Source organism: Streptomyces sp. HP-A2021, from assembly GCF_022807935.1.
GTDB lineage: Bacteria > Actinomycetota > Actinomycetes > Streptomycetales > Streptomycetaceae > Streptomyces > Streptomyces afghaniensis.
On record NZ_CP094344.1, the window covers coordinates 7,395,464 to 7,453,134 of the forward strand.

A 57,671-nucleotide genomic window follows, 5' to 3' on the forward strand; every position below is an offset into this window, starting at 1 on the left:
GAGCTCACCGCACGCATGCGGGCCGCCGCCGCGGACCTCCAGTTCGAGATCGCGGCCCGGCTGCGCGACGAGGTCTCCGAGATGAAGAAGGAACTGCGCCAGATGAAGGAGGCGGGCCTGGCCTGACAGCGGACCGCGTACGCGCAGTGTTGCAAGACCGACACAAAGTGCGGACCGGGGTACGTCACTGTCAGTGCCCCTGCGTAGTGTTCTGATCAACCGCGACTGCGCGGCAACAGGGGACGTCCGAGAGGGGAATCAGCGCGTGACCGTCAACATGACCAAGGGTCAGGCCATCAGTCTGCAGAAGAACGACGGTGGCAGCCTGACTGCGGTGCGCATGGGTCTCGGCTGGCAGGCGGCTCCCCGGCGCGGCCTGTTCGGCTCGCGTACGCGAGAGATCGACCTCGACGCCTCGGCCGTCCTGTTCGCCGACAAGCAGCCGGTCGACGTCGTCTTCTTCCGCCACCTGGTGAGCGACGACGGCTCGGTGCGGCACACCGGTGACAACCTGGTCGGCGGTGTCGGCCAGGGCGGCGACGACGAGGCGATCCTCGTCGACCTCTCACGCGTCCCGGTCCACATCGACCAGATCGTCTTCACCGTGAACTCCTTCACGGGCCAGACGTTCCAGGAGGTGCAGAACGCGTTCTGCCGCCTGGTCGACGAGACCAACGGCCAGGAGCTCGCCCGCTACACACTGGCCGGCGGCGGCCAGTACACGGCCCAGATCATGGCCAAGGTGCACCGCTCGGGCCCGGGCTGGACGATGACGGCCATCGGCAACCCGGCCAACGGCCGCACCTTCCAGGACCTGATGCCGGCGATCCTGCCCGTCCTCTGAGGCGCCGGGGGCAACCGGCCGAGGCGGGCCGGCGAGCGGCACACGACACCACACAACGACACAGGGGGAGAAGGCGATGACGGCCGAGCTGGTGCGGGGGCAGAACCACCCGCTCTCCCAGGTCCGTCTCGAGATCCGGGTCTCGGCCGGCACGCCGATCGTGGCCGCGGCCGCGCTCAGCGACGAGAACGGCCGGATCCACGGCGTGGAGTGGGTCGCCCACCCGGGCGCGCCCACCCAGCCGGGTCTCGAGGTCTCCCGGCAGGCTGCCGCCGACCATCGCCTCGCCGTGGATCTGGACGCCGTGCCGGAGGCCGTCCACCGTGTCGGTGTGCTGCTCGCCCTGCCCGCCGCCGGGGCGGGCCCGGCCCGTTTCGGCGCCGTGGCCGCCCCGTTCGTCGCCGTCACCGGTCTCGACGGCGCCGAGATCGCCAGCTACACCCTCACCGGCCTGGAAGCCGAGTCCGCGGTCGTCGCCCTGGAGCTCTACCGCCGGCAGGGCGCCTGGAAGGTGCGCGCCGTAGGCCAGGGCTACGCGGGCGGCCTCGCCGAACTCCTCGCCGACCAGGGCCTGCCCGAGGCCCGTCGGCTCGCCGGCAGCATCGACGACGCGGTGGCCCAGGGGCTGGCCCGCTCGGTGCAGGCGCCCCCGCCGCGCACGGCGGACGGCGACCGCTCCCGGCAGACGGCGGCCCCGGCCCTCGGCCCGGACCAGGGTGGCACCGCGCCTCAGCCGGGCCAGGCACCACCGATGGCGCCGTACGGCGGTCAGACGCCGGGCGGTGCGGGGCAGCCCGCGCCGCAGACGCCGTCGTATCCCGGCGCGGCACCGGACCCCAACGCCGTCACCCAGCCCTCCACGCCCACCGCGGGCGGCCCGATCGACTACAGCCACCCGCGCCGCCAGAACGGCGCCCCGCCCCCGCCGCCGCCCACCGCACCCACGGCCGCACCCGGGCAGCCCGCCCGGCCCGTCGCGGGCGACGCGACCGGATGGTCCATGGACGAGCGGCTCTACAACCAGGTGTGGGGCATGTTCGAGGACCTGGCCCGCAGCACCGCCGCCTATCGCAGTGCCGTCGACTTCGCCGAGTCCCGTATGGACAAGGAGCTGGAGCAGGTCCTCTCCGACCCGCGCAGCCGGATCGGCGGACAGGGCGACGCCGCCCGCGAGGCGGCCCGCGCCCGGCACGACCAGCTCGTCGCCCAGGCCGGCGAGGCCCTCGACCGGGACCTCACCCAGCTCACGGCCGAGGCCGAGGTCGTCGAACCGGCCCTCCCGCCGGCGTACGCCCGCTGGGACAGCCCCGTCTGGCACGCCTACCGGGTACCGATGGAGATCCCCATGGCCCTGCGCCTGGGCGATCTCCATCTGCCCGAGGCGGACCGGATCCGCATCCCGATGCTGGTCCGGCTGCCGCTGGAGCGCGGCCTGTGGATCGACAGCGGCCGGACCGGTTCGTCCGACGGTTCGTTCGCGGACTCGCACGCACTGGGGCGTCTCGCCCTGGAGACGGCGGTCGCGCACGCGGCCCGGCTGCTCGCCGTCTACCCGGCGGGGGAGTTCACCGTCCACGTCATCGACCCGGCCGGCTCGGGCGCGCAGCCGCTCGCGCCCCTCGTGCAGACCGGTGTGCTCGCGGCCCCGCCCGCGCTCGGCGCCGCAGGGGTGGCGGACGTGCTGAGCCGGCTCACCCAGCGGGTCGACCTGGTGCAGATGGCGGTACGGGGAGGGGCCGCCGACTCCCTCCCGCCGGGCTTCGACACCTCCCAGCAGCTCCTGATCGTCAACGACTTCCCGCACGGCTTCGACGACCGGGCCGTGAACCAGCTGCGCTACCTCGCCGACGAGGGCCCCGCCTTCGGCGTCCATCTGATGATGGTGGCCGACCGCGAGGAGTCGTCCGGGTACGGGCCTTTGCTCGACCCGCTGTGGCGTTCGCTGCTGCGACTGACGCCGGTGCCCGACGATCACCTCGCCGACCCGTGGGTCGGTCATGCCTGGACGTATGAGCCCTCGCTCGTGCCGCCGGGCAGCCAGGTCCTCCAGCAGGTGCTCACCCAGGTCGCGGCCGCCCGCACCAAGTATGTGTAAAGCCTCCTGGTAGCCCTCTGACCAGGGATTTTGGTCTTTCTTTTGCCAAGCGCTTTACCTGTTCTTGGTGATTGGGTACTGTTGACGGCACGGAGGGGAGTACTCCCTGTCTGCTGCGGCGTACCCGTCAATACGGATCAGGCCAGATCCCGGGGCGTCGGCCCATCCTTGGGTGGAAGAGACCTCCGGCAGCGACGACGCTGACATTTGCCGTTACGACTGCCGGAGGCGCAGTGGATGTTTCCGTGACCCTATGGGTCCTGACGATCGTGGGGCTCGCCGCCCTCATCGCGGTCGACTTCTTCATCGGCCGCAAGCCGCACGACGTATCGATCAAGGAAGCCGGGATCTGGACGGTCGTCTGGATCGTCCTGGCCGCCCTCTTCGGGCTCGGCCTGCTGATGTTCGGCGGCGGTCAGCCCGCCGGCGAGTTCTTCGCGGGCTTCATCACCGAGAAGTCGCTGAGCGTCGACAACCTCTTCGTCTTCGTCCTGATCATGGCGAAGTTCGCGGTGCCCTCGCAGTACCAGCAGCGCGTCCTGCTGATCGGTGTCCTCGTAGCCCTGGTCCTGCGGGCCATCTTCATCGCGGCAGGCGCGGCGATCCTCGCCAGCTTCTCGTGGGTGTTCTACCTCTTCGGCGCCTTCCTGATCTGGACCGCCTGGAAGCTCATCCAGGAGGCCCGGGCCGACGAGGAGGACGAGGACTGGGAGGAGAACAAGCTGCTCAAGGCCGCCGAGCGCCGCTTCGGTGTGGCGGACCGCTACCACGGCACCAAGCTGTGGATCCAGGAGAACGGCAAGCGGGTCATGACCCCGATGCTGGTCGTGATGCTCGCGATCGGTACCACGGACGTGCTGTTCGCGCTCGACTCCATCCCCGCGATCTTCGGCCTGACGCAGGACCCGTACATCGTCTTCACGGCCAACGCGTTCGCCCTGATGGGTCTGCGTCAGCTGTACTTCCTCATCGGCGGTCTGCTGAGGAGGCTGGTCCACCTCTCCTACGGCCTGTCGATCATCCTGGGCTTCATCGGCGTGAAGCTGGTGCTGCACGCGCTGCACGAGTCCGGGGTGCACGTGCCCGAGATCAGCATTCCGGTCTCGCTCGGCGTGATCTGCGCCGTCCTGATCGTCACCACGATCACCAGTCTGCGAGCTTCGAAGAAGCAGGCGGCGGCCGAGGCGGCGCAGGCGCAGAGCGGAGGCGCTCCGAAGGACAGCATCGACGTCTGACCACGTCGGACGTAGGAACAACCATCACCGGGACCGGTGGCCGGCGAATTGCCGACCACCGGTCCCGGTGCTTTTTTGTTCTTGAGCGCGTTCCCCGGCCCGGGGACGCCGTGGCCGGCCGGAGGTGCCATGAAGTTCGTACAGATCATCGACTTCGAGACCGAGCGCTTGGACGAGATGGAGCAGCTGCTCGACGACGCGGCGAAGCGCTTGGCCGGCCGGCCGGGCGGCCCCACACAGCGGATGCTTCTCAAGGACCGTGACAATCCGCGCCGCTATCTGGCACTGATCGAGTTCGATTCCTACGAGGAGGCCATGCGCAACAGCGAGGACCCCGAGACCAGCAGGATGGCCGAGCACCTGGCCGCGCTCTGCATCGGCGAGCGGGTGTACACCAACTGCGACCTCCTGGACGAGCGGGAACTCGCATAGTCCCGCGGGACCCGTGGAGGAGCTCCGCGCGACCGGAGTGCGGGGCCTCTTCACGTCTGCGACGATCACTGCATGATCGCTCGGCGCAGGCCGCTCACGGCACGGTGGACGACCCTGGTGCCCTTGCTCGCGGCCGTGCTGCTGATCTTCACCTGGGGGCGCGATCTGCCGGCCGTGGTCGTCGCGCTGGTGACCCTGGTCCTCGCGGGAGCCGTCCTGGCCGCCGTGCACCACGCCGAGGTGGTGGCCCACCGGGTCGGCGAACCGTTCGGCTCGCTCGTCCTCGCCGTGGCCGTCACGATCATCGAGGTCGCCCTCATCGTCACCCTGATGGCCGACGGCGGGGACAAGAGCTCGACACTGGCCCGCGACACGGTCTTCGCAGCCGTGATGATCACCTGCAACGGCATCGTCGGCCTCTGCCTCCTGGTCGCCTCCCTGCGGCACGGAACGGCCGTCTTCAACCCCGAGGGCACCGGCGCCGCACTCGCGACCGTCGCCACCCTGGCCACGCTCAGCCTGGTCCTGCCGACGTTCACCACGAGCAAGCCGGGCCCGGAATTCTCCACCGTCCAGCTGACCTTCGCCGCGCTCTCCTCACTGGTCCTGTACGGACTGTTCGTCGCCACGCAGACCGTGCGGCACCGGGACTACTTCCTGCCGATCACCCGGCAGGGCGAGGTGATCACCGCGGAGGAGCACGCGGCGGCGCCGACCGCCCGTACCGCCATGATCAGCCTGGGGCTGCTCGGCCTCGCACTGGTCGGCGTGGTCGGCCTGGCCAAAGGGGTGTCGCCCACGATCGAGTCAGGGGTGGAGGCCGCCGGGCTGCACCACGCCGTCGTCGGTGTGATCATCGCGCTGCTGGTGCTGCTGCCGGAGACCATCGCCGCGCTGCGCTCCGCGCGTCGTGACCGGGTGCAGACCAGCCTGAACCTCGCCCTCGGGTCGGCCATGGCCAGCATCGGCCTGACCATCCCGGCGGTCGCGCTCGCCTCCGTCTGGCTGTCCGGCCCGCTGGTGCTCGGCCTCGGCGCCACGCACATGGTGCTGCTCGCCCTGACCGTGGTGGTGGCCTCGCTGACCGTGGTACCGGGCCGGGCCACACCGCTCCAGGGCGGGGTCCATCTGGTGCTGTTCGCGGCGTATCTGGAGCTGGCGATCAACCCGTAGACGCTCGCCGGGGACGCGCATATGAACGCGTAAACGCGTAAACGCTCACGCAAGCGTTTACGCGCCTCACCGCCAAGGTCACCCCGAAGCCGGCTCCGCAGCCGCCCCCACCGGCACCGGACGCGTCTCCGGCAACAGCGCGAAGCACCCCAGGCTGAACAGCGCGATCGCCGTCAGATACGCGGCCACGCCCCAGGGCACCCGCCCGCCCTGCTCGGCCAGTGCCGTCGCCACGATCGGCGTGAGCGCGCCCCCGACAACCCCGCCGAGGTTGTAGCCGACCGCGGCGCCTGTGCAGCGCACCCGCGGCTCGTACAGCTCCGGCAGATAGGCGGCGATCACGGCGAACATCGTGATGAACGAGAGCATCGCCCCGAGGAAGCCGAGGAACATCGGCAGCGGCGCGCCGGTGGCGAGGAGCGCGACCATCGGGAACATCCACAGGGCGGCGGCCGCGCATCCGGCCAGGCACAGGGGCCGCCGGCCGTACCGGTCCCCGAGCAGCGCCACCAGCGGCGTGAGCGCGCCCTTCACGACCACCGCGCCCATGATGCAGGTCAGCATGACGCTGCGGCTCACCCCGAGCCGTTCCGTCCCGTAGGCGAGCGACCAGGTCGTCACGGCGTAGAAGATCGCGTAGCCGATCGCGAGCGCCCCGCCGGTCAGCAGCAGGAGCCGCCAGTGGTCGCGCAGGACCTCGATGAGCGGCACGCGCGCGTGGCCGTCGATCTCGAGGAAGCTGGGGCTCTCGGCGAGCGAGGAGCGCAGCCACAGCCCCACGACGGCCAGCACCCCCGCCGCCCAGAACGGCACCCGCCACCCCCATGAGGCGAACTGCGCCTCGGACAGCGTCGCCGAGAGCCCCAGCACCACACCGTTGGCGAGCAGGAACCCCAGCGCGGGCCCGACCTGCGGGAAGCTCGACCACAGCCCGCGCCGCCCGGCCGGCGCGTGCTCCACCGTCAGCAGCACCGCCCCGCCCCACTCCCCGCCGAGCCCCAGCCCCTGCAGGAAACGCAGCACCAGGAGCAGCAGCGGAGCGACCACGCCGATCGCCTCGTACGTCGGCACGCAGCCGACCGCGACCGTGGAGGCGCCGGTCAGCAGCAGGGAGGCGACGAGGACCGGCCGCCGCCCGTGCCGGTCCCCGATGTGCCCGAACAGCACCGACCCCAGCGGCCGCGCGATGAAGCCCACGCCGAAGGTGGCGAAGGCGGCCAGCGTCCCGGCCACCGGCGAGAAGGTCGGGAAGAACAGCGGCCCCAGGATCAGGGCCGCCGCGGTGCCGTAGACGAAGAAGTCGTAGAACTCGATGGCCGTGCCGGCGAGCGAGGCGGCCGCGAGACGCGGCATGGAAGGTGCCCTTACGGTGCGTACGTCGTGCATGCCGCGTCAACTACCCACCGTGACGGCGGGTTACGGGGGCGCGCGGAGGCCCCGGGGGCCCTCAGTACGTGACCGTGATGCGCCGGGCCGGTCCGTCCACGCGCACGGTGCCGCCGTACGGGATCACCAGCTGCGGATCGGTGTGCCCGAAGTCCACGTCGAAGACGATCGTGGTGTCGGGTGCGTAGGTACGCATGGCTCGCAGCACGGCCTCCCGCTGGTCGGACGCGTGACGAGCGGCCTCCTCGGGGCTGTTGGGGCGCTCGAAGGACCAGGTCTTCGGGCGGCCCATGAGGAGGGCCGAGAAGCGCTGGAGCAGCCCGCGTTCGCCCATGTTGCGCAGGGTGCGGAAGACCTCCGTGGCGCTCGGCATGTCCTCCGAGGTCTCCAGGAGCAGCACGCCGCCGTCGTACTCGGACAGGTCGTGCGCGATCTCCAGGTCGGCCATCAGCAGCCAGCCGAGGATCTCCAGGCAGCCGCCCCAACTGCGGCCCTCGACCACCCGGTCGGCGTTGACCCAGGTCCAGCCGGTCCCGGGCCGGGTCTCCGGCTCCGCGTCGAAGGTCGCCGGATCCGCCCAGTCCCGGTCGATGTCACGCCACCGCTCGGCCGGCCGCAGCTCGTAGGGCCCGGAGGTGAACAGGGCGGCGCGCAGGGACTCGGCGGTCTGCGGATGCATGGCCACCGGGCGGCCCAGCTCGCACATCACAGTCGCCCCGTGAAAGGCGACGATGCCGCTGTTGTGGAGGTAGGCGAGCAGGTTCGTGTTGTCGCTCATCCCGAAGAACGGCTTCGGGTTGGCCCGGATCAACTCCCGGTCCAGCAGCGGCAGCACGGTGATCTGGTCGTCCCCGCCGATCGACGCGATGACCGCCTTGATGTCCGGGTCGGCGAAGGCCGCGTGGATGTCGTCGGCGCGTTCCTGGGCCGACGAACCCATCTTGCGGGTCGCCGGATACTCGACCGGTTCCAGTCCGTACTCCTTCCGCAGCCGCTCCAGGCCCAGCTCGTAGGGGAGCGGTAAGAGCCCGGGCAGGCCGGAGGAGGGCGAGAGCACGGCGATACGGTCACCGGGGGACGGCTTGGGAGGGTAGGAGCGTCTCGTCATGCCGGGAGGCTACGGCCCGGCGGGCTGCCGACGCACCGTGATAAACCGGGTCCGAGCAGCGGTCCGCCACGGGCCGCTCGACCTCGAACGGACCGGAGGAACCGTGCCCCGCACCCTGGCCAACGCCCCGATCATGATCCTCAACGGCCCCAACCTGAACCTCCTCGGCCAGCGTCAGCCCGAGATCTACGGCTCCGACACCCTCGCCGACGTCGAGGCCCTGTGCGCCAAGGCGGCGGCCGCGCACGGCGGCACGGTCGACTTCCGCCAGTCCAACCACGAGGGCGAGCTGGTGGACTGGATCCACGAGGCGCGGCTCAACCACTGCGGCATCGTGATCAATCCGGGCGCCTACTCGCACACCTCCGTCGCCATCCTGGACGCCCTCAACACCTGTGACGGCATGCCGGTGCTGGAGGTCCACATCTCCAACATCCACAAGCGTGAGTCGTTCCGGCACCACTCCTATGTCTCGCTGCGCGCCGACGGGGTCATCGCGGGGTGCGGGGTGCAGGGGTACGTCTTCGGCGTGGAGCGGGTCGCGGCGCTGGCCGGGGCGGGGCGCGCCGACACCTGAGGTCTTCCGCGACCGTCCCGCCGCCGGATCACACCGCCGCGGATCACAACCGCCCCGCCTCCACGATCCGCCGCAGAAAGCGCTGCGTTCGCTCCTGTCGCGGTTCCCCGAAGACCTGCTCGGCGGTGCCGCGTTCCAGCACCACGCCGCCCTCCAGGAAGCACACCTGGTCGGCGACCTCCCGTGCGAAGGCCATCTCGTGCGTGGCCAGCACCATGGTCATGCCCTCGTCCTTCAGGCCGCGCACGACGGTGAGGACCTCGCCCACCAGCTCGGGGTCGAGGGCGGCGGTGATCTCGTCGAGCAGCAACAGCCGGGGGCGCACGGCCAGGGCGCGCACGATCGCCACCCGCTGTTGCTGTCCGCCGCTCAGCCGGTCCGGGTACTCGCCCGCCTTCCCGCCGAGCCCGAGCCGTTCCAGCAGCTCACGCGCGCGTGCCTCGGCCTCGGCGCGGGGCACGCCGTGCACCCGGCGCGGCGCGAGTGTGATGTTCTCCAGCACCGTCAGGTGCGGGAAGAGGTTGTACGCCTGGAAGACCACGCCGATCCGGCGGCGCACGGCGTCCTGGTCGGCGCGCGGGTCGGTGATCTCCTCGCCGTCCAGCCAGATCGCCCCGTCGTCGATCTCCTCCAGCAGGTTCGCGCACCGCAGCAGCGTGGACTTGCCGGAGCCGGAGGCGCCGATCAGCGCGGTGACCGTGTGCGGGGCGACCTCCAGGTCGACGTCCCGCAGGACGACCGAGCCGCCGAAGGACTTGCGGACGGCCTCCATGCGCAGCACGGGCGCGTCGGGCGCGTCGCTCATGTGATTCCTCCCTGGGCCCGTCGGCGGTCCATCCGCGCCGTCACCCAGTCCGTGAAGCGGGTCATGGGGATGGTCAGCGCGACGAAGACCAGACCCGCGACGATGTACGGCGTGTAGTTGAGGCTGCGGCCCACGATGATGTCGGCGGCCCGTACGGCGTCCACCGCACCGCCGATCGAGACCAGCCCGGTGTCCTTCTGGAGCGACACCAGGTCGTTCAGCAGCGGCGGCACCTGACGGCGCACCGCCTGGGGCAGCACCACGTACCGCAGCGCCTGCCGGTTGCTGAGCCCGAGGGAGCGGGCCGCGGCGCGCTGCGAGGGGTGCACGGACTCGATGCCGGCCCGGAACACCTCGGCGACGTACGCCGAGTACGTCAGGGTGAGCGCGGTGCCGCCGAGGAGCACCGGGTCGACGGTCACGCCCTGGAGCCTCAGTGCCGGGACGCCGAGGACCACGATCATCAGGTTGATGATCAGCGGCAGTCCCCGGAAGAAGTCCGTGTACGCGGCGGCCAGGACGCGCAGCGGGAAGAACACCGGGCCGCGGAGCGTACGGGCGACGGCGATCAGCATGCCGAGGACGAGCACCGCGGCCCCGCAGACCAGCAGCAGCCGGACGTTCAGCCACAGCCCTTCGAGGACCTTCGGGAACGCCTCGCGCGCGTACCCCCAGTCGAAGAAGGTCTCCTTGGTGCGCGGCCAGCCGGGGGCGTTGACGACGACCAGGTAGAGGACGGCTCCGGTGGCGAGGGTCGAGAGCGCGCCGATCGCGGTGGCGCGCCGGGCGCGGGCACGCTTGTAGCGCTCACGGTCCAGGCGACGCTGCGACGGCACGTAGCCGTCCCGCGCGTCGTGTGCGCCGGAGCCGACCGCCGGCTCGTCCTTGTTCACCGTCACTTGAGCACCGGAGCGTCGACGGCGTCCGACAGCCACTGCTGCTCGATCCTCGCCAGCGTGCCGTCCTCGCGCAGCGCGTCGACGGCCCGCGAGACGCAGGAGGTGAGTGCGCTGCCCTTGTCGAGCACGAGTCCGAACTGCTCCGGCGTACCGCCCTGGTTCTCGAACTGGCCGACGATCGTTGCGTCCGTGACCTCGGCCCCGGTGATGTAGAAGGCGGTCGGCAGATCCACGACGATGGCGTCGACCTGGCCGTTCTTCAGTGCGGACTTGGCCTGGTCGTTCTTGCCGAACACGGCGGCCGCCCGGGTGGGCCGCACCACGTCGTCGATGTAGTCGAGGCTGGTCGTGCCGACCTGTGCGCCCAGCTTCGCGTCCTTCAGGTCCGCGACGCTCTTCGCCTTCGCCGCCCTGGAGCCCTTCAGGGCGACGACGGCCTGGCGCACGTCGTAGTAGCCGGACGAGAAGTCCACGGCCTTCTTGCGCTCGTCGCTGATGGACACCTGGTTGATGTCGAAGTCGAACGTCTTCTCACCGGGCGCGAAGGCCTTGTTGAACGGGACGGTCTGCCAGACCACCTTGTCCTTGCCGTAGCCGAGCTGCCGGGCGACGGCGTACGCGACCGCCGACTCGAAGCCCTTGCCGCTCGCGGGGTCGTCGTCCTCGAACCACGGCTCGTAGGCGGGTTCGTCGGTGGCGATCGTCAGCTTGCCGGAGGCCCGGGTGTCCAGCTTGCCCTTCTCGCAGGTGTTTCCGGCCGAGGGCGTGCCGGATGCGGGCTCCTCCGGCTGCGGTGCACAGCCGACAGCGGTGGCGAGCAGGGCGACGGTGACGGCGGCGGCAGCGCGGCGCAGGGCACGCGAGGCAGGATGCATGGCGCGAGATTGGCAGCCGCCGGTCCCGTTTGTCGAGGTCACGACGGCATCTGCTCGCATCGTGGGAGCGGGTGTTGCGTTCTCGTGAACTCTCCGTGGCGCGCGCCGAGTTCGGCGGTCGCCGGGGCCGCCGGTCGAGGGCGGGGATCGACAGACCGGCGGCCCATCCGCCCAGGAGCCGTCATCCTGCGCGGGGCTGCTACCAGTTGACTGCGCAACTACGTACAGGGGGAGCGTACGTACGACACCGGCGTGTGCGAATGATTCACACGGGGCGCGTGCGCGGCCCACTGCTCCACACGCGTGCGCTTCGCGAGGTCCCTCACCACCCGCGCGCAGCACTCACCGCCCGCGCGCGGCACTCACCGCCCGCGCGCGGCACTCACCACCCGCGCGCGTGCCACTCCGGCAACTGCGGACGTTCCGCGCCCAGCGAGGTGTCGTTGCCGTGCCCCGGGTAGACCCACGTCTCGTCCGGAAGGACGTCGAAGATCTTGGTCTCCACATCGTGGATGAGGCTGGCGAACGCCTTGGGGTCCTTGTGGGTGTTCCCCACACCGCCGGGGAAGAGGCAGTCCCCGGTGAACACATGGGGATGGCCGTGAGGGTCGTCGTAGACGAGGGCGATCGAACCGGGCGTGTGCCCGACCAGGTGGCGCGCGGTGAGCTCCACGCGCCCCACCCGGATGGTGTCACCGTCGTCGACCAGCACGTCGGTCCGCACCGGGATGCCCTCGGCGTCGTCCCGGCCCGCGTAGGTGCGGGCTCCGGTGGCCGCGACGACCTCGGCGAGCGCCTGCCAGTGGTCGCCGTGCCGGTGGGTGGTGACGACGGACGCGATGCCGTCGTCACCGATCATGCCGAGCAGCGTCTCCGCCTCGTTCGCGGCGTCGATCAGCAGCTGCTCGTCCGTGGCCCGGCAGCGCAGCAGATAGGCGTTGTTGTTCATCGGACCGACCGCGATCTTGGTGATCATCAGGTCCTTGAGCTCGTGCACGTCGGCAGGTCCGCCGACCGTCACCTGTCCGCTGTACGTCATGTGCGCCAGCCTATAGCGGGGGAGCGGCCCGGGGCCTACAGCGGGGGCAGTGCCGGAAGGGCTCCGCCGTCCACCGTCAGCGCGGCTCCCGAACGGCGGCCGGCGAGCCAGCCCAGCAGGTCCGCCGGGGAGCCGGTGACGGTCACCTCGGGCCCGTCGTCGGCCTCCCGTCCCGTGCTCCACGCGCGCGTGCCGTCCGTGAGGCGCGTGGGCGGTACGTCGCGATGCCCGGCGAACCGGTCGGAGAGGAAGGCGATCTCCCGCTCCGTGAACTCCGCCGGCAGGTGCTCCAGCTCGTACCCGATCCCAAGGTCCACGTGATGCAGCTCCACCTCCACCCACCGCCGGAACGGCACCCGGGACGCCGAGTCCGTGACCCCGTTCCGCAGCTCCACCGTGCGCGACCAGTCCGCCGGAGCGGCTCCGGCCTCCTGGAAGCGGGCCGCGCTCTCGCGCAGGTCGGTGAGGTGGACGTCGAGCGGGCACGGGGCGTCCCGCTCGATGTCGGCGTCCCGGGCCTCGCCGGAGACGTACATGGGACGGCCCTCGAGGACGTTCACGAGAGCGTCCGCGTTGCGGGCGAGGTGGGCCAGCACGTGGCCCCGGGTCCAGCCGGGAAGCCGTGACGGCTGCGTCACAGAGGCGTTGTCCAGTTTGCCGACTGCGATGAGCAGCCGTTCCGTAGCGGCTTGTACAGACGCCAGGTCATGACCGTGATCAATCATGGTGCTGACCCTAGCTCCGCCACACCTTCGGGTGAAGGTGGTGAAGCAGTGCCGGTAATCGAATGCACGTGCTATATGGTCGGACGTGACGTCGGGCATGCTGGAAAGCCGGGGTTTGTTGGCAACCCGTGAATCCGACCGGCGTTGTCAGTGGCTCCCCCTAGTCTGAGAAAGCACGGGGGCCCCGCCCCTGTCACTTCTCTCAAGAAAGGTGCGGACCGGCGTGGCCGACCGTCTCATCGTTCGTGGAGCGCGCGAGCACAATCTCAAGAACGTCTCGCTCGACCTCCCGCGCGACTCGCTCATCGTCTTCACGGGCCTGTCGGGGTCGGGCAAGTCCTCGCTGGCCTTCGACACCATCTTCGCGGAGGGACAGCGGCGCTACGTGGAGTCGCTGTCCTCGTACGCCCGGCAGTTCCTCGGCCAGATGGACAAGCCGGACGTCGACTTCATCGAGGGCCTCTCCCCGGCCGTCTCCATCGACCAGAAGTCGACCTCGCGCAACCCGCGCTCCACGGTCGGCACCATCACCGAGGTCTACGACTACCTGCGTCTGCTCTTCGCGCGCATCGGCAAGCCGCACTGTCCCGAGTGCGGCCGCCCGATCACGCGCCAGTCGCCGCAGGCCATCGTCGACAAGGTCCTGGAGCTGCCGGAGGGCAGCCGCTTCCAGGTGCTGTCGCCGCTGGTGCGCGAGCGCAAGGGCGAGTTCGTCGACCTCTTCGCCGACCTCCAGACCAAGGGCTACTCCCGCGCGCGGGTGGACGGCGAGACCATCCAGCTGTCGAACCCGCCCACGCTGAAGAAGCAGGAGAAGCACACCATCGAGGTGGTCGTCGACCGCCTCACGGTGAAGGACAGCGCCAAGCGCCGTCTCACCGACTCCGTCGAGACCGCCCTCGGCCTGTCCGGCGGCATGGTCGTGCTCGACTTCGTCGACCTCCCCGAGGACGACCCCGAGCGCGAGCGGATGTACTCGGAGCACCTGTACTGCGCGTACGACGACCTGTCCTTCGAAGAGCTGGAGCCGCGCTCCTTCTCGTTCAACTCGCCCTTCGGCGCCTGCCCGGACTGCTCCGGCATCGGCACGCGCATGGAGGTCGACGCGGAGCTGATCGTCCCGGACCCGGACAAGAGCCTCGACGAGGGCGCCATCCACCCCTGGTCGCACGGCCACACCAAGGACTACTTCGGCCGCCTGATCGGCGCACTCGCCGACGCCCTGGGCTTTAGGACGGACATCCCCTTCGCGGGCCTGCCGCAGCGTGCCAAGAAGGCCCTGCTCCACGGCCACAAGACCCAGGTCGAGGTCCGCTACCGCAACCGCTACGGGCGCGAGCGCCGGTACACCACGGCCTTCGAGGGCGCCGTCCCGTTCGTCAAGCGCCGGCACAGCGAAGCCGAGAGCGACGCCAGCCGCGAGCGCTTCGAGGGCTACATGCGCGAGGTGCCCTGCCCGACCTGTGAGGGCACGCGCCTGAAGCCGATCGTCCTCGCGGTCACGATCATGGACAAGTCCATCGCGGAGGTCTCCGCGATGTCGATCAGCGACTGCGCGGACTTCCTGAGGGAGCTGAAGCTCAGCGCCCGCGACAAGAAGATCGCCGAGCGCGTCCTGAAGGAGGTCAACGAGCGGCTGCGGTTCCTCGTGGACGTCGGCCTCGACTACCTCTCCCTGAACCGCGCGGCCGGCACGCTGTCCGGCGGCGAGGCCCAGCGCATCCGCCTGGCCACCCAGATCGGCTCCGGCCTCGTCGGCGTGCTGTACGTCCTCGACGAGCCGTCCATCGGCCTGCACCAGCGCGACAACCACCGGCTGATCGAGACCCTGGTCCGGCTGCGCGACATGGGCAACACGCTCATCGTCGTCGAGCACGACGAGGACACCATCAAGACCGCCGACTGGGTCGTCGACATCGGCCCCGGCGCCGGTGAGCACGGCGGCAAGGTCGTGCACAGCGGCTCCCTGAAGGAGCTCCTCGCCAACGAGGAGTCGCAGACCGGTCAGTACCTGTCCGGAAAGAAGGCCATCCCGCTGCCCGAGATCCGGCGCCCGCTGGACCCGTCCCGGCAGCTCACGGTGCACGGCGCCCGGGAGAACAACCTCCAGGACATCGACGTCTCGTTCCCGCTGGGCGTGTTCACCGCCGTCACCGGCGTGTCCGGCTCCGGCAAGTCGACCCTGGTCAACGACATCCTGTACACGCACCTGGCCCGCGAGCTGAACGGCGCGAGGAACGTACCCGGGCGGCACACGCGCGTGGACGGCGACGACCTCGTCGACAAGGTCGTACACGTCGACCAGTCGCCCATCGGCCGCACCCCGCGCTCCAACCCGGCCACCTACACCGGCGTCTTCGACCACATCCGCAAGCTGTTCGCCGAGACCACCGAGGCGAAGGTCCGCGGCTACATGCCCGGCCGCTTCTCCTTCAACGTCAAGGGCGGCCGCTGCGAGAACTGCGCGGGCGACGGCACGATCAAGATCGAGATGAACTTCCTCCCGGACGTCTACGTCCCGTGCGAGGTCTGCCACGGTGCCCGGTACAACCGGGAGACCCTGGAGGTCCACTACAAGGGCAAGTCCATCGCCGACGTCCTGAACATGCCGATCGAGGAGGCCACGGAGTTCTTCGAGGCGGTCCCCGCGATCTCCCGTCACATGAAGACCCTCAAGGACGTCGGCCTCGGCTATGTCCGGCTCGGCCAGTCCGCGACCACCCTGTCCGGCGGTGAGGCCCAGCGCGTCAAGCTCGCCAGCGAGCTCCAGCGCCGCTCCACCGGCCGCACGGTCTACGTCCTGGACGAGCCGACCACCGGTCTGCACTTCGAGGACATCAGCAAGCTGCTGACGGTGCTGTCCGGACTGGTCGACAAGGGCAACACGGTCATCGTCATCGAGCACAACCTCGACGTGATCAAGACCGCCGACTGGATCGTCGACATGGGCCCCGAAGGCGGCGCCGGCGGCGGCCTGGTCGTCGCCGAGGGCACGCCCGAGGAGGTCGCCGCGGTCCCGGCCAGCCACACCGGCAAGTTCCTGCGCGAGGTCCTCGGCGCCGACCGGATCACCGACGCGTCCTCGGTGAAGGCCCCGCGCAAGACGGCGGCGAAGAAGACGGTCCCGGCACAGACCAGGGCGACCAGGACGGTCAACAGCACCGCAGCGAAGAAGGCAGCCGCGAAGTCCACGAAGGCCGCCGCGAAGAAGACGACGCGGACGACCAAGGGCTGACCGGCCAAGGGCTGAAGGCTCCCGCCGACGCGCCGTGCCCCACAGGAACTCCCTGTGGGGCACGGCGCGTTGTTGTGCGGTCAGGCGCTCTTCGGCTCCACGAACTGCATGTCGAGCTGGATCTTCACCACTTCCCCGAGCAGACCGGGAGCGAAGTCGAGCCCGAACTCGCTGCGCCGGATCTCACCCGTCGCCTCGAACCCGGCATGCCGGCTGCCGTCCATGGGCACGTCGACCAGCCCGCCGAACTCCACGGCGAGCGTCACCGGGCGGGTCACCTCGCCGATCGTCAGCTCGCCCTCCATCGTCCAGTCCTCACCCGCACCCGACACACGCGTCGAGCGGTACGTCATCGTCGGGCGCTTCTCGACGTCGAGCAGGTCGGAGGCGCGGACATGCGCGTCCCGGTCGGCGTTGCCGGTGTCGATCGAGGCCAGGGCGACGGTCGCGGAGACCCGCACGTCCTCGACGCGCTCCCCGACGAACAGTTCGGCCTCCAGCCGCTCGAAGCGCCCCCTCACCTTGGCGATGCCCAGGTGACGGACGGTGAAGCCGACGGAGGAGTGGAACGGGTCCAGGGCCCAGTTCCCCGGGGCCAGTGGCAGAGCGGTGGCGGAAGCGGCGCTAGCGGTGTCATTCGTCATGGCCTCCACCCTGAGGGGCGTGCGGCCCGGGAGGGAGACCGGCCGGAGCCTGGTAGTGGCAGGGACACCCTCTCCGCGCGCGGGGAGGGTACGTTCGGCGGGTGAGCGACAACGAGTTGGGCACGTTCCTGCGCACCTGGCGTGAAGCCGTCAGCCCCGCCGAGGTGGGCCTGCCCACCGGTCCGCGCCGTCGCACCCCGGGCCTGCGGCGCGCCGAACTGGCCACGCTCGCCGGCATCAGCGTCGAGTACCTCACCCGGCTGGAACAGGGGCGGGACCGCCACCCCTCCGCCCAGGTGCTCGGCGCCCTCGCCGACGCCTTGAAGCTGTCTCTGGTCGACCGGATGCTGCTGCGCCGCCTGACCAAGGAGGCGGACGGCGGCGACCCGCTGCTCTGCGCGGCAGCCCCGCAGCTCGGCCGCACGGCCCGTCCCACCGTCCGGTCCGTGCTGGACCGCCTCGAACCGACCCCCGCGCTGGTGGTCAACTGGATCGGCGACGTCCTCGCCCACACCGCGGGATACGAGCGGCTGGCCGGCCCCATCGGCTTGCTCGACGACGAGCCGCCCAACCTGCTCCGCTACCTCTTCACCGACGAGCGGGCCCGCAGCGCCTACCGCGACTGGGACCGGGTGGCCGACGACCTGGTCGCCCAGCTGCGGCACGAGGTCCCGCTGCGGGACCCGTACGTCGCCGAGCTGGCCGACGAGCTGACGGTGACGGCCGGGGCGGACTTCGCCGACCGGTTCGCCGACCTGGCCACGGCGCCGCGGCGGACGGGCTCCCAGCACATCGAACACCCCGAGGCCGGATCACTGCGCCTGCTGCACGAGACGTTCGCGCTGCCCGACGAAGGCCAGCGCGTGATCGTCCACCTGCCCGCGGACGATGCCACGGCCGCCGCCCTGGACCGCCTCAACGGCCGTCGCCCCGGCGCGCTGCGGGCCGTGGGGGCGGCCGGCTGAGCGACGCGCCCGGGACGCGTTCTGTGTTGTCCGCCCTGATCGCGGGAGGCGTCAGCCCTCCAGCTCGTGTGCGTACGGCGGCTCCGCCCCGGCCCGGGAGCAGGTGATCGCCGCCGCACGGGCCGCGAAGCCCAGCAGCCCCGTCCAGCCGTCCGGCCCCAGCGCGGCCAGCGCCGGCGCACTGAGCGCGTCGCGTGCCGCGAGCCCGTGCAGCAGCGCCGCGTTCACCGTGTCGCCCGCGCCGATCGTGTCCACGACCTCCACCCGCTCGCCGGGCACCGAGTACTCGCCGCCATCGGCGGTGAAGGCGGTCAGCCCGTCGCCGCCCCGGGTGATCACGACCGCCGCCGGACCGGCCGCCAGCCACTCCTGGGGCGTGCCGCCGAGCCACCGGGCGTCCTCCTCGGACAGCTTCAGCACAGACACCGACGGCAGCCAGCTCTTGAACCGCGCCCGGTAGGCGTCCGCGTCCGGGATCAGTCCGGCCCTGATGTTCGGGTCCAGCGCGGTGAACACACCCTGCGCGGCCGCCGCACGCATCAGCTCCTCGTAGGCGCTCGCCCCCGGCTCCAGCACCAGCGAGCAGGTCCCGAAGGAGACGGCCCGGGTGCCGGGCGGCAGCGCGGAGGGGGCCGTGAACAGCCGGTCCGCCGTCCCGTCGACGTAGAAGGAGTACGCCGCCGAGCCGTCCGCGCCGACCGTGGCGACGGCGAGGGTCGTGGGCTCGGCGCCGCGCTGCACCGACGACACGTCCACCCCGGTCTCCCGCAGCCGGTCCAGCAGGGCCTCCCCGAAGGCGTCGTACGACACCCGCGAACAGAAGGCGGCGGGGGAACCGAGACGGCCCAGCGCGACCGCCGTGTTGTACGGGCCGCCGCCGAGCGCCGGCTGGAGTGCCGCCAGGGCACCCGTGCCCCGCGGTACCAGGTCGATCAGTGCCTCACCGGCGACGACGATCATGCGACGGTTCCTCTCTCGGACTGCTCGGGCTGCTCGAACCGCACGGACTGCTCCGGCTCCTCGGGGCAGCCGCACGACGTGCGGTGGACGAAGGTGCAGGGGAGCCGCACCGTCCGGGCGGGCCGGTCCGGCTCGGTGAGACGCTCCAGGAGCACACGTACGGCCTGGGCGCCGATGTCCCTGCTGGGCTGCGCGATCGCGGTCAGCCGGGGCGAGAACAGGTCCGCCCAGGCGAAGTCGTCGAAGCAGCACAGCGCGATGTCGCCGGGCACGGACAGGCCGTGCGCGCGCAGGGCGCGCAGCGCCCCGATGGTCATGGCGTTGTTGCCGGTGACCAGCGCGGTGGGCGGCACGGCGAGGGACAGCAGGGCGGCGGTGGCCTGTTCGGCACCGGCCGACTCCGAGTCGCCGTGCACCAGGAGCCGTTCGTCGTAGGGGAGTCCCCCGAACGCGAGGCCGGTCCGGTAGCCGGTGATCCGTTCGCTCGTGGTGCTGAGGCCCGGCCGTCCCGCCACCATCCCGATCCGCCGGTGACCGAGACCGGCGAGGTGGGTGACCAGCCGGGACGTCGGTTCGGCGTTGTCGGCGCAGACCTGGTCGAAACGCGGTCCGCCGTCCGCGGCGTCCACCAGCCGGTCGAGGAACACGGCCGGTACGTCGTGCCGCCCCAGGTAGGCGAGCAGCCCGCGCGGCTCCGCGGAGGGCGCGACGATCATGCCGTCCACCCGGCGCTCGTGCAGCAGCTGGACGACCTTGCGCTCGTGCTCCGGGTCGTCGTGCGGATCGGCGATCAGGAGGCTGTAGCCGTGCTCCAGGGCACTGGCCTCGACGCCCTGGAGGATCTCCGTGAAGTACGGGTTGCTGATCGCCGACACCGCCAGTCCGATGGACCGGGTCCGGGCGGTCACGAGGGAGCGGGCCAGCGTGTTCGTCGTGTAGCCGAGTTCCTCCACGGCGTCCAGGACCGCCTGGCGGGTGTGCGGCAGCACCGGACGGGTGCCGTTCAGGACGTGCGAGACGGTCGCCACGGAGACTCCGGCGCTCCGCGCGACGTCGGCCATGGTCGCCATGCTGCTCCCGCCTCCTCTGTCAGGTCCCGGCGGGAACGTATCGCATCCGGAGGGCAGACGTAAACGCTTACGCAAGCGTTTACGTCTGAGCGCTTACGTCGAGCCGAGAGGGCACGGGGCGGAGGCCGGAAGAGAAGGCGGCGAACCGCAGCCGCCCTCGGTGCCCCTACTCCCAGTCCCAGCCGATCCCCAGGAACCCGGTGCGCACCCGCGGCTCGACCAGGTGCACCGACCGGTGCCGTCCGCTCAGTGCCAGGTCCTGGCAGCCCGTGCGCGGGGCCGCCGCCGAGTGCTGGGTGAAACGGTGACAGCGGGCCGGGAGGGCCGCCGCGTCGAAGCACACCTGGAGGGCGTACTGGCCGCCGGGGGAGTCGAAGCCGCGGAGGTACTCGTGCGACACACCCGCCGTGCCGTCCTCGACGCCGTAGCGGAACAGGAACGTGTCGCCGGCCCGCAGCCGGGTGTCGAAGAGCAGCTCGGCCGCGAGCACGCCCGTGTCACGGTGCCAACGGACGCGTCCCGTACGGCAGTTCTCCAGCGCGTGCACCCTCATGCGCTCCGGTGCGGCTCCCCGGTCGCCGTGGTGGACGGCCACGAAGCGGTCGACGCCGTCCCGGTGGGCGCGCACGATGTGGTGCGACTCCCGCTCGGCCAGTTCGCGCCGCGCCCCGATCCGCAGCCGCTCGTGGTGCCCGAGGGTGTGCAGACCGCCGTCCGGCGGGCAGTCCAGCTCGGCCAGCAGCTGGTCCAGGACTCCGGAGGCCTCGACGAGGGAGCGGTAGGAGCGGGCCGCGGACCGCTGCCCGGCCGGGCCTTCGCCGGAGCCGGCGAGCAGCCGGATCAGCGACTCCTCGGGAAGTTCGAGGATCTCCTCCAGCGCGCGCACGGCCCGCAGGGACTCGGGGCGCTGCGGGCGCCTGGCCCCCTGCTGCCAGTAACTCAGGCTGGTGACGCCGACCTTCACCCCGTGACGGGACAGATGGTGCTGCACGCGCTGCAGCGGCAGCCCGCGGGCGGCGATCGCGGCACGCAGGGCGACGTGGAAGGGGCCGCCGCGCAGAACCGAGTCCAGTTCCGCGGTGGCGACGTCCGCGTGCTGTGGGGCGTGCGGCATGCAGGGGCCTCTCTGTGAGTCGGCGACGGCTGGTCAGACCGTTCGCGCGGGCCGCCCGGGACCGTCCCGCCGGCGCAGGGGAGGTCTTCACATCCGTAGGCCGTCGTTCAGGGGTCCCGAGTTCCTCCGCATTGAAGCGTGTTGACCTGGTCCCGACAACACCTGATGCCGGACAGTGATGTACTCCCCGCCGGGCCCGTCCGGACAAGCGACCGCCCGGGGCGCGTGGCACCCCGGGCGGTCTCTGCCGACGGCGAGCCCGGCTTCCGCCGAGGCCGGCGTCGTCTAGGAGCGGTCGCTCGCGCCCCGTTCCTCGACGGCCAGGCGCTTGGCCCGCACTATGTCGGGGTCGCGCGGGTCGAGGGCGTCGTGCAGCGCGAACGGTTCGTCCGCGTACCGGCGGGCACGGACGGCCCGCCGGGATTTCTCGATCCGCATCCGCTTCATCTGCGCAGCCCTCCGACCCGTGGCCCGCCCGTTTCGCATCGAAACGGCCGGTCCGCACCGACAACCTGTGCCTGCACCGACACGGACTCCGCCCGCCGGACGTCGCCGTGTACCCGTGGGAAGCCTGCATTCCCGCTCCCGGCGTGCCGTAACCCCGGGCGGAGCATGCCGTTGGAAACTGCCCCTCGCAGAGGCCGTGGTCGTGTCCGGCCGTCACGCCGGACTGTCGGTGCTCGCCAGTAGGGTGTGAGACATGGCCGACCCCTCCAGCTACCGCCCCAAACCGGGTGAGATCCCCGACTCGCCGGGGGTCTACAGGTTCCGTGACGAGCACCGCCGGGTGATCTACGTCGGAAAGGCGAAAAGCCTGCGCCAGCGCCTGGCGAACTACTTCCAGGACCTGGCGGGCCTGCACCCGCGCACCCGCTCCATGGTGACCACGGCCGCGTCCGTGGAGTGGACGGTGGTGTCCACGGAGGTCGAGGCGCTCCAGCTGGAGTACTCCTGGATCAAGGAGTACGACCCCCGGTTCAACGTCAAGTACCGCGACGACAAGAGCTACCCGTACCTCGCGGTGACGATGAACGAGGAGTACCCGCGCGTGCAGGTGATGCGCGGTCACAAGAAGAAGGGCGTCCGCTACTTCGGGCCGTACGCGCACGCGTGGGCGATCCGCGACACCGTCGACCTGCTGCTGCGCGTCTTCCCCGTGCGCACCTGCTCGGCCGGCGTCTTCAAGAACGCCGCCCGTACGGGCCGCCCCTGCCTCCTCGGCTACATCGGCAAGTGCTCGGCCCCGTGCGTGGACCGGGTCTCCGCCGAGGAGCACCGCGAACTGGCCGACGAGTTCTGCGACTTCATGACCGGCCGTACGGCCACGTACATCCGCCGCCTGGAGAAGCAGATGGGCGAGGCGGCCGAGGAGATGGAGTACGAGCGGGCGGCCCGGCTGCGCGACGACATCGAGGCCCTGAAGAAGGCCATGGAGAAGAACGCGGTCGTGCTCGCCGACGCGACCGACGCCGACCTGATCGCGGTCGCCGAGGACGAGCTGGAGGCGGCCGTCCAGATCTTCCACGTACGCGGGGGACGCGTGCGCGGCCAGCGCGGCTGGGTCACCGACAAGGTGGAGGAGATCACCACCGGCGCCCTCGTAGAGCACGCCCTGCAGCAGCTGTACGGCGAGGAGACGGGCGACGCTGTTCCCAAGGAGGTCCTCGTCCCGGCCCTGCCCGACCCCGTGGAGCCCGTCCAGGAGTGGCTCGCCGGCCGGCGCGGCTCGGGCGTCTCCCTGCGCGTCCCGCAGCGCGGCGACAAGAAGGCCCTCATGGAGACGGTGCAGCGCAACGCCCAGCAGGCGCTCGTCCTGCACAAGACCAAGCGCGCCTCCGACCTGACCACGCGCTCGCGCGCCCTGGAGGAGATCTCCGACGCCCTCGACCTGGACAGCGCCCCGCTGCGCGTCGAGTGCTACGACATCTCCCACCTCCAGGGCGACGACGTGGTGGCCTCCATGGTCGTCTTCGAGGACGGCCTGGCCCGCAAGAGCGAGTACCGCCGCTTCCAGATCAAGGGCTTCGCCGGGCAGGACGACGTCCGCTCCATGCACGAGGTGATCACCCGCCGCTTCCGCCGCTACCTCGCCGAGAAGGAGAAGACGGGCGAGTGGTCGGACGCCGAGGACGCCGAGGACGCCGAAAACGGCAGGCTCACCAGCACCAGCGCCGGCACCCTCACCGAGGACGACGGTCGCCCCAAGAAGTTCGCCTACCCGCCGCAGCTCGTCGTCGTCGACGGCGGCGCCCCGCAGGTCGCGGCCGCCCAGCGGGCCCTGGACGACCTGGGGATCGACGACATCGCCGTGTGCGGCCTCGCCAAGCGCCTGGAGGAGGTCTGGCTGCCCGGCGACGACGACCCGGTGGTCCTGCCCCGCACCAGCGAGGGCCTGTACCTGCTCCAGCGGGTCCGTGACGAGGCCCACCGCTTCGCGATCAGCTACCAGCGCACCAAGCGGTCCAAGCGCTTCCGGTCCAGCCCTCTGGACGACGTCCCCGGCCTCGGGGACACGCGCAAGCAGGCACTCCTGAAGCACTTCGGTTCGTTGAAGAAACTGCGATCCGCCACCATCGACCAGATCTGCGAGGTTCCCGGCATAGGCCGCAAGACCGCCGAGACCATCGCGGTGGCCCTCGCCCAGGCGCCCCCGGCCGCACCCGCCGTCAACACGGCGACTGGAGAGATCATGGAGGAGGGACCCGGCACCATGGGTTCCAGTGGGGAGCCCGCGACGATGGGTGCCCCGGACGAACGACGGGGGCAGGAGACATGAATGTGAACGAGCACGACGGACAAGAAGAGCAAGCCGGAGACGGAGCACAGGTGAGTACGGGCACGACCAACGACAAGGCCGGAGTCCCGGACGCGGCCATCCCCGAGCTGGTGATCATCTCCGGCATGTCCGGGGCCGGCCGTTCCACGGCCGCGAAGTGCCTGGAGGACCTCGGCTGGTTCGTCGTCGACAACCTGCCGCCCGCGCTGATCCCCACCATGGTGGAGCTCGGCGCCCGCTCCCAGGGAAACGTGGCCCGGATCGCCGTCGTCGTCGACGTCCGCGGCCGCCGGTTCTTCGACAACCTCCGCGAGTCCCTCGCCGACCTGGAGGCGAAGAACGTCACCCGCAGGATCGTCTTCCTGGAGTCCTCCGACGAGGCCCTGGTGCGCCGCTTCGAGTCGGTGCGCCGCCCGCACCCCCTCCAGGGCGACGGCCGCATCGTCGACGGCATCGCGGCCGAGCGCGAACTGCTGCGCGAGCTGCGCGGCGACGCCGACCTGGTGATCGACACCTCCAGCCTCAACGTGCACGAGCTGCGCGCCAAGATGGACGCCCAGTTCGCCGGCGAGGAGGAGCCGGAGCTGCGGGCCACGGTCATGTCCTTCGGCTACAAGTACGGGCTGCCGGTCGACGCCGACCTGGTCGTCGACTGCCGCTTCCTGCCGAACCCGCACTGGGTGCCGGAGCTGCGCCCGTACACGGGCCTCAACGAGGAGGTGTCGGGTTACGTCTTCAACCAGCCCGGCGCCAAGGAGTTCCTCGACCGGTACACGGAGCTCCTGCAGCTCGTCGCCACCGGCTACCGCCGTGAGGGCAAGCGCTACGTGACCATCGCCGTGGGCTGCACGGGCGGCAAGCACCGCTCGGTCGCCATGTCGGAGAAGCTCGCCGCCCGGCTCGCCGCCGAGGGCGTGGAGACGGTGGTCGTACACCGGGACATGGGACGCGAATGACACGACGTACTCCGCGGCTGAGCCGGCTGCGCCGGGTGGTGCCCGACGGCAGCACCGACGGAAAGGGCGGCCGGCCCGCCGAGGCCCGGGGCGGCAGACCCCGCCGCCGGGGCACGCAGCCCAAGGTCGTCGCCCTCGGCGGCGGCATGGGCCTGTCCGCATCGCTCGCCGCCCTGCGCCGGATCACCGGCGACCTCACCGCCGTGGTCACCGTGGCCGACGACGGCGGCTCCAGCGGCCGGCTGCGCGACGAGCTGGGCGTGCTGCCGCCCGGCGACCTGCGCAAGGCACTGGCCGCGCTCTGTGGTGACGACGACTGGGGCCAGACCTGGGCGCGCGTCATCCAGCACCGCTTCCAGTCCAAGGGCGACCTGCACGAGCACGCGGTCGGCAATCTGCTGATCGTCGCCCTGTGGGAGCAGCTCGGTGACCACGTCCAGGCCCTCGACCTGGTCGGACGGCTGCTCGGCGCACAGGGCCGCGTGCTGCCCATGTCCGCCGTCCCGCTGGAGCTCCAGGCCCTGGTCAAGGGCCACGACCCGGCCCGCCCGGACGAGGTGGACACGGTCCGCGGCCAGGCCACCGTCGCCCTCACCCCGGGCGAGGTGCAGTCCGTGCAGGTCGTGCCGCACGACCCGCCGGCCGTGCCCGAGGCGGTCCAGGCCGTCCTGGACGCGGACTGGGTGGTGCTCGGCCCCGGCTCCTGGTTCTCCTCGGTCATCCCGCATCTGCTTGTGCCCGAGCTGCTGGACGCGCTCACGCAGACCAAGGCCCGCCGGGTACTCTCCCTGAACCTCGCCCCGCAGCCCGGAGAAACAGAGGGCTTCTCCCCGCAGCGTCATTTGGAGGTTTTGGGACGACACGCCCCTAAACTCGCCCTGGACGTGGTGCTGGCCGACGAGGCCGCCGTGCCCGACCGCGACTCCCTGACCGATGCCGCCAAGCGGTTCGGGGCCGCGGTCGAGCTGGCGCCGGTGGCCCGGCCCGACGGGACCCCGAGGCATGACCCGGAGCTGTTGGCCGCCGCGTACGACCGTATTTTTCGGATGCATGGAAGGATCGGCCCATGGCGATGACGGCAGCGGTGAAGGACGAGATCTCCCGGCTCCCCGTCACCCGGACCTGCTGCAGAAAGGCGGAGGTCTCCGCCATTCTGCGGTTCGCCGGCGGCCTTCACCTGGTGAGCGGTCGGATCGTGATCGAGGCGGAGCTGGACACGGCGATGGCGGCCCGCCGCCTCAAGCGGGACATCCTGGAGATCTTCGGCCACAGCTCGGAGCTGATCGTGATGGCACCGGGCGGACTGCGCCGCGGCTCGCGCTACGTGGTGCGCGTCGTCGCGGGCGGTGACCAGCTGGCCCGCCAGACCGGCCTGGTCGACGGGCGGGGCCGCCCGATCCGCGGCCTGCCCCCGCAGGTGGTCTCGGGGGCCACCTGCGACGCCGAGGCCGCCTGGCGGGGCGCCTTCCTGGCGCACGGCTCGCTCACCGAGCCCGGCCGCTCCTCCTCGCTGGAGGTGACCTGCCCGGGCCCCGAGGCCGCGCTCGCCCTGGTCGGCGCCGCCCGCCGCCTGTCGATCGCCGCCAAGGCCCGCGAGGTACGCGGCGTGGACCGGGTCGTCGTCCGCGACGGCGACGCGATCGGCGCCCTGCTCACCCGCCTCGGCGCCCACGAGTCGGTGCTGGCCTGGGAGGAGCGCCGGATGCGCCGCGAGGTGCGCGCCACGGCGAACCGGCTCGCCAACTTCGACGACGCCAACCTGCGCCGCTCGGCCCGCGCGGCCGTCGCCGCCGGTGCCCGTGTGCAGCGGGCGCTGGAGATCCTCGGCGAGGACGTCCCCGAGCACCTCGCCGCGGCCGGCCGGCTGCGCATGGAGCACAAGCAGGCCTCCCTGGAGGAGCTGGGCGCGCTCGCCGATCCGCCGCTGACCAAGGACGCCGTCGCCGGCCGGATCCGCCGCCTGCTGGCCATGGCCGACAAGCGCGCCTCCGACCTGGGCATCCCGGGCACGGAGGCCAACCTCTCCGAGGAGCTGGCCGACAATCTCGTAGGCTGATCCCACAGTTCGTCAAGAAGCCGGTGCCGACATCCACTTGGGTGGTCGGCACCGGCTCTTGCGTGTCGTTCGGGCACTCTTGACTCGATCATGGACTGTCATGAGCCTGGCATCTGTTCGCTACTGTGGCGAACCCACGCTAGGGGGGTTCATGAGACGAAGAGCGAGATCGATCCTCGCTGTCGGCGCGCTCCTGATCGGCGGAGCGAGCGTCGCACCCATCGCCCAGGCACAACCGGACAGTTCACCCCCGCCCGACCCGGACGAAGTCAAGGTCTTCCGCGCCGACGTCACCCACGAGCAGGTACCCCTGCTGCTCGCGGCCGGCCAGGACGGCCACGAACTCAGCGAGCAGGTGCCCGAGAAGGGCACGGCCACCATCGAGGTCATCCTGACCGACCAGCAGGCGAAGAAGCTGGCGAAGCAGGGCGTCGACCTCACCGAGCACGAGCTCTCCACCAAGGCGGAAGCCCGTGTGGAGGACGCCGCCGAGGGCGTGTTCCGTCCGTACAGCGGCAAGGGCGGCATCAAGGAGGAGATCCTCAAGGCCGCTCAGGACAACCCCGGCCTCACCAAGGTCGTCTCCATCGGCAAGACGGTCAGGGGCCAGGACATCCTCGCGCTGAAGCTCACCAAGGGCGCCAAGAAGACGAAGGACGGCTCCAAGCCCTCCGTCCTCTACCTGTCCAACCAGCACGCCCGGGAGTGGATCACGCCGGAGATGACCCGGCGCCTGATGCACCACTACCTGGACAACTACAAGAAGGACCGGCGCGTCAAGAAGATCGTCGACTCCACCGAACTGTGGTTCGTCATCTCGGCCAACCCCGACGGCTACGACCACACCCACACCGGTGACGCCAACCGCCTGTGGCGCAAGAACCTGCGGGACGTCAACGGCGACGGCGTCATCGGCACCGGCGACGGCGTCGACCTCAACCGCAACTTCGCCTACAAGTGGGGCTACGACGACGAGGGTTCGTCCCCCAACCCCACCAGCGAGACCTACCGCGGCGCCGGACCGGGCTCGGAGCCGGAGACCAAGGCCCTGGACGCCTTCCAGAAGCGGATCGGCTTCACGTACGGCATCAACTACCACTCCGCCGCCGAACTCATCCTCTACGGGGTCGGCTGGCAGGTGGCCACAGCCACCCCGGACGACGTCGTGTACGAGGCGCTCGCCGGTACGCCCGAGAACCCGGCGGTCCCCGGCTACCACCCGCAGGTCTCCTCCGAGCTGTACACCACCAACGGCGAGGCCGACGGCCACGCGGCGAACGTCAACGGCCTGGCGATGTTCACCCCGGAGATGTCGACCTGTCAGACGGCCTCCAACGCCGACCCGAACGACGAGTGGAAGGCGTCCGACTGCCGGTCGATCTTCACCTTCCCGGACGACGAGAAGCTGATCCAGCAGGAGTTCGCCAAGAACGTCCCGTTCGCGCTCTCCGTCGCCGAGTCCGCCGCCCACCCCGACCGGCCGTCCTCGTCGGTCGGACTGAGCGCCGCCGACTTCACCCCGGCCGGGTTCCCGGTGTCGTACTCCCGCGGCGCCGACCAGGAGGTCTCCGTCGTCGCACGCAAGTCGCTGCGCGACAAGGAGCTGAAGTACCGCGTCAACGGCGGCCGCACCGAGGACATGGCGCTCAAGCCCTGGAAGGGCGGCGAGACCTACGGCGGTGAGGACAACCTCTACTTCGACGAGTACCGGGCGAAGGTGAAGGACGGCGACCCGGGCGACAAGGTCGAGGTGTGGTTCACCGCGGAGACCAGGAACGGCAAGAAGGTCTCCAGCAAGCGCTTCACCTACACCGTGGCCGAGCGGCCCAGGGCGGACACCCTCGTCGTCGCCGAGGAGGGCGCGGCCGCCACGCAGGCACAGAAGTACGTGGACGCCCTCAAGGCCAACGGCCGCAAGGCACTCGTCTGGGACGTCGCCGAGCGCGGGGCACCGGACGCACTGGGCGTGCTGAGCCACTTCGACACCGTCGTCCACTACACGGGCGCCGGTGTCCCCGGCAACGCCACCCAGCTCCAGCTGCGCGCCTTCCTCAACGAGGGCGGCAGGCTGATCGAGGCCGGTGAGCAGGCCGGCGGCAGCGTCGACCTCGGCGGTGGCGTCCTGTCGAACGACTTCAGCCAGTACTACCTGGGCGCCTACAGCCGTACCTCGGCCGCCGGAGCCACCGGCTTCACCGGCTCCGGCGAGCTGGGCGGCTTCACGGGCCCGCTAGCCGCCGCGCCCGGCAACCCCCTGGACAAGGCGGGACGGTACGGCGTCACCTCCGACGAGCTGCCCGCCGACGAGTTCCCGCAGTTCGCGAGCAAGGGCGCCGGACAGTTCGCCGGCGCGGTCAACCCGTACGGCCCGTACGCGGGCTCCTCGATGGCCGCCGCCGTCCACACTGACGACGCCTACAAGCGCCTCACCCGCACCGTGGACCTCACCGGCGTCGCCGCGGCCGACAAGCCCACCCTGCGCACCCAGCTGATGTGGGACACCGAGCCCGGCTACGACAACGTCCTGGTCGAGGCCCACACCGCGGGCGCCGAAGACTGGACGACCCTGCCCGAGGCGGGCGGCGCCACCAAGGCCGCCGTTCCGGCCGAGTGCGGGGGCGGCTTCTACGTCCGTGAGCACCCCTGGCTGAAGCACTACCTGACCCTGTCGGACGACGGCTGCACCGCGACCGGCAGCACCGGCTCGTGGAACAGCCTCACCGGTGCCTCCGGCGGCTGGCAGCGGGTGGACTTCGACCTGAGCGCGTACGCCGGCAAGACGGTCGAGGTCTCGATCAGCTACGTCACCGACCCGGGCACCGGCGGGCACGGCGTCCTCGCCGACGACGCCTCGCTCGTCGTCGGCGGCACGGCGAAGGAGACCGAGGGCTTCGAGACCTCGCTCGGCGCCTGGAAGGCAGCCGGACCGCCCGCGGGCAGCCCGGCCGTCCTCAAGGACTGGACCCGCACCGGGGCCCTGTTCCAGACATACGGCGCGGTGACCACGGACGACACCGTGCTGCTGGGCTTCGGCCTGGAGCACGTCGCCACCGCGGCCGACCGGGCGGCACTGATGAGAAAGGCGCTCGCCTCCCTCGACGTGTGACCGCAGACGTGTGACCCCGCAGGAGCTGGGAACTCTCCGTCAACAGGCACCACACCGTGTAGCGAAATCGAGTGATCTCGCTCTCGGTGACGGGCGGTCCGTACCCCTACTGGCGGGTACGGACCGCCCTGCCGTGTATGGGGCATCTGGATGTCACCACCGCAGCCTCAGGGAGGTAGGGTCGTAGGCGGTCGGGGACATCCCAAACAGAGCTCGCCGGCTCTTCATGGCCGGCGTACCAACGAGGAGATCGGTTCGTGACGATCCGCGTAGGCATCAACGGCTTCGGCCGCATCGGTCGTAACTACTTCCGCGCGCTGCTGGAGCAGGGTGCAGACATCGAGATCGTGGCTGTCAACGACCTGGGTGACACCGCGACCACCGCTCACCTGCTGAAGTACGACACCATCCTCGGCCGCCTCAAGCAGGAGGTCTCGCACACCGAGGACACCATCACCGTCGGCGACAAGACCATCAAGGTCCTCGCCGAGCGCAACCCCGCCGACATCCCGTGGGGCGAGCTGGGCGTCGACATCGTCATCGAGTCGACCGGCATCTTCACCAAGAAGGCCGACGCTGAGAAGCACATCGCCGGCGGCGCGAAGAAGGTCCTCATCTCGGCTCCGGCCAAGGACGAGGACGTCACCATCGTGATGGGCGTCAACCAGGACAGCTACGACCCGGCGAACCACCACGTCATCTCCAACGCCTCCTGCACCACCAACTGTGTGGCGCCGATGGCGAAGGTCCTCGACGAGAACTTCGGCATCGTCAAGGGCCTGATGACGACGGTGCACGCGTACACCAACGACCAGCGCATCCTGGACTTCCCGCACAAGGACCTGCGCCGCGCCCGTGCCGCCTCCGAGAACATCATCCCGACCACCACGGGTGCCGCCAAGGCCACCGCGCTGGTGCTCCCGCAGCTCAAGGGCAAGCTGGACGGCATGGCCATGCGCGTCCCGGTCCCGACCGGTTCGGTCACCGACCTGGTCCTCGAGCTCGGCCGCGAGGTCACCAAGGAAGAGGTCAACGCCGCCTTCCAGAAGGCGGCCGAGGGCGAGCTGAAGGGCATCCTCGAGTACACGGAGGATCCGATCGTCTCGTCCGACATCGTCAACGCCCCGGCGTCCTGCACCTTCGACTCCTCCCTGACCATGGTCCAGGAGGGCAAGAACGTGAAGGTCATCGGCTGGTACGACAACGAGTGGGGCTACTCCAACCGCCTCGTCGACCTGACGGTCTTCGTCGGCAACCAGCTCTGATCCACAGAGCAGGCACGTCCATGTGAGAGCAGGGCTCGGGCAGCGCGAGAATGCGCTGTCCGAGCCCTGACTCACGTACAGATCAGAGCTGTTCGATCACGAGCGCTTACGAGCGATCACGAGCTCTTCCAGGAGTCCCCTCATGAAGACGATCGACGAACTCCTCTCCGAAGGGGTGGCCGGCAAGCGGGTCTTCGTCCGCGCCGACCTGAACGTGCCGCTGGACGGCACCACCATCACCGACGACGGCCGGATCCGCGCCGTGGTGCCCACGGTCAAGGCCCTCGCCGACGCGGGCGCCCGGGTGGTCGTCGCCTCGCACCTGGGCCGCCCCAAGGGCGCCCCGGACCCGGCCTTCTCCCTCGCCCCGGCCGCCGCGCGCCTCGGTGAGATCCTCGGCACGGACGTACGGTTCGCCACCGACACGGTCGGCGAGTCCGCCCGGGCCACCGTCGCCGCCCTCGCCGACGGCCAGGTCGCGGTCGTCGAGAACCTGCGCTTCAACGCCGGTGAGACCAGCAAGGACGACGCCGAGCGCGGCGCCTTCGCCGATCAGCTCGCCGCCCTCGCGGACCTCTACGTCGGCGACGGCTTCGGTGCCGTGCACCGCAAGCACGCCTCCGTCTACGACCTCCCGGCCCGGCTGCCGCACGCCGCCGGCTACCTCATCGCCAAGGAGGTCGCCGTCCTGAAGAAGCTGACGGACGACCTCCAGCGGCCCTACGTCGTCGCCCTCGGCGGCGCCAAGGTCTCCGACAAGCTCGCCGTCATCGACCAGCTGCTCGGCAAGGCCGACCGCATCCTCATCGGCGGCGGCATGGCCTACACCTTCCTCAAGGCCAAGGGCTACGAGGTCGGCGCGTCCCTCCTCCAGGAGGACCAGATCGCGGCCGTCCAGGAGTATGTCGAGCGGGCGGAGAAGACCGGCGTCGAGCTGGTCGTGCCCGTCGACGCCCTGACGGCGACCGAGTTCCCGGACCTGAAGACCAAGGCTGCCGCCCACCCCACGACCGTCGCCGCGGACGCCATCCCGGCCGACCAGATGGGCCTCGACATCGGGCCCGAGACCCGCAAGCTGTACGCGTCCAAGCTCGCCGACGCCGCCACCGTCTTCTGGAACGGACCCATGGGCGTCTTCGAGCACCCCGACTACGCCGAGGGCACCAAGGCGGTCGCCCAGGCCCTCGTCGAATCCAAGGGCTTCACCGTGGTCGGCGGCGGCGACTCCGCCGCCGCCGTGCGCACCCTCGGCTTCGACGAGACGGCATTCGGCCACATCTCGACCGGTGGCGGCGCCTCCCTCGAATACCTCGAGGGCAAGACGCTCCCCGGCCTCGCCGCACTGGAGGACTGACCTAGATGAGCACGCGCACGCCGCTGATGGCGGGCAACTGGAAGATGAACCTCAACCACCTCGAGGCCATCGCCCACGTCCAGAAGCTCGCCTTCGCCCTGGCCGACAAGGACTACGAGGCCGTCGAGGTCGCCGTCCTGCCGCCCTTCACCGACCTGCGCTCCGTACAGACCCTGGTCGACGGCGACAAGCTCAAGATCAAGTACGGCGCCCAGGACATCTCGGCACACGACGGCGGTGCCTACACCGGCGAGATCTCCGGCCCCATGCTGGCCAAGCTGAAGTGCACGTTCGTCGCCATCGGCCACAGCGAGCGCCGCCAGTACCACGCCGAGACCGACGAGCTGGTGAACGCCAAGGTCAAGGCCGCCTACAAGCACGGCCTGACCCCCATCCTGTGCGTCGGCGAGGAACTGGAGGTCCGCGAGGCGGGCAACCACGTCTCCCACACCCTCGCCCAGGTCGAGGGCGGTCTGAAGGACCTCCCCGCCGAGCAGGCCGAGACCGTCGTGATCGCCTACGAGCCCGTCTGGGCCATCGGCACCGGCAAGGTCTGCGGCGCCGAGGACGCCCAGGAGGTCTGCGCGGCGATCCGCGGCAAGATCGCCGAGCTGTACTCGCAGGACCTGGCCGACAAGGTCCGCATCCAGTACGGCGGCTCCGTGAAGTCGGGCAACGTCGCCGAGATCATGGCGCAGGCCGACATCGACGGCGCCCTGGTCGGCGGCGCCTCGCTGGACGCCGACGAATTCGTCAAGATCGTGCGCTTCCGCGACCAGTGAGTATGCGCTAACGGCGATCCGTCGTACCCTTGCGGGGTCCAGCACTGTGCTGGGCCCCGCGTCGTCCATCCGAATCCGAGGAAGTTGGTCCAGCCGTGGTTTTGGGGTTCTCGATCGCCCTGATCGTCTTCAGCCTGCTGATGATGCTGCTGGTGCTGATGCACAAGGGCAAGGGCGGCGGTCTCTCCGACATGTTCGGTGGCGGCATGCAGTCCTCCGTCGGCGGCTCCTCGGTCGCCGAACGCAACCTCGACCGGATCACCGTCGTGGTCGGTCTGCTCTGGTTCGCGTGCATTATCGTGCTCGGCATCCTGATGAAGGTGAACAACTGACCGGCCCGCATCCCGCACGCAATACGTACGCTCGCAATACGTACGTGAGGCCCCATGTTCGGTACGCGCGGCAAAGCGCGGCCTATCATGGGGCTTGCGTCTAGGTGTGAGGGTTGTAACTCCAATCACTGGACGCGCGTTGGGCCTTACGTAGACTGAGGCGCTCGCAGCGAAGCGGAACGCCGACTCGCTTCGCGGCACCATCACGCAGGGAGTTACGACCGTGGCAAGTGGCAACGCGATCCGGGGAAGCCGGGTCGGGGCGGGGCCGATGGGCGAGGCCGAGCGCGGCGAGTCCGCGCCGCGGCTGCGCATCTCCTTCTGGTGCTCCAACGGACACGAGACCCAGCCGAGCTTCGCCAGCGACGCGCAGGTGCCCGAAACCTGGGACTGTCCCCGCTGCGGATTTCCGGCCGGCCAGGACCGGGACAACCCGCCGGACCCGCCGCGCACCGAGCCCTACAAGACGCACCTGGCGTATGTGCGGGAGCGGCGCAGCGACGCGGACGGCGAGGCGATCCTCGCCGAGGCGCTCGCCAAACTGCGGGGCGAGATCTAGGACTTGAGACCGGCCGGGCACCAGCAGGTGCCCGGCCGGAGCTGCATTCCGCAACCCACGGACGGCCGCTCGCGGACCGATTGTCAGTGGTGCCCTCTACGGTTTGTGTATCGGGCGAACCATGAGGGGGAACAGTGGCGACGGTCGAGGTGGGGAGCGTGCGCGCGCCCGCGTGGCGCGGGAGCTTCGGACGGCTGTGGAGCGCCGCCGTGCTGTCCAGTTTCGGTGACGCGCTGCGTACGGCCGCGCTGCCCCTGCTCGCCGTCACGCTGACCGACGAGCCGCTGCTCATCGCCTCCGTGACGGCCTGCGGCTATCTGCCCTGGATCGTCTTCGGGCTGCTCGGCGGGGCCGTCGCCGACCGCGTGGACCAGCGGCGCGCCATGTGGAGGGTGGACGTCTTACGAGGGCTGCTGGTCGCCGCCTTCGCGCTGGCCGTCGCCCTCGGTCATGCCTCGATCGGCCTGCTCATCGTGCTGGCCTTCGCCCTGACCACCCTCCAGACCCTCTTCGACAACGCCGCCACGGCCCTGCTGCCCGCCCTGGTAGACCGGGACGCCCTGGGCAGCGCCAACGCCCGGCTGCTGACCGGCCAGCGCATCGCGGGCGGCCTGCTGGGCGGGCCCGTCGTCCCGTTGCTGCTGGCCGCCGGGGCCGCCGTGCCCTTCGCGGCCGACGCCGTGACCTTCCTGGTGGCCGCCGCGCTGGTGGCCTCACTGCCGGCCGCCGAGCCCGACCGCGAGCCGCGACGATCGGGCAGCACCCTGCGCCGCGAGATCGCGGAAGGGCTGCGCACCCTGTGGCGCGACCGCGCCCTGCGCGGCCTGTGCGCCGCCACCGCCCTGTGCAACATCGGCATGGGCACACAGCTCGCCATGCTGGTCGTCCTCGTCACCGACTGGCTGGAAGCGGGCCCCGCGGGATACGCGGCGGCGGGCGCGGCCTTCACGCTGGGCGGCCTGGCCGGGGGAGTGGTGAACGGCCGGCTGGTCGCGCGCCTCGGCCGGCTGCGGTCCGTGCTGCTCGCCGGCTCGGTGCAGACCGCCGCCCTCGTCGTGATGGGCACCGTGCGCAGCCTGGCCGTGGTGGTGGGCGCGCTGGCCGTCTTCGGGCTCATGGGCATGGTGTGGAACGTCAACACCACGACACTCATGCAGGAGCGCAGCCCCGCCGAGCTCCTGGGCCGGGTCAGCTCGGCCTTCCGGACCCTGGCCTTCGCCGGGGTGCCCCTCGGCGCCCTGCTGGGCGGGGCCGTCGCCACCGCCTGGGGGCCGAACACCCCGCCCCTGCTCACGGCCGCCTTCTTCGTCCTGTCCGTCCTCGCACTGATACCCGCGCTCAAGGTGAACGTAGTTGTTGTCGAGCCGGACGACGGCGCCACGACAGCCGATGTCGCGCGCTGATCAATTACGTTGGGACCGGCAGCGGGGCAAGGTACGCAGGCAGGACAGGAAAGAAGGCTGAAGCCCGAGATGAACGCAGACGGCCGTACCAGGCTCAACCAGACGTCCGAGTGGACGGCACTGGCCAAGCACCGCGAGGAGCTGGGCGACGTCCAGCTGCGCGAGCTGTTCGCCGCCGACTCCGGCCGCGGCACCGCGTACACCCTCCGGGTCGGCGACCTGTACGTCGACTACTCCAAGCACCTCGTCACCGACGACACCCTGAGGCTGCTGCGCGAACTGGCCGCCGCCACCGACGTGTTCGGGCTCCGGGACGCCATGTTCCGCGGCGAGAAGATCAACACCACCGAGGACCGGGCCGTGCTGCACACCGCGCTGCGCGCCCCGCGGGACGCGGTGATCGAGGTCGACGGTGAGAACGTGGTGTCGGGTGTGCACGCGGTCCTCGACAAGATGGCCGACTTCGCGAACCGGGTGCGCTCCGGGGAGTGGACAGGGCACACCGGCAAGCGGATCCGCAACGTCGTCAACGTCGGCATCGGCGGCTCCGACCTGGGTCCCGCGATGGCGTACGAGGTGCTGCGCGCCTTCACCGACCGGGACTTTACGGTCCGCTTCGTGTCGAACGTGGACGGCGCCGACCTGCACGAGGCGGTGCGGGACCTGGACCCGGCGGAAACGCTGTTCGTCATCGCCTCCAAGACCTTCACCACCATCGAGACGGTCACCAACGCCACGTCCGCGCGCGGCTGGCTGCTGGACGCGCTCGATGGGGGTACCTCCCGCTCGAGCGAAGTCGAGAGTGGGGGAGAGGCCGCCGTCGCCAAGCACTTCGTCGCCCTGTCGACGAACGCCGAGAAGGTCGCAGAGTTCGGTATCGACACGGCCAACATGTTCGAGTTCTGGGACTGGGTCGGCGGCCGCTACTCGTACGACTCCGCGATCGGCCTGGCCTTGATGATCGCCATCGGCCCGGACAACTTCCGGGAGATGCTCGACGGCTTCCGGATCGTCGACGAGCACTTCCGGACCGCGCCCGCCGAGTCCAACGTGCCGCTGCTGCTCGGCCTGCTGGGCATCTGGTACGGCAACTTCCACGACGCCCAGTCGCACGCGGTGCTGCCCTACAGCCACTACCTGTCCAAGTTCACCGCCTACCTCCAGCAGCTCGACATGGAGTCCAACGGCAAGTACGTCGGCCGGGACGGGCGTGAGGTGGAGTGGCAGACCGGGCCGGTGGTGTGGGGTACGCCGGGCACCAACGGGCAGCACGCCTACTACCAGCTCATTCACCAGGGCACGAAGCTGATTCCGGCGGACTTCATCGGCTTCGCGCGGCCGGTCGGGGAGCTGGGCGACCGGCTCAAGGCGCAGCACGACCTGCTGATGGCCAACTTCTTCGCCCAGACGCAGGCGCTCGCCTTCGGCAAGACCCCCGAGGAGGTACGGGCCGAGGGTGTGCCGGAGGAGCTGGTGCCGCACAAGACGTTCAAGGGCAACCATCCGACGACCACCATCCTGGCGCCCGAGCTGACGCCGTCCGTGCTCGGCCAGCTGGTCGCCCTCTACGAGCACAAGGTGTTCGTGCAGGGCGCCGTGTGGAACATCGACTCCTTCGACCAGTGGGGCGTGGAGCTGGGCAAGGTCCTCGCCAAGCGCGTCGAGCCCGCACTGACCGAGGGAGCCGAGGTCGAGGGCCTGGACGCGTCCACCAAGGCACTGGTCGCCACGTACCGGGAGCTGCGCGGTCGGCAGTGACGTGCGCCGGGCGGTGGGCGGGCGGCGGCGCGTCGCCCGCCCACCGCCCGGTGGCGTGGCGATTCCACCCGCCGCTCGGCGCGCGCTGTTTCGCTCACCGCCCGGCGGCGCCCCTTCCGCTTCCCGTAGACTCCCCGTCGATCATCACGGCGAGTGCTCGGGGGAGCGCGAAGTGGCACGCACACGCGGAAGTTGGACAGGCGGCACGCTGACGGTCCGGTCCGTCCTGAAGCCCCAGGACGTGGCCCGGGCGGTGTTCCACCCCGCGTGGATACCGCAGCCGCTCGATCCGTCCGTGGAGCGGCTGAAGAGGTTCCGGGTCATCGCCGGGGCGGTCGCGTCCCTCGGGGTCTACACCTTCATCGAGGGCGGCTTCGACTTCACGGAGCTGCTGGAGAACGCGATGACGGCCTCCGTCGTCCTGCTCTTCCTCACGCCGCTGACGGTCGGGGCGATGCTCTGGGTGTGGCGGCGCGGCGGCACGGTGCGGCAGCTGCGGGTGCCGCTGGTCAACTCCCTTCTGCTGCTCCTGCTGTTCGTCGGGTGCGTGGCCGCCCTGCTGTTGCTGGTCCAGACGGTGAACGGCTCGGCGAACCCCGTCGTGATCATCGGGGTCGGCCTGACGATGATGTGGATGCTCATCTTCACCGCCTACGGCGCGGTGCGGGTCTCCGGCAACTTCTTCGGCACAGCCGCGACGCACCGCTGCCTGCCGCCGCTGCTCGCCATGGTGACCAGCTGGCTGGTGGCCGTCCCGGACCTCGTCACCGGTGATCTGCACGGGCTGAGCCTCACCCTGGGCATCGTCTTCATCCTGGGTGCTCCGGTGACGGTCACCGCCATCGCACTGCTGGAGATGGGGAGGCTCAAGCGGCGGTACGGGATCCGGCTGAAGGCCCATCCGGCGACTCTGGCACCGGCGCCCGCACCCGGGCCGGTCCCGCCGATGCCGCCGGGGATGCATCCGGGGATGCCCCCGGCGGGGTCGCCGTACCTGCCGCCGCAGGGGAACCCGTACGGCCATCCCTACGCGCCGGGCGGGCAGCACCCGTACGCCCCGCATCCGCAGCCGCCGTACAACCCGCAGCACCCCTACGGGGGCTGACCCCCCGCAGCGGCCAGGACGTCAGGCGACCGCGCTGAGTGTGTCCGCCAGTCGGCGGCGGGCCGCGCGGGCCGCGGGTACGGCGGCCAGTGCGGCCGCGCAGAGTACCGCCGCCGCCCCGAGCAGCAGCATCAGCGAGGCGGACGGGCCCTGGGCGATCCCGGCGCCGATGCCGCTCGATCTGCCCTGGGCGTCGATCAGCCAGTGGGCGAGCGGCAGGCCCAGGGCGGTGGCGGCGAGCACGGCCGCCAGTGCCGTACAGCCGGTGGCCGTGACGGTGATGGCCGTGATCTGCCGGGGGGACAGGCCGATGGCCTTCAGCGCGAGCAGGTCCCGTTCGCTCTCGCGGACGGTGCCGCCGATGGCGGTCAGCAGCTCGATCAGCCCGATGAGGGCGAGGACCGCGATCAGCCCGGCGATGACGGCGCGCAGTGGGGAGAGCCCGTCGGCGGGGTTGGTGACGGTGTGCACGTCCAGGTGTCCGCGCCCGGCCGTGGCCAGCCGGTCGGCGACCTCCCGCGGGTCGGCACCGGGATCCAGGCGCAGCTCGTAGAGGGTCGGGCGGAGCCCGGGGTCGTTGGCGCGGAGGGTGTCGAGGGACGTGGAGATGACCCGGCCGGCGTTCTCCGGCTCGATGCTGCGGCCCACGATGTGCAGGATCTGCGGCTGGTCGCCGACGGTCATCCGCACCCAGTCGCCGACGCGCACGTCCAGCAGGTCCAGCAGCCCCTGCCCGGCCACGGCCTCGTCGGCGCCGCGGGCGGGGCGGCCCTCGGCGAGGGTGTACGGGTAGGGGTCCTGGTCGGTGCCGAGGCCGCGCAGGGCGATGGTCGCCGTCTGGCCCGGGACCAGGGCGGCCGTCTCCACGCCGGGGTAGGCGGCGGCCACCTCCGGGTCGCGTTCCAGGAGGGCGCGGGACTGCCGCTCGGTCAGACCGGCGTCGGCACGGACGCTGAGGGCGGTCGGCAGGCCGATCTGTTCGGGCGTGCTGTGGAAGCGGTCGATGGTGGTCCACGCGCTCATCGCCACGACGATCAGCAGCAGCGGCAGGGTGAGGCGGGCGACGGTGCCGAGGGACCGGGGGCGGCGCGTGAACGCCTTGTGCCAGCCCAGCACCAGCGCGGGCGGAACCCGCGCGCCGAGGGCGCGGCGCGCCAGGTCGGAGAGCTGCCCGGCCCGGGGAGCCGCGGGCCGCAGCCCGAGGACCCGGCGCAGGCCGTTGGCCAGTCGGCTGCCAGGCGGTGCCGCTGCTGGTTGTGGGCTGAGGGCTCGGGATGTTGTCTCGGTCGGCTGCCGGTCAGGTGCGGTCGCCGCGGGCCGCAGCCCGAGGACTCGGCGCAGGCCGCCGACCAGCCGCCCACCAGGCGGAGCCGCTGTGGGCTGCGGTCCGGGGACGGACGCAGCCGTCGCGGGGCCCGGTCCGAAGGACCGGCCCGTGCTCGCCCCGGTGAGCCGTCCGCCGAGCGCCGCCGCGGGGCGCTGCACCGGCACCGGCGGTACGCGGCCCGCCCGCCAGGCGGCCAGACCGGTGGTCGCTCCGATGAACAGCACCGCGCCCACCGGGATCACGAACAGCGCCACGGTGTGCCCGGGCAGCCCCTGCCACACGCCGACCGCGTCCCCGAGCCGTCCCGGGATCCGGCTGCCCAGGGCCTCGGCCAGCGCGGCGGCGGCCACGGCACCCAGGAGCGCGTAGGCGAGGTGCTGGAGCAGGAAGATGCGGACCACCTGGCCAGGGGTGAAGCCGATCGCCTTCAGCACGGAGAGGTCCCGCAGGTGGCCGCGGATACGCGTGCCGATCGCGCCGTGGACCGCGAGCCCGGCGGCGACCAGCGCGCCCAGCCCGAACAGGCCCAGCACCTGGCCGAGGAGCCGGTTGTCGCCCTGGGCCTCGGCCCGGGCCTGCTGCCAGGTGGACACCTCCCCGATGGCCCCGGCGCCCAGTACGGTCACGGCACGCTGGACGACGTAGGACGTGTCGCCGGGGTCCGTCAGCCGCAGTCCGATCACCTGGCCGCCGGGGTCCGGCACGGCCGACGGCAGGGCCCACACCAGGCCCGGCTGCTCGCCGGGCCGGTAGCGCGGCTCGGCGCTGTCGGCGAGGCCCACCACGGTCAGTTCGCGGGCGGTGCCGGGCACGGTGAGGGTGTCGCCGGGCTCGGCCAGCAGCGCGCGGGCGAGGCGGCTCTCCAGGACCACACCGCTCGGGGTCGCGGGGTCCAGCCAGTGGCCGGAGACGACCGGCGGGCGGCCGACGGACGGGCGTTCCGCAGTGGCGCGCAGCTCCACGGCGGCGCGGCTGCCGCGCGAGGCGACGGTGGTGGCGGCGGTGGGGTACGGGCCGGCGACGGAGTCGACGCCGTCCAGTTCGGCCAGCTTCCCGGTGTCGGCAGCGGTGTCGGTGTGCAGCCACACATGCGCGCCGTGCGACTGCGTGAACACGCGCTGCCAGGGGTTGGTGGCGTACCCGAAGAGGGCCGTCGCCAGGAGCAGGGAGGCGACGATGCCCGCCGTGGCGAGGACGAGGAACAGCGCCTCGCCGCGGTGCGTGCGCAGATCGGAGTGTGCCCAGCGCAGGGTGGCTCGCACGGGCCTCAGCCTCTCGGCCCGGACGCCGGGCAGCCGTCGTACAGCCGCATGTCAGTCCTTCACCCGCATGTCAGTCCCTGAGTTCGAGCACACCGGATATGCCGGACCGGCGCGGCGGTGTGCCGCCGTCGAGTTCCGCGTCGTCGGCGATCCGGCCGTCGAAGAAGCTGATCACCCGGTCCGCGGCGCTCGCCAGCCGCGCGTCATGGGTGACCAGCAGGATCGTCTGGCCGCGCTGGTGGAAGCGGGACAGCAGCCGCATCACCTCGCGGGTGCCCTTGCTGTCGAGGCTGCCCGCGGGTTCGTCGGCCAGCAGCAGCGGGGGATGGTTGACCAGGGCCCGGGCCAGAGCGACGCGCTGCTGCTCACCGCCGGACAGCTCGCCCGGCATGCTGCGCTCCTTGCCCGTCAGGCCCAGCTCGGCCAGCAGCTGCTCCCGCTCGGCCCGGGCCTGCTTAGGCGAGGACCCGGCGAGCAGGGCGGGCAGCTCCACGTTGTCGGCGACGGACAGGTTGGACACGAGGTTGAAGAACTGGAAGACGATCCCGATCCGCTTCCTGCGCTCCACCGCCCAGCGGGCCTCGCTGTAGGTGTCGGTGGACTCGCCGTCGAGCCAGATCCGGCCCGCGTCCGGCCGCTGCAGGCCGCCGAGCAGATGCAGCAGCGTCGACTTGCCTGCGCCGGACGGGCCGGTGATCGCCACGAACTCGCCGGGCCGTACACACAGGTCGACCCCGCGCACGGCATGGGCGGGCGCGCCCTCGCCGTGGTGCGTCTTCACCAGGCCCTCGGCGCGCAGCACAGGAGCGGGACGGTCGTCGCTCACTCCAGCTCCTCCAGCTCTTCCTGGCACCGCTCCAGCCAGTCGAGATCGGCCTGCAGGTGCAGCATCGCGCCCTCTATCAGCAGGTGGGCGATGCGGTTGTCGCGGTCTTCGGCGGCGGCCAGCTTCGACAGCTGCCGCATGGTGTTCAGGTACTGGCGCCGCTGGTGGTTGATCAGGGAGATCTGGTCGGCGAGCCCGGTCTGCGGGGCGAGCGCCAGCTTCATGAAGAAGTCGTCCCGCACCCGCGGCTCGTCCTCGGGCTCCTCGAACCAGGCGCGCAGCGCCTCCCGCCCGGCCTCGGTGAGGTGGTAGACCTTTTTGTTGGGCCGGCTGGACTGCGCCACGTCCTCGCCCTCGATCAGTCCCGACTTCTCGAGGCGGCCGAGGGTCACATAGATCTGGCCGACATTCGGCTGAGGGTACGCGGAGCCCAGCAGTTGCTCAAGGTCCTGCTTGAGCTCGTAGCCGTGGGCGGGTCCGCGGGCGAGGAGTGCCAGGAGGGGCAGGCGCACGCGTGCAGTCCTCCTGTCCGGTCCAATGTGCTCCAGGCCCTAGTATCGCCCATACCTAACAGGTATACATGGCCTCTGATTCCGGGCAAGGGTGCCCGTCGCCGGTGTACAGGGAGGAACCTATGCGGTGGATCCATGCCGCGGGTAGGGGCCTTCTCGTTCTCGTCGTGGTCCTGACCGGTTACGTTGCCGCCGGAGCGCAGGCGGGCGAGCCTGCCGGCGGCGGCCGTGGACCGCTCACCCTCGCCACCGCCGGAGACCTTACCGGCTACCTCGGCCCTCTGCTGGAGGGCTGGAACCGCACCCACCCCGGCGAAAAAGTGACCCTCGTCGAGCTGCCGGACTCCGCCGACGAGACCCAGGCCCAGATGGTCACCGACCTGCGCGACGGCGACCGCAGCCGGTTCGACGTGCTCAACATCGACGTCAACTGGACCTCGGAGTTCGCCGCGGCGGGCTGGATCCGGCCGCTGCCCCGCGACCGTTTCCCGCTGAAGACCTTCCTCCCCCCGGTCGTGGACACGGCGACCTACGACGGACAGCTGTACGCCGTCCCGTACGTCACCAACGCGGGCCTGCTCCTCTACCGCAAGGACGTCCTCGCCAAGGAGGGCGTCGAGCCGCCGCGCACCTGGGCGGAGCTGGAGCGGTACGCGAAGACCATCGCCCCGAAGTACGGCCTCGACGGCTACGCCGGGCAGTTCCTGCCCTACGAGGGCCTCACCGTCAACGCGGCCGAGGCCGTCTACTCGGCGGGCGGCTCGATCCTCGGCGACGAGGGCGAGCGCGTCACCGTCGACTCGGCGGCGGCCCGCGAGGGCATCGGATTCCTGGCGCGCGGGGCGCGCGAGGGCTGGATCCCGAAGGAAGCGCTGACGTACAAGGAGGAGGAGTCCAAGCAGGCCTTCCAGGACGGCCGGCTGCTCTTCCTGCGGAACTGGCCGTACGCCTACGTCGGCGCCTCCGCGCCGGGCTCCGCGGTCGCCGGGAAGGTCGGCGCCGTACCGCTGCCGGGACCGGACGGGCCGGGGACGAGTGTCCTCGGCGGCTCCAACCTGGCTGTCAGCGCGCACGCGCGGCACCCCGACTCGGCCGCCCGCCTGATCGCGTACCTCACCAGCGAGCGCGTCCAGCGCCAGGTCCTCACGCGCGGCGCGCTGCCGCCCGTCCGGGCCGATCTCTACGAGGACCCCGCGCTCATCCGCAGGTTCCCCTATCTGCCGACGCTGCGCGAGAGCGTGCGCACGGCCGCGCCGCGCCCCAAGAGCCCGCGCTACGACCAGGTCAGCCTCGTCGTGCAGGCGGTCGTGCACGACGCGATGGCCGGGCACGAGACGCCCACGGCGGCGGTGCGCCGGCTCGCCCGCGAGCTCGCCGTCATTTCGCGCGGCTAGCGCAGTCGGCGAGTCTTCTACTTACTTGTTAGGTAACGCGGACGTCTCATCTGCCTGAGTTATGTCCGGAAAATACCGGATTGCACCACCTCAACTCCTCGGTAGCTTCTGCCTTTTCATTGACACCCTCTCGACACGCCTACTTAACATGCATGCATAACCGCTGCCCTCCTCAGAGACAGGTCGATGGGTTGAACAGGCACCACTGGTGGCGTGACGCAGTGATCTATCAGGTGTACGTCCGCAGCTTCCTGGACAGCACCGGCGACGGCATCGGCGATCTCGCCGGAGTCAGGGCCGGGCTGCCCTACCTGAAGAAGCTCGGCGTCGACGGGATCTGGCTGAGCCCCTTCTATCCCTCACCGCAGCACGACCACGGCTACGACGTGGCCGACTACTGCGGCGTCGACCCGCTCTTCGGCGACCTCGACGAGTTCGACCTGCTGGTCGGGGCCGCGCGGCGGCTCGGCATCAAGGTGCTGCTCGACATCGTCCCGAACCACTGCTCCAGCGAGCACCCCTGGTTCCGTGAGGCGCTCGCCGCGGCTCCCGGCAGTCCCGCCCGGGCCCGTTTCCACTTCGCCGACGGCCGCGGCCCGGACGGAGCCGAGCCGCCCAACAACTGGCACTCCATGTTCGGCGGCCCCGCCTGGAGCCGCGTGACCGAGCCGGACGGCCGGCCCGGCCAGTGGTACCTGCACATGTTCGCGCCCGAGCAGCCCGACTGGAACTGGCGCAACCCCGAGATCGGCGCCGAGTTCGACCGGATCCTCCGCTTCTGGCTGGACCGGGGCATCGACGGCTTCCGCATCGACGTCGCCGCCGGCCTCTTCAAGCACCCGGAGCTGCCCGACTCCGACGACCCGGAGGCCGACGCCCGCACCCGCGACTCGGTCAACCCGCTCGCCTGGAACCAGCCCGAGGTGCACGATGTGTGGCGCCGCTGGCGCTCCATATGCGAGGAGTACACCGAGCGCGACGGCTGCGAACGCCTCCTCGTCGGCGAGGTCTCCGTCCCGACGGCCCGCGAGCACGCCCAGTACGTCCGCCCCGACGAGCTGCACCAGGCCTTCTTCTTCGACCTGCTCAGCGCCCCCTGGGACCCGGACGCCTTCCAGAAGGTCATCTCCGAGGCCATGCAGGACATCGCCGGGACCGGCTCGACCGTCACCTGGGTCCTCAACAACCACGACCAGGTCCGCACCGTCACCCGCTACGGCGAACCCGCCACCGAGGGCAGCGGCCTCGGCGCAGCCCGCGCCCGTGCCGCCGCGCTGCTGATGCTGGCGCTGCCCGGAGCCGCGTACATCTACCAGGGCGAGGAGCTCGGCCTGCCGGAGGTCGTGGACCTGCCCGACGACGTGCTCACCGATCCGATCTTCCGCCGCACCGGCAGCCGGGCCCGCATCCGCGACGGCTGCCGGGTGCCGCTGCCCTGGTCGGGGCAGGCCTCGCCCTTCGGCTTCACCTCCGGTGAGGAGAGCGCCAAGCCGTGGCTGCCGCAGCCGGAGTACTTCGCCGAGTACGCCACCGACCGGGCCCTCGCCGACACCCGATCCTTCTGGCACCTGTACCGCGACGGCCTCCAACTGCGCGCCGCTCTGCCCCAGTTGGGCGAGGGCACGCTGCGCTGGCTGGACTCCCCGCCCGGAGTCCTGGCCTTCACCCGCGGTGACGACCTGGTGTGCGCCGTCAACTTCGGTACGGCCCCCACCCCCGCGCCGGTCTCCGGCACCCCGCTGCTCGCCAGCGGCCCCTGTCCGCCCGGGGTGCTCTCCGGGTCGACGGCCGCCTGGTGGATCCGTTCCTGAACGCCCCGCAAGTCAACTCCCCGAAGGGACATCAACGATGATGCGACGACGTACCACCCTGCTCACCAGCTGCACCGCTCTTGCCCTGGCGCTCGGCGCGACCGCCTGCGGCGGCGGCCCCGTCGCGGCCGGCGGCGGCGACAAGGCGCTCAGCGGCCAGTCGATCACCGTGGCCGGTGTCTGGTCCGGCACCGAGCAGAAGAACTTCCAGAAGGTGCTGGACGCCTTCACCGAGAAGACCGGCGCCAAGACGCAGTTCACGTCCACCGGCGACAACGTCTCCACCGTCGTCGGCAGCAAGATCGAGGGCGGCAACGCCCCCGACGTCGTGATGGTCCCGCAGGTCGGCGTGCTCAAGCAGTTCGCGCAGAAGGGCTGGCTCAAGCCGCTGTCCAAGAAGACCGAGCAGGCCGTCGACGCCGGCTACGCCCCGGTGTGGAAGGAGTACGGCAGCGTCGACGGCACCCTCTACGGCCTGTACTTCAAGGCCGCGCACAAGTCGACCGTCTGGTACAGCCCCGACGCCCTCGAGCAGGCCGGCGTGAAGCCCCCGAAGAGCTACGACGAGATGCTGAAGGCCGGGCAGACCGTGTCCGACTCCGGCCTCGCCGCGTTCTCCGTCGCCGGGCAGGACGGCTGGACCCTCACCGACTGGTTCGAGAACGTCTACCTCTCCCAGGCCGGACCCGAGAAGTACGACGCCCTCGCCGCGCACAAGCTGAAGTGGACCGACGCGTCCGTCGTCGACGCCCTGACCACGCTCGGCAAGCTCTTCAAGGACAAGCAGCTCATCGCCGGCGGCCAGAAGGGCGCCCTGAACACCGACTTCCCCGGCTCCGTGGAGAAGGTGTTCGGCCCGAAGCCCGAGGCCGGCATGGTCTACGAGGGCGACTTCGTCGCCGGCGTCGCCAAGGACCAGTTCGGCAAGAAGGTCGGCGAGGACGCGAACTTCTTCCCGTTCCCGGCGGTCGCCGGCGGCGAGGCACCGGTCGTCAGCGGCGGTGACGCGGCCGTCGTCCTCAAGGACGGCAAGAACCAGAAGGCCGCCCAGGCCCTCCTCGAGTTCCTGGCGACCCCGGAGGCCTCCGCGGTGTGGGCGGAGGCGGGCGGCTTCCTCTCCCCGAACAAGAAGCTCGACCTCGCCTCCTACGGCGACGACGTCACCCGCGCCACCGCCAAGTCCCTCGTCCAGGCCGGGGACTCGGTCCGCTTCGACATGTCCGACCAGGCCCCGGCGGCCTTCGGCGGCACCAAGGGCACCGGCGAGTGGAAGCTGCTCCAGGACTTCCTGCGCGACCCGTCCGACCCGAAGGGCACCGCGGCGAAGCTGGAGGCCGCGGCGGCCAAGGCGTACCAGGACTGATCCGCCATGACAGCGACCCTCGTCAAAGAGACGAACCCCCCACCGGCCGTCACGGTCGCCGACCGCACCCGGCGGCTGCGCCGGCGCGGGAAGATCGTCGCCCTGCTGTTCGTGCTGCCCGCCCTGTTGCTGCTCGGCGCGCTCGTCGTCTACCCCGTGCTGTTCAGCGTCGGCCGCAGTTTCTTCGACGCCTCGGGGACGACCTTCGTCGGCGGCGAGAACTACACCGAGATGTTCCGCGACCCGGCGACCCTCACGGCCGTCCGCAACACGGCCATCTGGGTCGTCGTGGCCCCGGCCCTGCTGACCGGCCTCGGGCTGATCCTGGCCGTCCTGGTGGAGAAGGTCCGCTGGGCCACCGCCTTCAAGCTGCTCCTCTTCATGCCGATGGCGGTCTCCTTCCTCGCCGCCGGCATCATCTTCCGGCTCGCCTACGACGAGGACCCCGACAAGGGCGTCCTGAACGCCGCGGTCGTCTCCGTCCACGACGCCTTCAAGGGGGAGTCCTCGTACCCGACGGCCCGGGCGCGTGACGGGCAGGGCCTGACGAAGGACAAGGACGGTTCGTACCGCACGAGTACGAGCGTGTCCCCGGGCGACGCGGTGACGCTGGGCCTGGTCGGGGTATTGCCCGACGACCTGCCGGGCGGGACGGAACCCGCGTACGCAGCGGCGGGACGGAAGGCCGGCCCCGACGAACTGCGCGGCGTGGTCTACCTGGACTTCACGCCCGGCGGGGGAGGGGAACAGGGCAAGGTCGACCGGCGGGAGAGCGGACTGCCGCAGATGAAGGTCGAGGCGGTACGCGACGGTAAGACGGCCGCCACGGCGACCACCGCCTCCGACGGCTCCTTCCGCTTCGAGGGCCTCGCACCGGGCTCCTACGAGGTGAAACTGCCGTCGTCCAACTTCGCCCCGCCCTACGAGGGTGTCTCCTGGCTCGGACCGGCGCTCGTCACACCGGCGATCATCGGGGCCTACCTGTGGATCTGGACCGGCTTCGCCATGGTGCTGATCGGGGCCGGCCTGTCCACGCTGCCGCGGGACGCGCTGGAGGCGGCGCGGATCGACGGCGCGAACGAATGGCAGATCTTCCGGCGGATCACGGTGCCGCTGCTGGCCCCGGTCCTCACGGTCGTCTTCGTCACCCTGGTCATCAACGTGATGAAGGTCTTCGACCTCGTCTACATCATCGCGCCCGGGCCGGTGCAGGAGGACGCGACCGTACTCGCGACGCAGATGTGGCTGGTGTCGTTCGGCGGCGGCAACAACCAGGGGCTCGGCAGCGCACTCGGAGTGCTGCTCCTGCTGCTGGTGGTTCCGGCCATGGTGTTCAACGTCCGCCGTTTCCGAAGGAGTCAGCGATGAACGCGGTGCGGCGCGGGTTGGGCAACGGAGTCGTCCAGGCCTTCCTCGTGGTGATCGGCCTGGTGTGGATGACGCCGCTGGCCGGGCTGTTCCTGTCCTCGCTGCGGTCCGCCGAGGACACGGCGAAGGGCGGCTGGTGGACGGTGTTCTCCAGCCCCGGGCAGCTGTCCTTCGACAACTACTCCTCGCTGTTGCAGAACTCGGGCATCACGCAGGCGTTCTGGAACACGGTGCTGATATCGGTGCCCACGACGGTGCTGGTCGTGGTGATCGCGGCGCTCGCCGGCTACGCGTTCGCGTGGCTGGACTTCCCCGGGCGGGAGGCGGTCTTCCTGGTCGTGGTCGCGCTGCTGGTGGTGCCCGTGCAGATCGGGCTGCTGCCGGTCGCCAAACTCTTCGGACAGCTGGGCCTGTTCGGCACGATCCCCGGGGTCGTCCTCTTCCACGTGGCCTACGGCCTGCCGTTCGCGGTGTTCCTGCTGCGGAACTACTTCGCCGAGATGCCGAAGGAGATGCTGGAGGCGGCTCGGATGGACGGCGGCAGCGAATGGCGTATCTTCACGCGGCTCGTGCTGCCCGTGGGGCGGCCGGCGATCGCCTCCCTGGCCATCTTCCAGTTCCTGTGGGTGTGGAACGACATGCTGGTGGCGCTGCTGTTCGCGGACAGTTCCTCACAGCCGCTGACGGTGGAACTCCAGTCGCAGATACGGCAGTTCGGCAGCAACATCGATGTCCTGGCGCCCGGGGCGTTCGTGTCCCTGGTCGTCCCTGTCGTCGTGTTCTTCGCGTTCCAGAGGCACTTTGTGCAGGGCGTCATGGCCGGGTCGGTGAAGTAAGCACTGTCGATGCACGACCAGGGGCTCCGCCCCCTGGACCCCCGCCTATGCCCACCCACCACCCGAAACTGCCCTTGAAAGGGGCAACGGTGGGGCGAAGGTCCGGGGTCCAGGGGGCGGAGCCCCCTCGTTGCCCTAAGCCGAAGCCGGCGGGTACAGCGACCGAGGCAGTTGGGAAGCCGCTGCCGCGTCCAGCAGCCACAACGTCCGGCTGCGGCCGTACGCCCCGGCCGCCGGCGCCTGGATCTCGCCCGCGCCCGAGAGCGCGATCGCCGCGGCCTGGGCCTTGTCCTCGCCCGCGGCCAGGAGCCACACCTCCCGCGCCGCACGAATCGCCGGCAACGTCAGCGTCACCCGCGTCGGCGGCGGCTTCGGCGCGCCGTGGACACCGACCACCGTACGGTCGACTTCCCGCACCGCCGGCAGCTCCGGGAACAGCGACGCCACGTGCGTGTCCGGGCCGACGCCCAGCATCAGCACGTCGAACGTGGGGACGGGCCCGTGGTTCTCCGGGCCCGCCGCCCGCGCCAGTTCCTCCGCGTACGCGGCCGCCGCCGCGTCCACGTCGTCGCCGTAGGGGCCGTCCGACGCGGGCATCGCGTGCACCCGCTTCGGATCGAGCGGCACCGAGTCGAGCAGTGCCTCCCGTGCCTGCGTGACGTTGCGATCCGGATCGCCCTCGGGCAGGAACCGCTCGTCGCCCCACCAGAGGTCGAGCCGGCTCCAGTCGATCGCGTCCCGGGCGGGCGCCGCGGCCAGGGCGGCCAGCAGGCCGTTGCCGTTGCGGCCGCCCGTCAGGACCACGGACGCCGAGCCCCGGGAGGCCTGCGCGTCCACGATCCTGGTGATCAGCCGGGCCGCCGCGGCCTGCGCCATCAGCTCCTTGTCGCGGTGGACGACCAGCTGCGGTGCCGTGCTCACTTCGTCGTCGCCTTCCGTACCGGTTCCAACTGGGGCGGTTCCTGCTTCACCGGTGCCTGCGCCGTCGCTTCCGCAGCGGGAGCTTTCGCAGCCGTTTCGACGGGAGCGGGGAGGGCGAGCCGCCCCCGTCCGTCACTTTTGGGCTCCCCTTTGGCCACCGGCTCTTCCTTTTCGGCAACCGGCTCTTCCTTCGCCTGGGCCGGCCAGGACGCCTTCAGCCGGTCCACCCCGTACCGCAGGGCGGACGCGTACGTGTCGTCCGGGTCCAGCCGCCGCAGCTCCTCCGCGATCAGCTCGGCCGTGTCCCGGCGCTTGAGCGCCACACCACGGGCCGGCTGGCCCTCGATGGAGAGCGTCGCGAGGGACCCGTCGGCACGGTCCAGGGTGATCGCGCCGCAGGTGGTGTCCATGCGGACCGCCGTCAGACCGGGGCCGCCGGACAGCGAGCGCTTCACTGGGACGTCCAGCCGGTCCGCGAGCCACATCGCCAGCAGCTCGCAGCTCGGGTTGAACTCCTCGCCCTCCACCTCGACGGCCCTGACCTCGCAGGTGACCTGGTCGAGGGCCGCCGCAAGCATGGAACGCCAGGGCGTGATGCGGGTCCAGGACAGGTCCGTGTCGCCGGGGGTGTAGGTCCCGGACCGGGTGGCCAGGTCCCGCACCGGCTGCTCGGAGGCGTAGGTGTCGGTGACGCGGCGCTGGGCGAGGGCACCCAGGGGGTCCTTCGCCGGGTCGAGCGGCGCGTTCACCGGCCACCACACCACCACCGGGGCGTCCGGCAGCAGCAGCGGCAGCACCACCGACTGGGCGTGGTCGGCGACCTCGCCGTACAGCCGGAGCACGACCGTCTCACCGGTGCCGGCCTCCGCGCCGACCCGGACCTCCGCGTCCAGGCGGGACTGCGTACGGTCGCGGGGTGAGCGGGAGACGCGCTTGATGACCACGAGCGTGCGCGAGGGGTGCTCGTGTGAGGCGTCGCTCGCGGCCTTCAGGGCGTCGTAGGCGTTCTCCTCGTCGGTCACGATGACCAGCGTGAGCACCATCCCGACCGCCGGGGTGCCGATCGCCCGGCGGCCCTGCACCAGCGCCTTGTTGACCTTGCTGGCCGTGGTGTCCGTGAGGTCTATCTTCATGGCCGGCGCCAGCTCCGTCCGTGTCGCTCGAGCATTTCGTCCGCCTCGACGGGGCCCCAGGTGCCGGCCCGGTACTGGGCGGGCTTGCCGTTCTTGTCCCAGTACTCCTCGATCGGGTCGAGGATCTTCCAGGACAGCTCGACCTCCTCCGTACGCGGGAAGAGGTTCGAGTCTCCGAGGAGGACGTCCAGGATGAGACGCTCGTACGCCTCCGGGCTGGACTCCGTGAAGGACTCGCCGTACGCGAAGTCCATCGACACGTCCCGGATCTCCATCGACGTGCCCGGCACCTTCGAGCCGAAGCGGACCGTGACGCCCTCGTCCGGCTGGACGCGGATGACGATCGCGTTGGAGCCCAGCTCCTCGGTGGCCGTCGTGTCGAAGGGGGAGTGCGGGGCTCGCTGGAAGACGACCGCGATCTCCGTGACGCGGCGGCCCAGGCGCTTGCCGGTGCGCAGGTAGAAGGGGACGCCCGCCCAGCGGCGGTTGTCGATCTCCAGCTTGATGGCGGCGTAGGTGTCGGTCTTCGAGGAGGCGTTGATGCCGTCTTCCTCCAGATAGCCGCGCACCTTCGTGCCGCCCTGCCAGCCGGCCGCGTACTGGGCACGCACGGTGTCCGCGCCCATGTCCTTGGGCAGCTTCACCGCGCCGAGCACCTTCGTCTTCTCGGCGGCCAGCGCGTCCGCGTCGAAGGAGGCCGGCTCCTCCATGGCGGTGAGCGCCAGGAGCTGGAGCAGGTGGTTCTGGATGACGTCACGGGCGGCGCCGATGCCGTCGTAGTACCCGGCCCGGCCGCCGATGCCGATGTCCTCGGCCATGGTGATCTGCACGTGGTCCACGAGGGACCGGTTCCAGATCGGCTCGAACATCGTGTTGGCGAAGCGCAGCGCCAGGATGTTCTGGACGGTCTCCTTGCCCAGGTAGTGGTCGATGCGGAAGACCTGGTCCGGGGCGAAGACCTCGTGGACGACCTTGTTGAGCTCCTCGGCCGACTTCAGGTCGTGCCCGAAGGGCTTCTCGATGACCGCGCGCCGCCAGGAGCCGCCCTTCTGGTCGGCCAGCCCGTGCTTCTTCAGCTGCTGGATGACCACCGGGAAGGACTTCGGCGGCACGGACAGGTAGAAGGCGAAGTTGCCGCCCGTGCCCTGTGCCTTGTCCAGTTCCTCGATCGTGGAGCGCAGCCGCTCGAACGCGTCGTCGTCGTCGAACGTCCCCTGCACGAAGCGCATGCCCTGGATGAGCTGCTGCCAGACCTCTTCGCGGAAGGGCGTGCGGGCGTGCTCCTTGACCGCGTCGTGGACCTCCTGGGCGAAGTCCTCGTGCGCCCACTCGCGGCGCGCGAAGCCCACGAGTGAGAAGCCCGGCGGCAGCAGACCCCGGTTGGCGAGGTCGTACACGGCGGGCATGAGCTTCTTGCGGGACAGGTCGCCCGTGACGCCGAAGATGACCAGGCCCGACGGCCCCGCGATACGCGGGAGCCGTCGGTCCGCGGGGTCACGCAGCGGGTTGCTGCTCGACACCTGTTCAGCCCTCCGAAGGGGCGAGGCGCTGAAGCTCGGCCTCGGTCGACTTCAGCAGGTCGGTCCAGGACGCCTCGAACTTCTCGACGCCCTCGTCCTCCAGCAGCTGCACCACGTCGTCGTACTTGATCCCGAGCTGCTCGACCGCGTCGAGGTCGGCCCGGGCCTGCTCGTACGTGCCGGCGACGGTGTTGCCGGTGATCTCGCCGTGGTCCTCGGTGGCGTACAGGGTCGCCTCCGGCATGGTGTTCACCGTGTTCGGCGCGACCAGCTCGGTGACGTACATCGTGTCCTGGTACGCCTTGTCCTTCACGCCGGTGGAGGCCCACAGCGGACGCTGCTTGTTGGCGCCCTCGCGCTCCAGCGCGTTCCAGCGGTCCGAGGAGAAGACCTCCTCGTACGCCTGGTAGGCGAGACGGGCGTTGGCGATGGCGGCCTTGCCGCGCAGCGCCTTGGCCTCGTCGGTGCCGAGCGCGTCGATCCGCTTGTCGACCTCGGTGTCGACGCGCGAGACGAAGAAGGACGCCACGGAGTGGATCTGGGACAGGTCCAGGCCCTTGGCCTTGGCCTTCTCCAGACCGGACAGGTAGGCGTCCATCACCTCGCGGTAGCGCTCCAGCGAGAAGATCAGCGTGACGTTGACGCTGATGCCGTTGCCGATCGTCTCGGTGATCGCCGGGATGCCCGCCTTGGTGGCCGGGATCTTGATGAGGGTGTTGGGCCGGTCCACCAGCCAGGCCAGCTGGCGGGCCTCGGCGACCGTCGCCTTGGTGTTGTGCGCCAGCCGCGGGTCGACCTCGATCGAGACCCGGCCGTCCTGGCCGCCGGTGGCGTCGAAGACCGGGCGCAGGATGTCGGCGGCGTCGCGGACGTCCGCCGTGGTGATCATGCGGATGGCTTCTTCGACGGTGACCTTGCGGGCAGCGAGGTCGGAGAGCTGCTGGTCGTAGCCGTCGCCCTCGGAGATCGCCTTCTGGAAGATCGTCGGGTTGGTCGTGACGCCCACGACGTGCTGCTGGTCGAGCAGCTCGGCGAGGTTGCCGGACGTGATCCGCTTGCGCGACAGGTCGTCCAGCCAGATCGCGACGCCTTCCTCGGAGAGGCGCTTGAGTGCGTCTGTCATGGAAATTCCATCTCCTACGTGTCGTATGTAAGCGTCAGCGCTGAGCTGCGGCGATCGATTCCCGCGCGGCGGCGGCGACGTTCTCGGCAGTGAAGCCGAACTCACGGAAAAGGACCTTGCCGTCGGCCGAAGCACCGAAGTGCTCCAGGGAAACGATGCGGCCGGCGTCCCCGACGTACTTGTGCCAGGTCAGGCCGACCCCGGCCTCCACCGCGACGCGAGCCTTGACGGACGGCGGCAGAACGCTGTCCCGGTACCCCTGGTCCTGCTGCTCGAACCACTCCACCGACAGCATGGACACCACACGGGTGGGCACGCCGGCGCCCTGGAGCTGCTCGCGCGCCTCTACGGCGACGTGCACCTCGGAGCCGGTGGCGATGAGGATGACCTCGGGCTCGCCGCCGTCGGCCTCGAACAGGACGTAACCGCCCTTGGCGGCATCGTCGTTGGGCTCGTACGTCGGCACACCCTGACGCGTCAGAGCCAGACCGTGCGGCTGGCCCTTGCCGAACTCCTTCGTCCAGCGCCTCAGAATCTCGCGCCAGGCGATGGCGGTCTCGTTGGCGTCCGCCGGGCGCACGATGTTCAGGCCCGGGATGGCGCGCAGCGAGGCCAGGTGCTCGACCGGCTGGTGGGTCGGGCCGTCCTCGCCCAGGCCGATGGAGTCGTGCGTCCACACGTACGTCACCGGCAGGTGCATCAGCGCCGACAGCCGCACCGCGTTGCGCATGTAGTCGGAGAAGACCAGGAACGTGCCGCCGTAGATCCGGGTGTTGCCGTGCAGCGCGATGCCGTTCATCTCGGCGGCCATCGCGTGCTCGCGGATACCGAAGTGGATCGTGCGGCCGTACGGGTCCGCCTCCGGCAGCGGGTTGTCCGCCGGGAGGAAGGAGCTGGTCTTGTCGATCGTGGTGTTGTTGGAGCCCGCCAGGTCGGCCGAGCCGCCCCACAGCTCCGGGATCACCGCGCCGAGCGCCTGGAGGACCTTGCCGGAGGCGGCACGCGTGGCCACGCCCTTGCCGACCTCGAAGACCGGGATCTTGTCCTCCCAGCCGGTGGGCAGCTCACCCTTGGCGACCCGGTCGTACTCGGCGGCGCGCTCGGGGTTGTTGTCCCGCCACTGCTGGTACGCCTTCTCCCACACCGCGCGGGCCGCCTGGCCCCGCTCCAGCGCCTTGCGCGTGTGCGTGATGACCTCGTCGGCCACCTCGAAGCTCTGCTCCGGGTCGAAGCCCAGGACCCGCTTGGTGGCCGCGACCTCGTCCTCGCCCAGCGCCGAGCCGTGCGCGGCCTCGGTGTTCTGCGCGTTCGGGGCCGGCCAGGCGATGATCGAGCGCATCGCGATGAACGACGGCCGGTCCGTGACCGCCTTGGCCTTCTGGACCGCCTCGAAGATCGCGGCCGGGTCCAGGTCGCCGTTCTCCTGCGGCTCCACCCGCTGCACGTGCCAGCCGTAGGCCTCGTACCGCTTGACGGTGTCCTCGGACACGGCCGTCTCGGTGTCGCCCTCGATCGAGATGTGGTTGTCGTCCCACAGCAGGATCAGGTTGCCCAGCTTCTGGTGGCCCGCCAGCGACGAGGCCTCGGAGGAGATGCCCTCCTGGAGGCAGCCGTCACCGGCGATGCAGTAGACGAAGTGGTCGAAGGGGGACTCGCCCTCGGGGGCCTCCGGGTCGAACAGGCCGCGCTCGTAGCGGGCGGCCATCGCCATGCCCACCGCGTTGGCGACACCCTGCCCGAGCGGGCCGGTCGTCGTCTCCACACCGGTGGTGTGCCCGTACTCGGGGTGGCCCGGGGTCTTCGAACCCCAGGTGCGGAAGGACTTCAGATCGTCCAGCTCCAGGCCGAAACCGGCCAGGTACAGCTGGGTGTAGAGGGTCAGGGACGAGTGGCCTGCGGACAGCACGAAGCGGTCCCGCCCGACCCAGTCGGCGTCCGCCGGGTCGTGCCGCATCACCTTCTGGAAGAGGGTGTAGGCGGCAGGCGCCAGGCTCATCGCCGTACCCGGATGGCCGTTACCGACCTTCTGTACGGCATCGGCGGCCAGGACACGCGCGGTGTCGACGGCCCGCTGGTCCAACTCGGTCCACTCGAGGTCTGTGGTGGTCGGCTTGGTGCTCACCCTGGGTCAGGGCTCCTCTCACAAGTCGGATGCCGGTGTATCGGGGCGCCCACCGGCCGCAGTCGAGCCTACCCCCGCGGGACGTGCGTTCTTTCGGGTCACTCCAGAGTGCCGGGACTCGTTGCGATCCGCTTCCTGACTGGGCCGTATCCCATTCGGCAAGTGAATACGGAGCCGCTCATCCGGGTGCTCAATCGAGCTTCCACGCGCCCTTCGGGAGCCGCCCTCCAACACGACCCGACCCCCGCGAATGTCCGACTCTGGGCAACGTCTAAAGTGGCGTGGTACGCGCGAGCCTTTACCGGGACTTCACACGGGTGAGGCTTGCTGGGATGTCTCTGTAGGGGTGTGCGTGACGGCCGTTGAATCCCGTCCAGCGGGGATGCTCGGGACGGACCAGAGCCCGGCCCACCGGCCGTTCGGGGCCCGTGTCAAGGCGTTCGTGGCTCTCACCAAGCCGCGGATCATCGAGCTGCTCCTGATCACCACCGTTCCGGTGATGTTCCTGGCGCAGCAGGGTGTGCCCGACCTGACGCTGGTGCTCCTGACCTGCGTCGGCGGTTACATGTCCGCGGGCGGCGCCAACGCGCTCAACATGTACATCGACCGCGACATCGACGCCCTGATGGACCGCACCTCGCAGCGGCCGCTGGTCACCGGCATGGTCAGCCCGCGCGAGTGCCTCGCCTTCGGCATCACCCTGGCGATCACCTCCACCCTGCTGTTCGGCCTCACCGTGAACTGGCTGAGCGCCTGGCTCTCCCTCGGCGCGCTCCTCTTCTACGTCGTCGTCTACACGATGATCCTCAAGCGCCGTACCTCGCAGAACATCGTGTGGGGCGGCATCGCCGGCTGCCTGCCCGTGCTGATCGGCTGGTCCTCGGTCACGAACTCCATGTCGTGGGCGCCGATCATCCTGTTCCTCGTCATGTTCTTCTGGACGCCGCCGCACTACTGGCCGCTGTCCATGAAGGTCAAGGAGGACTACGCGCGCGTGGGCGTGCCCATGCTGCCGGTGGTCGCCTCCAACAAGGTGGTCGCCAAGCAGATCGTGATCTACAGCTGGGTCATGGTCGCCGTCTCGCTCCTGCTGACCCCGCTCGGCTACACGGGCTGGTTCTACACGTCGGTGGCACTGCTGGCGGGCGGCTTCTGGCTCTGGGAGGCGCACGGCCTCCAGAACCGCGCGAAGGCGGAGGTGACGGGCGCGAAGCTGAAGGAGATGCGCCTGTTCCACTGGTCGATCACCTACGTCTCGCTGCTGTTCGTGGCCGTCGCGGTCGACCCCTTCCTGCGCTGACGCAACGCTGACGTACGTCACAGGGCCCTGCTCTCGCCAGTCGATCTACCCGTGAGTAGCATCGCCACCATGGCAGACACGCAGCAGGTTGACCCGAAGACCGAGCGCAAGGCGGCCCGGCTCGCCAAGCAGATCAGCTCCTTCTCCAAGGCCCACGGCGGCGCCGAGGGCCAGGTCGCCTACCTCGGCGAACGCGGCGCCCGCATCGTCCTCGTGGGTG

General features: G+C 70.7%; 49 protein-coding genes (2 of these 49 running past the window's edge). 29 read left to right on the forward strand and 20 right to left on the reverse strand.

Annotation, left to right across the window (positions count from 1 at the left end):
• From uvrB to MQE23_RS33420, 6 genes are all read left to right on the forward strand, one after another.
• Positions 1–126: the 3' portion of an excinuclease ABC subunit UvrB gene (uvrB, locus tag MQE23_RS33395; RefSeq protein WP_020277617.1), read on the forward strand. Its footprint begins 2,019 nt before the window's first position; the window shows 126 of its 2,145 coding nt (coding positions 2,020–2,145); its start codon lies beyond the left edge, outside the window; it ends in the stop codon at positions 124–126.
• Positions 127–265: 139 nt separating this feature from the next.
• Positions 266–844: a TerD family protein gene (locus MQE23_RS33400; protein WP_020277616.1), complete on the forward strand. Its 579-nt coding sequence runs from the start codon at positions 266–268 to the stop codon at positions 842–844.
• A gap of 76 nt (positions 845–920) precedes the next feature.
• Positions 921–2,939 (forward strand): TerD family protein, encoded by a 2,019-nt coding sequence (locus MQE23_RS33405; protein ID WP_243381048.1) that lies wholly within the window; start codon positions 921–923, stop codon positions 2,937–2,939.
• Positions 2,940–3,172: 233 nt separating this feature from the next.
• Positions 3,173–4,174 (forward strand): TerC/Alx family metal homeostasis membrane protein, encoded by a 1,002-nt coding sequence (locus MQE23_RS33410; protein ID WP_082319940.1) that lies wholly within the window; start codon positions 3,173–3,175, stop codon positions 4,172–4,174.
• A 129-nt stretch (positions 4,175–4,303) separates the two neighbouring features.
• Entirely contained in the window at positions 4,304–4,606 is a 303-nt protein-coding gene (locus MQE23_RS33415; RefSeq protein ID WP_020274041.1) for a hypothetical protein, read from the forward strand.
• A gap of 72 nt (positions 4,607–4,678) precedes the next feature.
• On the forward strand, positions 4,679–5,779 hold the full coding sequence (locus MQE23_RS33420; RefSeq protein ID WP_020274042.1) for an ionic transporter y4hA: 1,101 nt from the start codon (positions 4,679–4,681) through the stop codon (positions 5,777–5,779).
• 78 nt (positions 5,780–5,857) lie between these two features.
• Here the strand turns inward: MQE23_RS33420 and MQE23_RS33425 are convergent, their stop codons facing one another.
• Positions 5,858–7,132: an MFS transporter gene (locus MQE23_RS33425; RefSeq protein ID WP_243381050.1), complete on the reverse strand. Its 1,275-nt coding sequence runs from the start codon at positions 7,130–7,132 to the stop codon at positions 5,858–5,860.
• Positions 7,133–7,226: 94 nt separating this feature from the next.
• Positions 7,227–8,273, reverse strand: coding sequence for a S66 peptidase family protein (locus MQE23_RS33430; protein ID WP_037670509.1), 1,047 nt, complete (start codon positions 8,271–8,273; stop codon positions 7,227–7,229).
• A gap of 103 nt (positions 8,274–8,376) precedes the next feature.
• On the opposite strand from MQE23_RS33430, the gene aroQ reads away from it, so the two are divergent.
• Positions 8,377–8,850, forward strand: coding sequence for a type II 3-dehydroquinate dehydratase (gene aroQ / locus MQE23_RS33435; protein WP_243381052.1), 474 nt, complete (start codon positions 8,377–8,379; stop codon positions 8,848–8,850).
• 43 nt (positions 8,851–8,893) lie between these two features.
• Here the strand turns inward: aroQ and MQE23_RS33440 are convergent, their stop codons facing one another.
• From MQE23_RS33440 to MQE23_RS33460, 5 genes are all read right to left on the reverse strand, one after another.
• Positions 8,894–9,655, reverse strand: coding sequence for an amino acid ABC transporter ATP-binding protein (locus MQE23_RS33440; RefSeq protein ID WP_020274045.1), 762 nt, complete (start codon positions 9,653–9,655; stop codon positions 8,894–8,896).
• Positions 9,652–10,548 carry an amino acid ABC transporter permease gene (locus tag MQE23_RS33445; protein WP_128092611.1) on the reverse strand — a complete coding sequence of 299 codons (897 nt, stop codon included), beginning with the start codon at positions 10,546–10,548 and terminating at the stop codon, positions 9,652–9,654. Before MQE23_RS33445 ends, MQE23_RS33440 begins: the two co-directional genes overlap by 4 nt.
• A gap of 2 nt (positions 10,549–10,550) precedes the next feature.
• Positions 10,551–11,429 (reverse strand): ABC transporter substrate-binding protein, encoded by an 879-nt coding sequence (locus tag MQE23_RS33450; protein ID WP_020274047.1) that lies wholly within the window; start codon positions 11,427–11,429, stop codon positions 10,551–10,553.
• 382 nt (positions 11,430–11,811) lie between these two features.
• Positions 11,812–12,468 carry an MBL fold metallo-hydrolase gene (locus MQE23_RS33455; protein ID WP_020274048.1) on the reverse strand — a complete coding sequence of 219 codons (657 nt, stop codon included), beginning with the start codon at positions 12,466–12,468 and terminating at the stop codon, positions 11,812–11,814.
• A 35-nt stretch (positions 12,469–12,503) separates the two neighbouring features.
• Positions 12,504–13,193, reverse strand: coding sequence for a maleylpyruvate isomerase family mycothiol-dependent enzyme (locus MQE23_RS33460; protein ID WP_243381054.1), 690 nt, complete (start codon positions 13,191–13,193; stop codon positions 12,504–12,506).
• Positions 13,194–13,416: 223 nt separating this feature from the next.
• Here MQE23_RS33460 and uvrA point away from each other — a divergent pair, with 223 nt between their 5' ends.
• Positions 13,417–16,428, forward strand: a complete 3,012-nt coding sequence (gene uvrA / locus MQE23_RS33465; protein WP_243381056.1) for an excinuclease ABC subunit UvrA — start codon at positions 13,417–13,419, stop codon at positions 16,426–16,428.
• Positions 16,429–16,508: 80 nt separating this feature from the next.
• On the opposite strand, the gene MQE23_RS33470 is transcribed toward uvrA, so the two are convergent.
• The gene (locus tag MQE23_RS33470) at positions 16,509–17,072 is read right to left on the reverse strand and encodes a YceI family protein (RefSeq protein ID WP_243381057.1); all 564 of its coding nucleotides are present in this window, start codon (positions 17,070–17,072) and stop codon (positions 16,509–16,511) included.
• Positions 17,073–17,173: 101 nt separating this feature from the next.
• On the opposite strand from MQE23_RS33470, the gene MQE23_RS33475 reads away from it, so the two are divergent.
• Positions 17,174–18,037, forward strand: coding sequence for a helix-turn-helix domain-containing protein (locus MQE23_RS33475; protein WP_243381059.1), 864 nt, complete (start codon positions 17,174–17,176; stop codon positions 18,035–18,037).
• A 51-nt stretch (positions 18,038–18,088) separates the two neighbouring features.
• Here MQE23_RS33475 and MQE23_RS33480 read toward each other — a convergent pair whose 3' ends face one another.
• From MQE23_RS33480 to MQE23_RS33495, 4 genes are all read right to left on the reverse strand, one after another.
• Complete coding sequence (locus MQE23_RS33480; protein ID WP_243381060.1) at positions 18,089–18,997, reverse strand: carbohydrate kinase; 909 nt, start codon at positions 18,995–18,997, stop codon at positions 18,089–18,091.
• Positions 18,994–20,067: a LacI family DNA-binding transcriptional regulator gene (locus MQE23_RS33485; protein WP_020273223.1), complete on the reverse strand. Its 1,074-nt coding sequence runs from the start codon at positions 20,065–20,067 to the stop codon at positions 18,994–18,996. Before MQE23_RS33485 ends, MQE23_RS33480 begins: the two co-directional genes overlap by 4 nt.
• A gap of 166 nt (positions 20,068–20,233) precedes the next feature.
• Positions 20,234–21,181: a hypothetical protein gene (locus MQE23_RS33490; RefSeq protein ID WP_243381062.1), complete on the reverse strand. Its 948-nt coding sequence runs from the start codon at positions 21,179–21,181 to the stop codon at positions 20,234–20,236.
• A 285-nt stretch (positions 21,182–21,466) separates the two neighbouring features.
• Positions 21,467–21,619 carry a hypothetical protein gene (locus MQE23_RS33495; RefSeq protein ID WP_167338017.1) on the reverse strand — a complete coding sequence of 51 codons (153 nt, stop codon included), beginning with the start codon at positions 21,617–21,619 and terminating at the stop codon, positions 21,467–21,469.
• 262 nt (positions 21,620–21,881) lie between these two features.
• On the opposite strand from MQE23_RS33495, the gene uvrC reads away from it, so the two are divergent.
• The 13 genes from uvrC to MQE23_RS33560 all read left to right on the forward strand — a co-directional run bounded on the left by uvrC (position 21,882) and on the right by MQE23_RS33560 (position 38,633).
• Complete coding sequence (gene uvrC / locus MQE23_RS33500) at positions 21,882–23,957, forward strand: excinuclease ABC subunit UvrC (RefSeq protein WP_243381064.1); 2,076 nt, start codon at positions 21,882–21,884, stop codon at positions 23,955–23,957.
• The gene (gene rapZ / locus MQE23_RS33505; RefSeq protein WP_020273228.1) at positions 23,954–24,913 is read left to right on the forward strand and encodes an RNase adapter RapZ; all 960 of its coding nucleotides are present in this window, start codon (positions 23,954–23,956) and stop codon (positions 24,911–24,913) included. Before uvrC ends, rapZ begins: the two co-directional genes overlap by 4 nt.
• Complete coding sequence (yvcK, locus tag MQE23_RS33510; RefSeq protein ID WP_037669766.1) at positions 24,910–25,989, forward strand: uridine diphosphate-N-acetylglucosamine-binding protein YvcK; 1,080 nt, start codon at positions 24,910–24,912, stop codon at positions 25,987–25,989. The genes rapZ and yvcK overlap by 4 nt, the downstream gene beginning before the upstream one ends.
• Positions 25,980–26,969, forward strand: a complete 990-nt coding sequence (gene whiA / locus MQE23_RS33515) for a DNA-binding protein WhiA (RefSeq protein WP_010039680.1) — start codon at positions 25,980–25,982, stop codon at positions 26,967–26,969. The genes yvcK and whiA overlap by 10 nt, the downstream gene beginning before the upstream one ends.
• Positions 26,970–27,120: 151 nt before the next feature.
• Complete coding sequence (locus tag MQE23_RS33520) at positions 27,121–30,075, forward strand: M14 family metallopeptidase (protein ID WP_243381065.1); 2,955 nt, start codon at positions 27,121–27,123, stop codon at positions 30,073–30,075.
• A gap of 257 nt (positions 30,076–30,332) precedes the next feature.
• Positions 30,333–31,340 carry a type I glyceraldehyde-3-phosphate dehydrogenase gene (gene gap, locus MQE23_RS33525; protein ID WP_020273231.1) on the forward strand — a complete coding sequence of 336 codons (1,008 nt, stop codon included), beginning with the start codon at positions 30,333–30,335 and terminating at the stop codon, positions 31,338–31,340.
• Between the two features lie 142 nt (positions 31,341–31,482).
• On the forward strand, positions 31,483–32,694 hold the full coding sequence (locus MQE23_RS33530) for a phosphoglycerate kinase (RefSeq protein WP_020273232.1): 1,212 nt from the start codon (positions 31,483–31,485) through the stop codon (positions 32,692–32,694).
• Positions 32,695–32,699: 5 nt separating this feature from the next.
• Positions 32,700–33,476, forward strand: coding sequence for a triose-phosphate isomerase (gene tpiA, locus MQE23_RS33535; RefSeq protein WP_243381067.1), 777 nt, complete (start codon positions 32,700–32,702; stop codon positions 33,474–33,476).
• A gap of 101 nt (positions 33,477–33,577) precedes the next feature.
• On the forward strand, positions 33,578–33,808 hold the full coding sequence (secG, locus tag MQE23_RS33540; protein ID WP_005477937.1) for a preprotein translocase subunit SecG: 231 nt from the start codon (positions 33,578–33,580) through the stop codon (positions 33,806–33,808).
• Positions 33,809–34,031: 223 nt separating this feature from the next.
• Positions 34,032–34,367 (forward strand): RNA polymerase-binding protein RbpA, encoded by a 336-nt coding sequence (locus tag MQE23_RS33545; protein ID WP_003976875.1) that lies wholly within the window; start codon positions 34,032–34,034, stop codon positions 34,365–34,367.
• Positions 34,368–34,501: 134 nt separating this feature from the next.
• Positions 34,502–35,770 (forward strand): MFS transporter, encoded by a 1,269-nt coding sequence (locus MQE23_RS33550; RefSeq protein ID WP_243381068.1) that lies wholly within the window; start codon positions 34,502–34,504, stop codon positions 35,768–35,770.
• 69 nt (positions 35,771–35,839) lie between these two features.
• Entirely contained in the window at positions 35,840–37,528 is a 1,689-nt protein-coding gene (pgi, locus tag MQE23_RS33555) for a glucose-6-phosphate isomerase (protein WP_243381070.1), read from the forward strand.
• A 172-nt stretch (positions 37,529–37,700) separates the two neighbouring features.
• Positions 37,701–38,633, forward strand: coding sequence for a DUF3824 domain-containing protein (locus MQE23_RS33560; RefSeq protein ID WP_243381072.1), 933 nt, complete (start codon positions 37,701–37,703; stop codon positions 38,631–38,633).
• 21 nt (positions 38,634–38,654) lie between these two features.
• Here the strand turns inward: MQE23_RS33560 and MQE23_RS33565 are convergent, their stop codons facing one another.
• From MQE23_RS33565 to MQE23_RS33575, 3 genes are all read right to left on the reverse strand, one after another.
• Entirely contained in the window at positions 38,655–41,222 is a 2,568-nt protein-coding gene (locus MQE23_RS33565; protein WP_243381074.1) for an FtsX-like permease family protein, read from the reverse strand.
• 70 nt (positions 41,223–41,292) lie between these two features.
• On the reverse strand, positions 41,293–42,048 hold the full coding sequence (locus tag MQE23_RS33570; protein WP_037669776.1) for an ABC transporter ATP-binding protein: 756 nt from the start codon (positions 42,046–42,048) through the stop codon (positions 41,293–41,295).
• On the reverse strand, positions 42,045–42,560 hold the full coding sequence (locus MQE23_RS33575) for a PadR family transcriptional regulator (RefSeq protein ID WP_020273239.1): 516 nt from the start codon (positions 42,558–42,560) through the stop codon (positions 42,045–42,047). Before MQE23_RS33575 ends, MQE23_RS33570 begins: the two co-directional genes overlap by 4 nt.
• 122 nt (positions 42,561–42,682) lie before the next feature.
• Between MQE23_RS33575 and MQE23_RS33580 the strand changes: the two genes are divergently transcribed.
• The 5 genes from MQE23_RS33580 to MQE23_RS33600 all read left to right on the forward strand — a co-directional run bounded on the left by MQE23_RS33580 (position 42,683) and on the right by MQE23_RS33600 (position 49,332).
• Positions 42,683–43,954 (forward strand): ABC transporter substrate-binding protein, encoded by a 1,272-nt coding sequence (locus MQE23_RS33580; protein ID WP_243381075.1) that lies wholly within the window; start codon positions 42,683–42,685, stop codon positions 43,952–43,954.
• Positions 43,955–44,106: 152 nt separating this feature from the next.
• Positions 44,107–45,765 (forward strand): glycoside hydrolase family 13 protein, encoded by a 1,659-nt coding sequence (locus tag MQE23_RS33585; protein ID WP_243381077.1) that lies wholly within the window; start codon positions 44,107–44,109, stop codon positions 45,763–45,765.
• A 37-nt stretch (positions 45,766–45,802) separates the two neighbouring features.
• Positions 45,803–47,128, forward strand: coding sequence for an ABC transporter substrate-binding protein (locus MQE23_RS33590; protein WP_037669784.1), 1,326 nt, complete (start codon positions 45,803–45,805; stop codon positions 47,126–47,128).
• A 6-nt stretch (positions 47,129–47,134) separates the two neighbouring features.
• The gene (locus MQE23_RS33595) at positions 47,135–48,496 is read left to right on the forward strand and encodes a sugar ABC transporter permease (protein WP_243381079.1); all 1,362 of its coding nucleotides are present in this window, start codon (positions 47,135–47,137) and stop codon (positions 48,494–48,496) included.
• A complete protein-coding gene (locus MQE23_RS33600; RefSeq protein WP_020273243.1) occupies positions 48,493–49,332 on the forward strand; it encodes a carbohydrate ABC transporter permease in 840 nt (279 codons plus the stop codon). The genes MQE23_RS33595 and MQE23_RS33600 overlap by 4 nt, the downstream gene beginning before the upstream one ends.
• 135 nt (positions 49,333–49,467) lie before the next feature.
• Here the strand turns inward: MQE23_RS33600 and pgl are convergent, their stop codons facing one another.
• The 5 genes from pgl to tkt are packed head-to-tail and all read right to left on the reverse strand — an operon-like array spanning position 49,468 to position 56,151.
• The gene (gene pgl, locus MQE23_RS33605) at positions 49,468–50,253 is read right to left on the reverse strand and encodes a 6-phosphogluconolactonase (RefSeq protein WP_020273244.1); all 786 of its coding nucleotides are present in this window, start codon (positions 50,251–50,253) and stop codon (positions 49,468–49,470) included.
• On the reverse strand, positions 50,250–51,386 hold the full coding sequence (gene opcA, locus MQE23_RS33610; RefSeq protein WP_243381081.1) for a glucose-6-phosphate dehydrogenase assembly protein OpcA: 1,137 nt from the start codon (positions 51,384–51,386) through the stop codon (positions 50,250–50,252). The genes pgl and opcA overlap by 4 nt, the downstream gene beginning before the upstream one ends.
• Positions 51,383–52,906: a glucose-6-phosphate dehydrogenase gene (gene zwf, locus MQE23_RS33615; protein WP_243381083.1), complete on the reverse strand. Its 1,524-nt coding sequence runs from the start codon at positions 52,904–52,906 to the stop codon at positions 51,383–51,385. Before zwf ends, opcA begins: the two co-directional genes overlap by 4 nt.
• Before the next feature lie 4 nt (positions 52,907–52,910).
• Entirely contained in the window at positions 52,911–54,029 is a 1,119-nt protein-coding gene (gene tal, locus MQE23_RS33620) for a transaldolase (protein WP_020273973.1), read from the reverse strand.
• 34 nt (positions 54,030–54,063) lie between these two features.
• Entirely contained in the window at positions 54,064–56,151 is a 2,088-nt protein-coding gene (gene tkt, locus MQE23_RS33625) for a transketolase (RefSeq protein WP_020273974.1), read from the reverse strand.
• A 382-nt stretch (positions 56,152–56,533) separates the two neighbouring features.
• Here tkt and MQE23_RS33630 point away from each other — a divergent pair, with 382 nt between their 5' ends.
• Both MQE23_RS33630 and MQE23_RS33635 read left to right on the forward strand, forming a co-directional pair.
• Positions 56,534–57,451 (forward strand): heme o synthase, encoded by a 918-nt coding sequence (locus tag MQE23_RS33630; protein ID WP_020273976.1) that lies wholly within the window; start codon positions 56,534–56,536, stop codon positions 57,449–57,451.
• Between the two features lie 69 nt (positions 57,452–57,520).
• Positions 57,521–57,671, forward strand: partial view of a hypothetical protein gene (locus tag MQE23_RS33635; protein WP_243381085.1) — the start only. It continues 182 nt past the right edge of the window; the window shows 151 of its 333 coding nt (coding positions 1–151); the start codon lies at positions 57,521–57,523; its stop codon lies off the right edge, out of view.

Bases quoted from the DNA above. Each gene is read 5' to 3' on its own strand.
- MQE23_RS33495 (WP_167338017.1), bottom strand. From the start codon at position 21,619: ATGCGGATCGAGAAATCCCGGCGGGCCGTCCGTGCCCGCCGGTACGCG.
- MQE23_RS33530 (WP_020273232.1), top strand. From the start codon at position 31,483: ATGAAGACGATCGACGAACTCCTCTCCGAAGGGGTGGCCGGCAAGCGG.
- pgi (WP_243381070.1), top strand. From the start codon at position 35,840: ATGAACGCAGACGGCCGTACCAGGCTCAACCAGACGTCCGAGTGGACG.
- MQE23_RS33595 (WP_243381079.1), top strand. From the start codon at position 47,135: ATGACAGCGACCCTCGTCAAAGAGACGAACCCCCCACCGGCCGTCACG.
- MQE23_RS33425 (WP_243381050.1), bottom strand. From the start codon at position 7,132: ATGCCGCGTCTCGCGGCCGCCTCGCTCGCCGGCACGGCCATCGAGTTC.
- MQE23_RS33450 (WP_020274047.1), bottom strand. From the start codon at position 11,429: ATGCATCCTGCCTCGCGTGCCCTGCGCCGCGCTGCCGCCGCCGTCACC.
- opcA (WP_243381081.1), bottom strand. From the start codon at position 51,386: ATGAAGATAGACCTCACGGACACCACGGCCAGCAAGGTCAACAAGGCG.
- tal (WP_020273973.1), bottom strand. From the start codon at position 54,029: ATGACAGACGCACTCAAGCGCCTCTCCGAGGAAGGCGTCGCGATCTGG.
- MQE23_RS33480 (WP_243381060.1), bottom strand. From the start codon at position 18,997: ATGATCGTCGTCGCCGGTGAGGCACTGATCGACCTGGTACCGCGGGGC.
- MQE23_RS33430 (WP_037670509.1), bottom strand. From the start codon at position 8,273: ATGACGAGACGCTCCTACCCTCCCAAGCCGTCCCCCGGTGACCGTATC.
- MQE23_RS33485 (WP_020273223.1), bottom strand. From the start codon at position 20,067: ATGGCGACCATGGCCGACGTCGCGCGGAGCGCCGGAGTCTCCGTGGCG.
- MQE23_RS33490 (WP_243381062.1), bottom strand. From the start codon at position 21,181: ATGCCGCACGCCCCACAGCACGCGGACGTCGCCACCGCGGAACTGGAC.
- whiA (WP_010039680.1), top strand. From the start codon at position 25,980: ATGGCGATGACGGCAGCGGTGAAGGACGAGATCTCCCGGCTCCCCGTC.
- MQE23_RS33405 (WP_243381048.1), top strand. From the start codon at position 921: ATGACGGCCGAGCTGGTGCGGGGGCAGAACCACCCGCTCTCCCAGGTC.
- MQE23_RS33630 (WP_020273976.1), top strand. From the start codon at position 56,534: ATGCTCGGGACGGACCAGAGCCCGGCCCACCGGCCGTTCGGGGCCCGT.
- MQE23_RS33520 (WP_243381065.1), top strand. From the start codon at position 27,121: ATGAGACGAAGAGCGAGATCGATCCTCGCTGTCGGCGCGCTCCTGATC.
- MQE23_RS33460 (WP_243381054.1), bottom strand. From the start codon at position 13,193: ATGATTGATCACGGTCATGACCTGGCGTCTGTACAAGCCGCTACGGAA.
- MQE23_RS33585 (WP_243381077.1), top strand. From the start codon at position 44,107: ATGCATAACCGCTGCCCTCCTCAGAGACAGGTCGATGGGTTGAACAGG.
- rapZ (WP_020273228.1), top strand. From the start codon at position 23,954: ATGAATGTGAACGAGCACGACGGACAAGAAGAGCAAGCCGGAGACGGA.
- MQE23_RS33470 (WP_243381057.1), bottom strand. From the start codon at position 17,072: ATGACGAATGACACCGCTAGCGCCGCTTCCGCCACCGCTCTGCCACTG.
- MQE23_RS33420 (WP_020274042.1), top strand. From the start codon at position 4,679: ATGATCGCTCGGCGCAGGCCGCTCACGGCACGGTGGACGACCCTGGTG.
- MQE23_RS33590 (WP_037669784.1), top strand. From the start codon at position 45,803: ATGATGCGACGACGTACCACCCTGCTCACCAGCTGCACCGCTCTTGCC.
- MQE23_RS33455 (WP_020274048.1), bottom strand. From the start codon at position 12,468: ATGACGTACAGCGGACAGGTGACGGTCGGCGGACCTGCCGACGTGCAC.
- uvrC (WP_243381064.1), top strand. From the start codon at position 21,882: ATGGCCGACCCCTCCAGCTACCGCCCCAAACCGGGTGAGATCCCCGAC.
- MQE23_RS33600 (WP_020273243.1), top strand. From the start codon at position 48,493: ATGAACGCGGTGCGGCGCGGGTTGGGCAACGGAGTCGTCCAGGCCTTC.
- MQE23_RS33440 (WP_020274045.1), bottom strand. From the start codon at position 9,655: ATGAGCGACGCGCCCGACGCGCCCGTGCTGCGCATGGAGGCCGTCCGC.
- MQE23_RS33415 (WP_020274041.1), top strand. From the start codon at position 4,304: ATGAAGTTCGTACAGATCATCGACTTCGAGACCGAGCGCTTGGACGAG.
- yvcK (WP_037669766.1), top strand. From the start codon at position 24,910: ATGACACGACGTACTCCGCGGCTGAGCCGGCTGCGCCGGGTGGTGCCC.
- MQE23_RS33580 (WP_243381075.1), top strand. From the start codon at position 42,683: ATGCGGTGGATCCATGCCGCGGGTAGGGGCCTTCTCGTTCTCGTCGTG.
- tpiA (WP_243381067.1), top strand. From the start codon at position 32,700: ATGAGCACGCGCACGCCGCTGATGGCGGGCAACTGGAAGATGAACCTC.